We start from the raw sequence: 57671 nt of genomic DNA on the forward strand, positions 1-57671 counted from the left end.
ACCCCGCAACGCCCACCCCAGCCGCACTACGGTGACGTGCAGCGCAGAGCGACTGGAGCGGGCGGGGTCTGCGATCGTGGTGGGCCTGGCAGGCCGCCCGCGGCCCGGCGATCGCAGGCCCCGCCCGCGGAAGTCGCGGACCGTGCGAGCGGGTCCTCTACCGGCAGCACGCCCTGCGACCCTGCGATCGCAGACCCCGCCCGCGGAAGTCGCGGACGAGACCTACGACGTCACAGCATGCAGGAGACGCACCCCTCGACCTCGGTGCCCTCGAGAGCCAGCTGCCGCAACCGGATGTAGTACAGCGTCTTGATCCCCTTGCGCCACGCGTAGATCTGCGCCCGGTTCACGTCGCGCGTCGTCGCGGTGTCCTTGAAGAACAGCGTGAGCGAGAGTCCCTGGTCGACGTGCTGTGTCGCCGCGGCGTAGGTGTCGATGATCTTCTCGTAGCCGATCTCGTACGCGTCCTGGTAGTACTCCAGGTTGTCGTTCGTGAGGTACGGCGCCGGGTAGTAGACGCGCCCGATCTTGCCTTCCTTGCGGATCTCGATCTTCGAGGCCACGGGGTGGATCGAGGAGGTCGAGTTGTTGATGTAGCTGATCGAGCCTGTCGGCGGCACGGCCTGGAGGTTCTGGTTGTAGATGCCGTGCTCCATGACGGAGGCCTTGAGCTCGGCCCAGTCCTGCTGAGTCGGGATGTGCACGCCCGCCTCGGCGAAGAGCTCGGCGACGCGAGGTGTCGCGGGCTCCCACACCTGGTCGGTGTACTTGTCGAAGTACTCGCCGGTCGCGTACTTGGAGTCTTCGAAACCGCCGAAGTAGCGCTTGCGCTCGATCGCGAGGCGGTTGGACGCCGCGATCGCGTGGAAGGCGACCGTGTAGAAGTAGATGTTCGTGAAGTCGATGCCCTCTTCGGAGCCGTAGAAGACCCGCTCACGGGCGAGATAGCCGTGGAGGTTCATCTGGCCAAGGCCGATCGCGTGGCCGGACTCGTTGGCGCGGCGGATCGACGGGACGGAGTCGATGCTCGTCTGGTCGGAGACTGCCGTGAGAGCACGGATCGCGGTGTCGATGGTCTTCGCGAAGTCAGGCGAGTCCATGGCCTTGGCGATGTTGAGCGAGCCGAGGTTGCACGAGATGTCACGACCGATGTGGTCGTAGGACAGGTCGGTGTTGTACGTCGACGGCGTCGAGACCTGGAGGATCTCGGAGCAGAGGTTCGAGTGCGTGATGCGGCCCTTGATGGGGTTCGCAGCGTTCACGGTGTCTTCGAACATGACGTACGGGTAGCCGGACTCGAACTGGAGCTCGGCGAGAGTCTGGAAGAACTCGCGGGCCTTGATCTTCGTCTTGCGGATCCGGGCGTCGTCGACCATCTCGTGGTACGTCTCGGAGATCGCGACGTCGGCGAAGGGCTTGCCGTAGACGCGCTCGACGTCGTACGGCGAGAAGAGGTACATGTCCTCGTTCTTGCGGGCGAGCTCGAAGGTGATGTCGGGGATGACGACACCGAGCGAGAGCGTCTTGATGCGGATCTTCTCGTCGGCGTTCTCACGCTTGGTGTCGAGGAACCGCATGATGTCGGGGTGGTGTGCGTGCAGGTACACAGCACCGGCACCCTGACGCGCGCCGAGCTGGTTGGCGTAGGAGAAGGAGTCTTCGAGGAGCTTCATCACGGGGATGACACCCGAGGACTGGTTCTCGATGTGCTTGATGGGCGCGCCGTGCTCACGGATGTTGCTGAGCAGGAGGGCCACTCCGCCGCCGCGCTTGGACAGCTGGAGGGCGGAGTTGATGCCGCGGGCGATCGACTCCATGTTGTCCTCGATGCGCAGCAGGAAGCAGGAGACGGCCTCGCCGCGCTGCGCCTTGCCCGAGTTGAGGAACGTGGGTGTCGCGGGCTGGAAGCGCCCGGCGATGATCTCTTCGACGATGTTGACGGCAGTCGCCTCGTCGCCGTCGGCGAGGGTCAGCGCGACCATGCAGACGCGGTCTTCGAAGCGCTCGAGGTAGCGCTTCCCGTCGAAGGTCTTGAGCGTGTACGAGGTGTAGTACTTGAAGGCGCCGAGGAAGGTCTCGAAGCGGAACTTCTTGGAGTACGCGAGGTCGAAGAGCGACTTCGTGAAGGCGGGGGTGTACTTCGCGAGGATCTCGGGCTCGTAGTACTTGTTCTCGACGAGGTACTCGAGCTTCTCCTCGAGGCTGTGGAAGAAGACCGTGTTCTGGTTCACGTGCTGCAGGAAGTACTGGCGCGCAGCCTGACGGTCCTTGTCGAACTGGATCTCGCCGTCCGGTCCGTAGAGGTTGAGCATCGCGTTGAGCGAGTGGTAGTCGAGCTCGGTCTCTAGGCCGATTTCCGTGACTGTCGTTGCCAAAACTGTTCCAATCCTTCGCGGACGCGGAGAACGTCCTCGGTCGTCCCGAGGAGCTCGAAGCCGTACAGGTACGGCACAGAGCACTTCTGGGAGACGATGGCGCCGGCGAGGCAGTAGGCCTCGCCGAAGTTGGTGTTTCCGGCGGCGATGACGCCGCGGATGAGCGACCGGTTGTGCTGGTCGTTGAGGAACTTCACGACCTGGCGGGGCACAGCCCCACCGTCGTTGCCTCCGCCGTAGGTCGGGACGACCAAGACGTAGGGCTCGTCGACGTGCAAGAACTCGTCCTTCGGCAGCAGCGGGATGCGCTGCGCCTCGAGACCGAGCTTCTCGACGAACCTGTGGGTGTTCTCCGACGCGCTGGAGAAGTAGACGAGGCGGGCCACGTCAGGGGACCTGAAGGGTCAGGCGACGGACGCGGAGACCTTGGCCGCGAGCGCGTTGATCTGGTCGGGGCGGAACCCGGACCAGTGCTCGTCGCCGGCGATCACGACGGGGGCCTGGAGGTAGCCGAGGCCACGGACCATCTCGAGGGCTTCCGGGTCTGCGCTGATGTCGACGATCGAGTACTCGATGCCCTTCTTGTCGAGGGCTCGGTAGGTCGCGTCGCACTGGACGCACGCCGGCTTGCTGTAGACCGTGATGCTCATGCGGAGTCTCCTCGAGGTGAGGGGCTGGGGAAGCCCGGAGTGTGCTGTGGTGCGGTGCCGCCGCTGCAGTGGTGACGGCCAAGAAGGCGGGTTCCCCAGAGCTGTGTGGCGTGTCGTGCTGTGGTGTCTGAGCCCTCGCGTGGAGTGTGGTGCTGTCCTGCGCGCTGGGCGTGGAACCACTATACCTAGTGCCTCGACCGGATAGCCACCCCTAGACCTGGTGCTGCGTGTCGGGAGAGACACACAGGTGTGGATGACGGTGTGGACAACCGTCACGGCCCCGGCACCCCCGCGGTGCGACTGCGCAGGGAGGTGTGCGACCGACCCTGTCGAGTATCCCCGGGACCCCTGACATCCCGCGCCGAGGCCGTCCACCGGAGCCGTCGGCGAGCGCGAAGGAGGCTGTCCACCACCTGTGGACGACGGGCGTCCACGGGCGGTGGACAGCGACGATGAGACGGCTGTCACGGGGGCGCGTGACGGCGGGTGAAAAGCGTCCTCGTGCAACGCGCGCTCGGCGTGTCCGGCTCGCTCGGCGTGTCGCCCGACCGGCGTGTCGCCCGCGAGGTCGCACCACGGACGACGAGGTCGCACAGACACGCCGTACAGCCGCCTGCCGGAGCAGGAGCTGGCGTGTCCGTACGACCTCGTCGGTACAGGTGCGACCTCGTCGGCACGGGTACGACCTCGCGGTCAGAGGTGCGACCTCATGGGCGATGGTGCGACCTCGCGGGCACCTCACCCCTCGGGGCACCCGCGGGCGGGTCAGACCTCGTAGCGGATGTCGTCCACAGCGGGCAGCGTGCCCGTCGTCGCGAGGGTCCGGTACCAGTAGGCGGAGTCCTTCCAGGTGCGCTCGAAGGTGTCGTAGTCGACGCGGATGATCCCGAAGCGGCGGTCGTAGCCGTAGCCCCACTCGAAGTTGTCGAGGAGCGACCACGCGAAGTACCCGCGGACGTCGGCCCCGGCGTCGATCGCCGCGCCGACGGCGTCGACGTGGTCGTGCAGGTACGACACGCGCAGCGGGTCGTGCACCCGGCCGTCCTCGGAGACCTCGTCGTAGAAGGCGGCGCCGTTCTCGGTGATCATCATCGGCTGCTCGGGGTAGGCGTCGCGGACGGTGAGCAGCAGCTCGGTCATGCCCGCGGGCTCGATGTTCCAGCCCATCGCCGTGTACGGCCCCGGCTGCTGGATGAACTCGACGTCGGTCACACCGATCCACGGAGACGCCGCGGACGCACCGTGCCCGTCGTTCTGCGCGGCCTCGCCGTCCCCCTCGAAGTGGCGGACGCGGACGGTCGAGTAGTAGTTGACGCCGAGCACGTCGAGGCGCTGGCGGGTGATCTTGCCGTCGCCGGGGAGCACGAAGCCCCAGTCGGTCACGTGCGCGGTGTCGGCGAGCAGGTCCTCGGGGTACGCCCCGTCGAGGACCGGGCCGAGGAAGGCCCGGTTGGCGAGGGCGTCGATCTTCCGCACGGCGTCGAGGTCGGCCGCCGAGGAGGCGTCGTCCGGGCGGATCACGTGCAGGTTGAGCGTGATCGAGACCTTGGCGGCGTCGCCGAGGACCTCACGGATCGCCAGGGCCGCGAGACCGTGGGCAAGGTTGAGGTGGTGGACCGCGGCGAGCGCCGCGGCAGGCTCGGTGCGTCCCGGGGCGTGGACGCCCGAGCCGTACCCGAGGTACGCCGAGCACCAGGGCTCGTTGAGGGTCGTCCACACGTCGATCCGGTCCCCGAGCTCTTCGGCCATGCGGCGGGCGTAGACCGCGAAGGCCTCGGCGGTCGCACGGTTCGCCCAGCCCCCCTCGTCCTCGAGCTCCTGCGGGAGGTCCCAGTGGTAGAGCGTCACGACAGGCTTGATGCCGGCCTCGATGAGGCCGTCGACGAGCGAGGAGTAGAAGGCGATGCCCTCCGGGTTGAACTCACCGGTCCCGCCGGGCTGCACGCGTGACCACGAGATCGAGAACCTGTAGGCGTCGAGGCCGAGGTCCTTGATGTGCTGCACGTCTTCGGCCCAGCGGTGGTAGTGGTCGTCCGCCTGGTCTCCGGTGTCGCCGTTGAGCGTCTTGCCGGGGGTGTGCGAGAACGTGTCCCAGATGGACGGGCCGCGGCCTCCCTCGGTCGCTGCTCCCTCGATCTGGTACGAGGCCGTCGCCGAGCCCCAGACGAAGTCTGCGGGGAACTGGCGGGCGGCGGTGCCTGCTGCGGTCATGACTCTCCTCGATGTGTGCGGCGCTCGTCGTCGAAGCGCTTCGCTCCGACCTTATACGGGTGGGGCCAGGTCGGGCCGGACGCCCCTCGTCGGGGCGTCCGGCCCGGGTGGTCAGGACCGCGCGCAGCTGTTGACGGACCTCACGACGGACGCGACGACGTCCGCGGCGGCCAGCTCGGAGACCCGCTCCGCAGAGACCCCGGCCCCGCTCGACACGAGGAAGGTGTGCGCCTCCCCCGGGAGCAGCGAGACGAGCATGTCGTCGACCACCCCGTCGGGCACGATGCGGTCGGCGAGGACCGAGACGTCCAGGGCAAGGGTTGCCGCCGAGACGTCGACCACGAGACCGCCCTCGACCGCACGGAAGGACACGTCGACCGCAGACGGGTCGAGCACGAGGTCCTTGGGCTCGGCGAAGAGGTGGATCTCGCGGACGTCGTCGAGCTCGGCGACGAGCACCTCACGCGTCGCATCCCCGGGGGTCGTCAGCGCAGCAGAGAGCGGCACCTCGTGCACGGAGCGCGCGGGCACGGAGACCGAGACCTGCTCGGCCGCACCCTGCTCGGCGCCGCTCACGTCGAGGCGACGCAGCGTCACCTGGCCGTCCCACGCCTCCGCGTGGTCGTTGACCACCACGAGCGTGGGCACGCCGTCGCGCGGCTGGACCGTGAGCAGCCTGTCCGCGTAGGCGTGGCGCAGGGCGTAGAACAGCGGCTTGGGGCGCTCGTCGCCGTCGACCGCAGCCCACGAGGTCACCGGCCAGCAGTCGTTGAGCTGCCAGACGATCGACCCGGCAGTCCGCGGCCAGTACGAGCGGTAGTGCTCGATCCCGTACTGGACGGCGTGCGCCTGGTTGAGCTGGGTGGTCCAGTGCCAGTCGTCGAAGGCCGACGGCGTGGGCAGGTGCGGCTCGAGGCCGCGGTCGAGCTTGAGGTTGCCGTCGGCGGCCTTCTGGTGGAGCAAGAACTCGGGCGACTCCTTGGTGAGCGCCGCCTCGGGGATCGACCGGGTCAGGGTCGTCCACGCCGGCGGACCCTGGAAGCCGAACTCGGAGCTGAAGCGCGGGACCTGGTCGCGGTACGTGGTGTAGTCGACGCGGTTCCACACCTCCCACTCGTGCCGGGTGCCGTGGTCGGCGTCGTTGGGGTGCACGGCCGGTGCACCGCCGGCGACCTCGGCCGTGAAGCCCGGGCTGTAGGGCGAGCCGTCGCAGTAGGGCCGGGTCGGATCGAGCTCGGCGACGATCGCCGGGAACAGCTCGGTGTAGTAGCGGAAGCCCCACGTGCGACCCTCGAGATCCTGCTGCCACCCCCAGTCGAGGTAGCCCCAGAGGTTCTCGTTGCCGCCGTTCCACAGCACGAGCGAGGCGTGCGGGGTGAGGCGGGCGACGTTCTCGCGGGCCTCGGCCTCCATCTCGGACCAGATCGGCTCTTCTTCGGGGTAGGCGGCGCAGGCGAGCAGGAAGTCCTGCCACACCATGACGCCGCGCTCGTCGCAGACGTCGTAGAAGTCCTCGGTCTCGTAGATGCCGCCGCCCCACACGCGCAGCAGGTTCATGTTGGCGTCGAGGGCCTGGTCGACCCGCCGCTCGAGGCGCTCCCGGGTGATCCGCGTGAGCAGGTGGTCGTCCGGGATCCAGTTCGCACCCTTGACGAAGACCGGCTGACCGTTGACCGAGATCGTGAAGGGCGTGCCCTGGTCGTCGGGCGTCGTGTCGAGCTCGACGGTGCGGAAGCCGATGCGCCGCTCGTAGGTCTCGAGAGTCGCGCCGTCGGTCGTCCCGAGGGTGAGCGAGAGGTCGAAGAGCGGGTGCTCTCCGTAGCCGACGGGCCACCAGAGAGGCGCGCCCGGGACCTCGAGGTGCACGACGGCGGTGGGCTCGCCGGGGACCACCGTCACGGTCGCGACGTGGTCGCCGATCCCGTGGGCGGCCGCGAGCGTGGCCGTGAGGATGACGTCGCCGTGGTGGCGGTCGTCGACACCCCGTCCGAGGTCGACGTGGACGTTGACGTGCCCGGTCCCGTCGGGGCCCACGGTCACGAGCGGGCGGACCTGGGCGAGGTGCGCAAGGGTCCAGCGCTCGAGGCGCACGCCCTTCCAGATGCCTGCGGTCTGGAGGTCGGGGCCCCAGTCCCAGCCGAAGGAGCAGGCCATCTTGCGGACCATGTTGAAGGGGTGGTCGTAGGCGCGCGGACGCAGCACGATCTGGTCGGCGACCTCGCGGGCGTGGGTGAGCGCCGAGCGCAGGTCGACGACCAGGTGGTTCTCGCCGTCGACCACCAGAGCGGCGACGTCGAACCTGTAGCTGCGGTGCTGGTTCGCGGTGCGCCCGACCTCGGTGCCGTTGAGGGTGACCGTCGCGACGGTGTCGAGGCCGTCGAAGACGAGCTCGAGCTGCTCGCCGTCTGCCGCAGGGGACGACGTGAAGGTCGTCTCGTAGCGCCAGTCGACCAGGTGCATCCACGCGAGCTCGGTCTCGTGGAGGTCGAGGTACGGGTCGGGGATCAGACCGGCGTCGAGCAGCGCGGTGTGGGAGGTCCCGGGGACCTGGGCAGGGACGGTGTCCTCGACGAGCCTGGAGGTCAGCTCGGGTGGCACAGGGCCGCCCGTGGCTCGCAGGGTCCATCCTGTGTGCAGCGTCTGGCTGGTCATCTGTGCGTGGGCTCCTGGGTCGAGAGGACGGTGGGGCCGCGAGACGTCGGCGGCTCGGTTCGATGAGGTGCAGGTCGGCGAGAGGCCGGCGAGAGGTCGGGGGCAGCGGGCGGCAGACCGACGTCTGCGGCGCACCGGTGCGTCAGGGGTCGGGGGGCGGTGCTGGCAGGACGGGCCGGGCTCCAGTCCATCCTGGGGCACCTCGCGAGACTTCGTCAACCTTCCTGACGAACCGTCTCGCAGCTCGCCCGCACATGCTCCTTCCACAATCTTCGGAGAGCGAATAAAGTGGGCTCAAGACCGTTCAGCCCACCCGAGACGGAGCAGTCGGACATGGTTCAGGCACAGCGTGGCGGGACGGCGAGCACCTCCGCCGTCGTCGACGCGATCCGTGCCGCCGGGACCATCTCCAGGGTGGGGCTCACGAGCGTCACAGGGCTCACCGGCGCGACAGTCTCGACCGTCGTACGACGACTGATCGACGACGGTCTCGTGGTCGAGATAGGCCGCGCGGAGTCGACGGGCGGCAAGCCACGGGTGCTGCTCGAGCTCGAGCCGACAGCCCGCTACGCCGCGGGCGTCCACCTCGACCACGCGTCGATCACCTGCACGGTGACCGACCTGACCGGCACCCCGGTCGCGATCTCGACCCGTCCTGGCCCCGGGACCGAGCACCCTGCCGCTGTCCTCGAGGCTGTCGCAGCCGAGGTCGACAGGCTCGTCGACGAGGCCGGGGTCGACCGCGAGCGCCTCTTGGGCGTCGGCGTCGTGGCCCCCGGCCCGCTCACCTCCTCGGGAGGCATGCACCGCACCCCGCCGAGCATGCGGCCCTGGACGGACTACCCGATCACCCTCGAGCTCGGACGGCTCACCGGGCTGCCGGTGCTGCTCGAGAACGACGCCACGGCTTCGGCTGTCGGCGAGTACTGGTCGGGCGGGACGGACTCCGAGGGCAGCTTCGCCGTCCTGTACATGGGCACAGGGCTCGGTGCCGGGCTCGTCCTCGACGGTGTCGCGTACCGAGGGTCGAGCGGCAACGCCGGGGAGATCGGCCACACCACGCTCGACCTCGACGGGCCGCTGTGCTGGTGCGGCACACGGGGCTGCGTCGAGGCCCTCGCGGGACCGGCCGCCGTCGTGGCCGAGGTGCGTACCTCCCCAGGTCTCGCGCGCCAGCTCGGGATCGCACAGGCAGACGGAGCACCCTCAGGAGAGCTCGGGGCGCCAGCGGACGCCGGCCGCACCGACGACCCCGCGACCGTGGACGACTCTGTGGTCACGGCCTTCGCCGCCGTCGCCGCTGCTGCCTCGGCCGGTCACCCCGAGGCGCGCAGGATCCTCGACCGCTCGGCGCGCTACGTCGCCGCGGCCGCCCTCAACACCGTGAACCTGCTGGACGTCCGCATGCTCGTCCTCTCGGGGGCCAGCCTCGCTGCGGCCGGCGACGTCTACCTGCCCGTCGTCCGCGACCTCTTGTCCGCAGCACTCTTCGCCCGGGGCGACCACCCCGTCGACGTGCGGCTGTCCCGGACGGCCGCGAGCGCCCCGGCCGTCGGCGGCGCGGCCCTCGTGCTGCAGTCCCACCTCGTGCCGACGCTGGCACCCCCTGCACAGCCTCGCCCCAGCGCCCCGCTGAGCGAGATCTCCACCCTGTCGACGTAGGAGTCACCGATGACCTCACCTGCCAGCAGCTGGCTGACCACCCCCACGCACCTCGACTGGCTCGACGAGCACGCCCGCAGCCTGCTCGCCTTCGGGTCAGGGTTCGTCAGCCCACAGGGCGGCGCCGGGTGGCTGGCGGACGACGGGACCCTCGACGCCGAGCGCGGGGTCTTCACCTGGATCACCTGCCGGATGGCGCACGTCTACGGGCTGGGTGCGCTGCTCGGCGTCCCCGGGGACCGGCCGCTCGCCCAGGCCGCCCTCGACGCGCTGCGCGGTCGGCTGCACGACGACGTGCACGGCGGCTGGTTCGCCTCGATCGCGGCCGACGGGACCGTCGACACGACCAAGAGCGGGTACGCGCACGCCTTCGTGGTGCTGGCCGCGAGCACGGGTGTGGTGGCCGGGCTCGACGGCGCGCAGGAGCTCCTCGACGACGCTCTCGACGTGCTGGACACGCGGTTCTTCGACGCCGAGACAGGTCTGCACGTGGACGAGTGGGACGAGTCGTGGTCGACCCTCGACCCCTACAGGGGTGTCAACGGGAACATGCACGCCGTCGAGGCGCTGCTCGCCGCAGCCGACGTGACAGGTGACGCCCGGTGGCGCGAGCGTGCCCTCGGGATCGCCCGGTACGTGGGCGTCGAGTGGGCGCCCGGCAACGGGTGGCGGATCCCGGAGCACTTCGACGAGGCCTGGGTGCCCCAGCCCGACCTCAACGAGGCCACACCGGACGACCCCTTCAAGCCCTACGGCGCGACTGTCGGCCACGGCATCGAGTGGGCACGGCTGTTCCTCAACCTGTCGGCCGGGCTGGGCGCGGACGCACCCGACTGGCTCGTCCCTGCGGCGCAGGAGCTCTACGCCCGCGCCGTCGCCGACGGCTGGCGCGAGAGCACCCCGGGAGCCCACGGCTTCGTGTACACGACGGGCTGGGACGGAGAGCCCGTCGTCGAGACCCGCATGCACTGGGTCGCGGCCGAGGCCGTGGGCGCTGCGGCGTCCCTGTTCAAGGCGACGGGCGAGGCCCGCTACGCCGCCGACTACGAGCGCTGGTGGGACCACGTGGCCGCGGTGTTCCTCGACGGCGAGCACGGATCGTGGCACCACGAGCTCGACGCGACGAACACGCCGACCGCGAAGGTCTGGCCCGGCAAGCCCGACATCTACCACGCCTTCCAGGCGACGCTGTTCCCCCAGCTCCCGCTGGCACCGTCGCTCTCGGTCGCGCTGCGCGACGGGCTGCTGCGCAGCTGAGGCTGCTCGGCCCTGCACGCGGGGCCCCGAGCACCGAGCCTGAGGGCCCCCTGACCCCAGGCTCGGTGCTCGTGCTCGTGCTCGTCAGACCTGGACGACCAGCACGTCGTCCTCTCCGTCAGCCTCGACGCGCGCACCTCCCACCTCGACGGCCCAGGCGCTGCGTCGCTGCGACTCGACCCTGCGGATCTCGACGGACCGGCCCGTGCGCTCGACCGTGAACCTCGCCGCGACGACGCCGCCGTCCTCGCTCGAGGGGACGACCACCTCGCTGCTGTGACCGTCGGCCAGCTCGAAGAGGCGCAGCGTGACACCGTCCGCCCAGTCGTAGTCGGGCCTGTCGGAGCGTGCCCCGACAGGGAGCACGGACCCCGGCCGGACGAGCAGGGGCAGGGAGTCGAAGCCGTGGTGCTCCTCGACCCACCGCGGGCCGACCACGGTCTCCCCGCTCAGCAGGTGCGTCCACGTCCCCTCGGGGACGTAGAAGGAGACCGTGCCCTCGGCCGAGAACACCGGGGCCACCAGCAGGCTGTCGCCGAGCATGAACTGGGTGTCGACGGTCGCGGCGGTGCGGTCGGCCGGGAGCTCGAGCATCATCGGTCGCATGACCGGCAGACCACGGGTGTGCGCGAGCTCGCCCAGCCTGCCGAGGTACGGCATGAGCGACATCTTGAGCCGCGTGAACTGGCGAGTGACGTCGACCGCCTCGTCGTCGAAGGCCCACGGCACGCGGTACGAGCTCGACCCGTGCAGCCGCGAGTGCGAGGACAGCAGACCGAAGGCCGCCCAGCGCTTGAAGACCGCAGGGTCGGGTGTCCCCTCGAAGCCGCCGATGTCGTGGCTCCAGTACCCGAAGCCGGACAGCGCGAGCGAGAGCCCGCCGCGCAGCGACTCGGCCATCGAGACGAAGGTCGACTCGCAGTCCCCGCCCCAGTGCACCGGGAACTGCTGGCCGCCGGCCGTCGCGGCCCGGGCGAAGAGCACGGCCTCCCCTTCGCCGCGCTCGGCCACGAGCAGGTCGAAGACGCACTTGTTGTACAGGTGCGCGTAGTAGTTGTGCATGGCCTGCGGGTCCGAGCCGTCGTGCCACACGACGTCTGTCGGGATGCGCTCGCCGAAGTCCGTCTTGAAGCAGTCGACCCCCTGGTCGAGCAGCACCTTGAGCTTGCTCTGGTACCAGGCTGCGGCGTCAGGGTTGGTGAAGTCGACCAGGGCCATGCCGGCCTGCCACATGTCCCACTGCCACACGTCGCCCTGCGGTGTGGTCACCAGGTAGCCGAGCTCGCGCGCCTCGGCGAAGAGGTGGGAGCGCTGGGCGATGTACGGGTTGATCCACGCGGAGATCTTCAGCCCCTTGGCCCGCAGCCGGGCGAGCATGCCCTCGGGGTCGGGGAAGGTCGCCGGGTCCCACACGAAGTCGCACCAGTGGAACTGGCGCATCCAGAAGCAGTCGAAGTGGAACACCGACAGCGGGATGTCGCGCTCGGCCATCCCGTCGATGAAGCCCGTCACCGTCTGCTCGTCGTAGTCGGTCGTGAAGGAGGTCGACAACCACAGCCCGTAGGACCAGGCGGGCACGCGGGCCGGCCGGCCGGTCAGGGCCGTGAGCTTGTCGAGGATCTCCGCGGGGCTCGGCCCGTAGATCACGTAATACTGCAGGTGCTGGCCCTCGACGCTGAACTGGGTGCGCGAGACCACCTCGGTGCCCACCTCGAAGGAGACCCTGTCCGGGTGCGCGACGAAGACGCCGTAGCCCGCGTCGGAGAGGTAGAAGGGCACGTTCTTGTAGGCCTGGTCGCTCGCCGTGCCGCCGTCCTCGTTCCAGATGTCGACCGACTGGCCGTTCTTGACGAAGGGCCCAAACCGCTCGCCGAGGCCGTAGACGTGCTCGCCGACCCCGAGCGTCAGCTGCTCGTGGACAAAGCTGCGACCGTCGTCCCTCGAGACGATGCCGACGCTGCGCGGGGTCGACGACGTCAGGACGCGACCGTCGGCCACGAACTCGACCCCCCAGGCGCCGTCGGTCGAGACCCGCGCCGTGAGCGCCCCCGAGGTGATGCTCGCGACAGGGTCCCCGTCGACCACGGGCGCGATGGCCTTGGCGTCCCCGGGGGCGCGGGTGACGTCGAAGGACGGCCCCCGGTCGAGCGCCCCCTGGAAGTGCTCGATCCGCACACCCACGACGTCGTCGGCCGGGGTGTCGAAGGTGACGGTCACCTGGGGCCGGTTGAGAGTGTCGCCGCGGGTCTGGATCCGGGCGGTCGGGGCGAAGACCGTGAGCCGGGCGCCGTCCGCGGTGTCTTCGGCGACGACGTCGTCGACCGAGCCCGGGCGCAGGATGGAGACTCCGGGCAGGACCTGCCAGTAGCCGTCGGTGAACTTCATGAGGGCCTCTCGGTGAGCACTAGGACGTCCACGGGTGGGACGACGGCCGTGCCGCTGTGCACGGCGCTGGTGAGGAGGTCGGTGAGCGGGGTGCTCCCGACCGGGACGGAGACCGGCGAACCGGTGTGGTTGAGCAGGAAGAGCAGGTCGCCGCGGCGCACGGCCTCGACGCCGAGCCGAGCGGCAGGGGTGCCGAGCGCGGACAGGGTGCCGCTCTCGCGCAGGACCTCGGCCAGGACCGCGTCGAGCGCGGCGTCGGGGAGCAGCGCACCGACGTACCAGGCGCGGCCGGCGCCCGAGCGACGACGGACCACGACCGGGGCACCGGACAGACCGGCCGGCGCGCTGCTGCTGGCGACCACGACGGCCTCGGCGGGCGTGCCGCTGCCGTCGGTTCCGTGGGAGCCGTCACTGCCGTCGACGCCCTCACCACCGTCGAGCCGCAGCCTCTCGACGTAGGAGTCGACGTGCGCGATGCCGGGAAGCACACCGTCCGGGCCGGCCCACAGGTCGGAGACGACGTCGAGGCCGTCGTCGTCGAGCGGCAGCCATTCCTCGCCGCTCGCACCGACGAGGTCCGCGAGCTGGACCGGGAACCGGCCCGGGCGCACGTGCGCGTCACGTGTGGCGACGTCGCTGAAGGGCCCCAGGACGAGCGTCCCGCCGCCCGCGACGAAGGCCCGCAGGTTCGCGGCGTCAGGCTCGTCGAGCAGGTAGAGGTTCGGGGCGAGCACCAGGTCGTACTCCCCCAGCGTGTCGCCCGGGCGGACCAGGTCGACCGCGACGCCGCGCTCCCACAGCGCCCTGTGCCACCGGCGGACCTCCTCGACCACGCGCAGCCGCCGGGTCGGCCCGGCCTCGCCCTCGGCGGCCCACCAGCTCGACCAGTCGAAGGCGATCGCCACGGTCGCCCGCGAGCGCCCGCCGACCACGGGCCGCAGCCGCGCGAGGTCCGCGCCGAGGCCGACGACGCCGCGGTGCACGTCGGTGTCGGCTCCGGCGTGCGGGAGCATCGCCGAGTGAAAGCGCTCGGCCCCCGCGCGAGAGGCGCGCCACTGGAAGAAGCAGATCCCGTCTGCGCCGTGCGCCACGGCCTGGAGGGACTCGAGCCGCATCCGGGCGGGCGTCTTGGGGACGTTGTGGTCGCGCCAGTTGACCGCGCTCACGGCCTGCTCCATGAGCAGCCACGGCGCTCCCCCGCCCAGGGACCGCATGAGGTCCTGGGTCAGGGCGGCCGAGGCGAGCGAGGTGGGGTCGACAGGGTCGGGGTACGCGTCGTCCGAGACGACGTCGAGGTCCTGCGCCCAGGACCAGTAGTCGACGAGCGGGAAGAACCCCATGAAGTTGGTCGTCACGGGTCGGCGGGGGTCTCGCTCGCGGATGATGTCGCGCTGCTCCCTGTACACCGCACGCAAGGCGTCCGAGGTGAAGCTACGGAAGTCGAGCTCTTGGGTCGGGTTGATGAGGTACGGGGCGCGGCGGGGCGGGACGACCTCCTCCCACCGGCTGTACCGCTGGCTCCAGAACGTGGTGCCCCACGCCTCGTTGAGACCGTCGAGCGAGCCGTAGCGCTCGTCGAGCCACGTGCGGAAGGCGAGGGCCGTGGCGTCCGAGTGGCACACCTGCCCGAGCTCGTTGCCGACGTGCCACATCCGGACCGCCGGGTGCTCGACGTACCTGTCGACGAGGTCGCGGGTGATATCCCGGGCGAAGCCGCGGTACACCTCCGACGACGGGCTGAACTGGTTCCGGGAGCCGTAGGTGAGGCGCACCCCGTCGCGGTCGACCGGGAGGGTCTCGGGGTACAGGTGGCCCATCCACGGTGGCGGTGACGCCGTCGGGGTCGCGAGGTCGACGGCGATGCCGTGCGCGTGCAGCAGGTCGAGGACCTCGTCGAGCCAGCCGAAGCTGCGCTCGCCGGGTCGTGGCTCGAGCAGAGCCCACGAGAACACCCCGACGGTCACGAGGTTCACGCCCGCCGCCTGCATGAGGCGGGCGTCCTCGAGCCAGGTCTCGCGGTCCCACTGCTCAGGGTTGTAGTCCCCGCCGTAGAGCAGACCGAGCTCGTCGGTGAGCTTCGACAGCGTCGGGCGCGTCGGGCGCGTCGTCGTGTCCGGTGCCCTGCTCGCGTGGTCGGTCATGCGTGTCTCCTCCGTGCTCCGGCGTCCCCGGCGAGCCTGCGGAAGACCGTCGGCTCATCGTCGAAGCGCTTCAATGATTGTAGGGGTAGCGCCACTGCGCAGCTCCCCCCTCTTCTGTCTCGTGCCAACGTTCTGACAGAGGACGACGGGGCGAAGAACCGTCGAAATACTGTCGTCGAGGGTCCTGCTCCCCTACGCTGAGCCTGCGCGCAGCGCACGTCTGGCACCCGGCCCCCGGGGCCCAGACCACCCGTCAGACCGAGGAGCACCCCGTGGCCACCATCGACGACGTCGCCCGGACGGCCGGTGTCTCCACCTCGACCGTGTCCTACGTGCTGAGCGGCAAGCGACCGATCTCGGCACCGACCCGGCTGCGCGTGGAGAAGGCCATCCGCGAGCTCGGCTACCGCCCGCACGCCGGTGCGCGGGCCCTCGCCTCAAGCCGCACCCAGGTCATCGCGCTCATGGCTCCGCTGCGGGTCGACGTCGACGTCAGCGTCATCATGCAGTTCGTCACCGGCGTGGTCACCGCCGCCCGGACCTACGAGCACGACGTGCTGCTCCTGACCCAGGACGACGCCGCAGGGCTCGACAGGGTGGCCAGCGGCTCGATGGTCGACGCCCTCGTGGTGATGGACATCGAGGACGACGACCCGCGCGTCCCGCTGCTGGCGACGCTGCGCCAGCCGACGGTGCTCATCGGCCTGCCGCACGAGGCTGCAGGCCTGAGCTGCGTCGACCTGGACTTCGAGGGCGCTGGCCGGCTCGCCGTCCGCCACCTCGCAGCCCGCGGGCACAGGGCCGTCGGCCTGGTCGGCTCGCCGCCCGCCGTGCTCGAGCGCCACACCTCGTACGCCGAGCGCATCTTGCGGGGCTTCCGCAGCGAGGCGCAGTCGCTCGAGGTGCAGTCCGGGCACGTCGCGTGCGAGTCGTCGCCGAGCGGCGCACGTGCCGCCGTCGACGCCCTGCTGGCCGCCGTGCCTGATGTCACCGCCGTGGTGGTCCACAACGAGGTCGCCCTCCCGTTCGTCGTCTCTGCGCTCCACGACCGCGGGCTGCGCACACCGCAGGACGTCTCCGTCCTCGCGGTGTGCCCGCCCGAGGTGGCCGAGTCGCAGCCTGTCCCGCTCAGCTCGATCGACCTGCCTGCGCACACGATCGGCGCCGTCGCGGTCGAGATGGTCATGGCCCGTCTGGACCAGGACCACCCCGCCGAGACCCGGCTGCTCACCCCACGGGTGGTCAACCGCGGCAGCGTGCGCGACCGGGCTGCCGCGCCCGACCAGAGCGTCAGCCCTTGATCGCCCCGAAGATCACGCCCTTGGTGAAGTGGCGCTGCACGAAGGGGTAGACCAGCAAGATCGGCACGATCGCCAGGACCATCACGGCCATCTGGATCGGCAGACCCGTCACGGCACCCGAGGCCACGTCGACCTGGCCGGTCCCGCTGCCGGGCAGCGTCACGCCCTGGAGGACGTAGGACCGCAGGACCAGCTGGAGCGGCCACTTCTCGTTGTCGTTGATGTAGAGGATCGCGTTGAAGAACGCGTTCCAGTACCCGACCCCGTAGAACAGCGCGACGACAGCCGTCGCGGCCTTGGACATCGGCAGCACGAGCGACCCGAGGATGCGCCAGTCGCCCGCACCGTCGATGCGCGCGGCGTCGAGGATGGCCGGCTCGATCCCCATGAAGAAGTTCCTCAGGATCAGCACGTTGAAGGCCGACACCGCGCCGGGCAGGATGAGCGCCCAGTAGGAGTCGATCAGTCCGAGCTCGCTCACGAGCAGGTACGTCGGGATGAGCCCGGCGCCGAAGAACATCGTGATGAGGAAGACGAACAGGATCGGGCGGTGCCCGAAGGAGTTCGACCGCGACAGCCCGTAGGCGGCGAGGATCGAGACGACCGTCGAGATCACCGTGCCGACAGCGGTGATCCCGATGCTGACGATCGTCGCCCGCGTGACGATGCCTCCGCTGAGGATCTGCTTGTAGGCGTTGAGGGTCATCTCCCCCGGGACCACGACGAGGCCTCCGGCACGCAGCGTCTCGGCCTGCGTCGACAGGCTGGTGAGCACCACGGTGTACAGCGGGAAGACCACGACGAGCACCATCACGGCGAGGGTGAGGAACTTCAGGCTCGCGCCGACGGGGGTCGGTGGCTCTTCCCACACCGGACGGTGCTGGGACTGGAACCGGCGTCTCTTGCGCGGGGCCGGCGGGCCAGAACCACGCCGGTCGTCGACGACGTCGGAGGGCAGGACGGCCACGGAGGCCGAGAGCTCAGGTGATTGTCCGCTCATGCTCGCTTGTACACTCCCGATTCTCCGAAGACGTGCGCCAGCTTGTTGGCCCCGAGGACCAGCCCGAGGCTGACGACCCCCTTGACCAGACCGGCCGCGGCGGCGAAGCTCCAGTCGCCGTAGACGACCCCTTGGTAGTAGACGAAGGTGTCGATGACCTCGGAGACCTCTGCCCCGACAGCCCCGCGCTGGAGGATGAGCTGTTCGAAGCCGACGGTCAGCGCGTCACCGAGACGCAGGATGAGCAGCAGGATGATGACGGGCTTGAGCGCGGGCAGCGTGATGTGCCACATGCGTCGCCACCGGCTCGCCCCGTCGACCGCCGAGGCCTCGTAGAGCTCGGGCGAGACCGTGCTGAGCGCCGCGAGGAAGATGATGATCCCCCAGCCGGCGTCCTTCCACACGGACTGCATGGTGATGAGCAGCAGGAAGGTGTCGGGGTTGGTCATGAGGTCGAAGCCCTGGTGACCGTGCGCCCGCAGCGTCTGGTTGATCAGGCCGGCCCCACCGAAGATCTGCTGGAACAGCGTCACCACGAGCACCCACGAGAAGAAGTGCGGCAGGTAGACGATCGACTGGATCGTCGTGCGGATCCGGGGTGTGATGACCGAGTTGAGCAGCAGCGCCAGGACGATCGGCACCGGGAAGAAGAACACCAGCTGGAAGGCGGTGATGGTGAGCGTGTTGCCGACGGCGTTGAGGAACAGCGGGTTGCTGAAGACCCTCTCGAAGTTCGACCAGCCGGCCCAGGTGCTGTTGATGAACCCGGAGTACGGCGAGTAGTTCTGCCACGCGATGACGTTGCCGAGCATCGGGATGTAGGCGAACACGACGAGCAGGCCGACAGCCGGCAGCGTCATGATGAGCAGCGAGCGGTCGCGGCGCAGGCGGGTGCGCCAGCCGATCTTGCGCTGGACTACCGGGGTCCGCGCAGGGGGCAGGGCCGGTGTCCCCGCTCCGCTGCGCGCCCCGTCCTTCACGTCGGAGGCCGTCACTGCTTGTCCAGGATGTCCTGGTAGAAGGTCCGCAGCTCGTCGCCGCCCGAGGACTTCCACGTCGCGATCGCCGAGTCGAGGTCGGAGATCGACTTCCGGCCGCGGGAGATGTCCTTCTCGAGGTCGACGAAGGGCTGCGCGATCGACGCGTACTGCTGCGGCTCGGAGATCTGCTGGCCGAAGAACACCGGCTCGGTGACGAACTCGGAGGCCGCAGCCTGCCAGGTCGACGAGGCCTCGACGTAGCCGGGGTACTGCACCCGGGTGTTCGCGATCGGACCGTCGACCAGGAAGATGTATGTCGGCTGCAGCTCGGTCGCCGCGAGGTCGGTCGGCACGGGCATGCCCTGGTCGTCCCGCGTGAAGTGGACTCCTTCGACACCGTTGTTGACGACGTCGAACTCCGTCGTGCCGAAGGGCGCCGCGAGGACGTCGGCGAGCGAGAGCAGCTCTTTGATCCGAGCCTCGTCGTCGGACTTCTTGAGGAAGGAGAAGATGTTGGCGGGGTTGCCCTTGAACAGGACCGGTGTCCCGCCGTCACCTGCGAAGGGGGCGAAGGGCTGCTGCCAGAACTCCGGGTTGCTCGCGAGGTTGTCCCGCAGCGCCTCGTGCCACGAGCCGAGGCCGTCGTTGGCGATGAGCGTCTTGCCGGACTGGAAGCGCTGCTTCGCGTCGCCGCTCTGGTCGGCGACGGCGTCGGGGTGGACCACACCCGCGGCGAAGACCGACGCGTTCCACTCGAGGGCCGCGCGGTACTCCTCGCTCTCGACCCTGTGGACCAGCTTTCCGGCGTCGTCGAGCTTCCACTTGGGCGGGACCGCGAAGATGATCGCCGCACTGTTCCACAGGTCTTCGGTGCCCCAGCGGCCGGCGTTCGTGTCGGTGATCTCGACGGCGAGGTCGAGCAGGTCCTGCGCGCTCTTGACGTCGGGGGTGATTCCGAGACCGTCCAGGACGTCCTTGCGGTAGAAGATCGCGTCGGTGAGGATCTCGCCCGGGAACGGCAGGCCGTAGAGCTTGCCGTTGAAGACGCAGTACCTCCAGGCGTCCGTCGGGATGTTCGCGAGGTTCGGGTAGTCCTTGACCTTGTCGCCGCCGAGGTAGGGCGTGAGGTCCTGGAAGACGTTGCCGACGATCTCGCTGCCGAATCGCGGCGGGAGGTTCCACGTCGGGACGCAGACCCAGTCCGGCACGTCGCGGGACGAGGCGAGCACCGTCGCGAGCTTGTCGCCGTAGGTGTTGCCGTCGGTGATCTGGAAGTCGATGGTCGACCCGAGCATCTCGTCGACGGCCGCGTAGTACTGGTTGCCGGACTTCGGCGGGATGGTGCCCCACAGCGGCGTCATCGCCGTGAAGGCCGTGCCCTTGCCGGGCGGCGTCGGGACAGACTGCACCAGCTCGGCGGGCAGCGTCGCGAATCCTGGCGTCGAGCCGTTGACGCTCGGGAAGTCAGGCTTCGCGTACTCGATCGGTACGTAGGTGGGGATGACGTCGGCGCCGGCTGCGACATAGCCGGTCGTCGGACCGGCAGACGAGCCGCCACAGCCGGACAGCAGGGACGGGACCCCGACGACGGCCGCTCCTGCGGCCAGCATGCCGAGGAAGGACCGCCGGTTGACCTGGAGGTCCATGAGGCGTCGATCGGTTCTGGTGTTCATGAGGGCGTCCTTCACTACGGTGTGTGGTTCGCGGCACGTCGATGTGCGTTCTCAAGGTCTGATCTTCGTCGAAGCGGTTCGACGGATGGGACTTTACGATAGTTCGACGGCGCAGACAAGAGTTGGCAGCTGACGCTGAGATACCTTCCAGGGCCTCGGTTTTTGGCGTCAACCGGCGGAAGACGACGAGGGTCGCCAGCAGTCGAAACGCGTCGACCACGCAGCTCTGGTCATCGAACCGTTTCGAGGGCTACCCTGTCTGCACCTCGACCGAAGGACACCACAGTGCACCTCCAGGCAGACGACGACGTCAGGCCGACGACCGAGACCCACCCCGCCGGACCCTCCGGACCGACAGCGCCCACAGAGGGCCCAGCCCTCTCGGGGCGCAGCACCGGGCATGGCGACCCCGGTGCCGACGCAGCCCCCTCGGACAGCTCTTTCGCGCGGCGCGCCCGCGCCCTCGTGGGGCAGATGACCCTCGCGGAGAAGGTCGCCTCGCTCCACCAGGCCGTCCCAGCGATCCCCAGGCTCGGGCTCGCGGCGTTCCGCACCGGGACCGAGGCGCTCCACGGTGTGTCCTGGCTCGGCACCGCGACGGTGTTCCCGCAGCCCGTCGGGCTCGCGGCCAGCTGGGACACCGACCTCGTCCGCCGCGTCGGTGACGCCGTCGCGACCGAGGTCCGCGCGAAGCACGCCGCCGACCCGACGGTGAGCCTCAACGTGTGGGCCCCGGTCGTCAACCCGCTCCGGAACCCCCTGTGGGGTCGCAACGAAGAGGGCTACTCCGAGGACCCGGAGCTCACGGCCGAGATCGCGACCGCCTACTGCTCAGGTCTGCGCGGCGACCACCCCGCCTTCTGGAAGACCGTCCCGACCCTCAAGCACTTCCTCGCGTACAACAACGAGGTCGACCGCGCCGTCACCAGCTCCCAGCTCCGGCCCCGCGTCCTGCACGAGTACGAGCTCCCGGCCTACCGCGGACCCGTCGAGGCGGGGGTCGTCGGCGCCGTGATGCCCTCGTACAACCTCGTCGACGGACGCCCCAACCACGTCGCCCGCGAGCTGCTCGACGAGCTGAGGTCCTGGACACCGGCGTCGCTCCTCGTGGTCTCCGACGCCGCGGCACCGAGCAACCTGGTCGAGGGCGAGCGGTACTTCACCTCCGGCGCCGAGTCCCACGCCGCGGCGCTGCTGGCCGGCGTGGACTCCTTCACCGACCACGACACAGACTCTGGCCCGACCGTTCGTGACGTGACTGCCGCCCTCGAGGCCGGCCTGCTCACCGAGGACGACGTCGACAGGTCTGTCGTGCGGCTGCTCGAGCTCCGCCTGCGCACGGGCGAGCTCGACCCTGACCTCGACCCCTACGCGTCGATCCCTGCGGACGCGATCGACCTTCCTGAGCACCGAGCCCTCGCACGCGAGGCGGCAGCCGCCGGGGTGGTGGTGCTCGCCAACGACGGGATCCTCCCGCTGCTCGGACCCGACCGCGCCGCGCCGCGCCGGGTCGCCGTGGTGGGCCCGCTCGCCGGGCGGGTCCTGCACGACTGGTACTCGGGCACTCCCCCGTACCTGTCCGACCTCGGCTCCGCTCTCGCGGCCCGTCTGGCCGCACCCGGGACCAGTGCCGAAGGAGGCACAGAGGTCACAGAGGTCATGGTGGTCGACGGCGCCGACAGGATCGGGCTGCGGGCACGCAGCACCGGGACCTATCTCTCGGTCAGCGAACCCGACGGCACCGTCACGGCCTCGGCCGAGCGCTGCGACCTCACCGCCCAGCTCGACGTGACCGACTGGGGGCACGGCGTCGTCACCCTGCGCAGCGCGGCCACCGACGCCCTCCTCAGCGGCGGGTCCTGGATCGTCCGGGCCGACGCGAGCCGGGTCGGCGGATGGGTCGCCCAGGAGACCTTCCGGCTGCACAGGCACACCGACGGAGCGTGGTCCGTCCAGCACATCGGCTCCGGACGCTGGCTGCGCGTGCAGCACGGGTCACTCACCCTCGTCACCGACGCGACGACGCTTGAGGACGCCGAGCGCTTCGACCTGCGCACAGTCCGGTCGGGCGAGGCGGCCGTCGCCGAGGCCGCGGGTGCTGCGGACGTCGTGGTCGTCGCCGTCGGCAACGACCCGCACATCCTGGGCCGCGAGACCGAAGACCGCCCCGACCTCGACCTGCCCCGGGCCTCCCAGGAGATCTGGCGTGCTGCTGTCGAGGCGAACGACCGTGCTGTGCTCGCGGTCCTCTCGAGCTATCCCTACGCGCTGGGCGACGCCGCCGAGCAGGCCGCCGCGGTCGTCTGGTCCTCGCACGCCGGCCAAGAGCTCGGACCAGGCCTGACGGACGTGCTGGTCGGAGACGTCGAGCCGACAGGCCGGCTGACGCAGACGTGGGTGGCGAGCACCGCCGACGCCGGCGACATCCTCGACTACGACATCGTCTCGGCGAAGAGCACGTACTGGTACGACGAGACAGCGCCGCTCTACGCCTTCGGGCACGGTCTCGGGTATGCAGGAGCCTCCTACGGTCGCACGACCTCGCCGAGCAGCGTCGAGGTCGTGGCCGACGGTCACGTCGCACCCTTCGAGGTGTCGGTCGAGGTGACCAACACCGGAGACCGGCCACTGCACGAGCTCGTCCAGGTGTACGTCTCGCTGCCCGACCAGCACCCTGCTGGCCGCCGTCGACGGCTCGGCGGGCATCGCCGTGTCGTCCTCGCCCCCGGCGAGTCACGCCGGGTCGAGGTGACCGTCGACCCAGCCTCGCTCGCCACCTGGGACGCTCACCACGACCGGTGGCACACCGCACCCGGCACGTACCGGATGGACCTCGGGAGGTCGAGCGCCGACGTCAGGGCTGTCGTGGCGGTCGAGGTCGTCGGACCGCAGGCCCCGTCGCTCGGGCGGGGCGACTCAGTCTCCGCGGTCGCCTTCGACACCGTGCGCGACCTCGACCTCGTGCCCCAGAGCCCGCTCCACGGCACGGCACTCGGGGTTCGTCGAGGGTCGCGCAGCGGTGAGGCGGTCTACTCGCGCATGGACCTCGACGGGGTCACGGAGATCCGGGTGTCCGCAGCGTGCTGGTCCGGTGGTCCGGGCTCGTCCGGCGGACGGGCGGACGTCTCGCTCGTCCTGCCCGACGGCACCCGCCCAGGACCGCACGTCCTGTCGCCGGGGACCGAGAACTGGACGGAGGTCGTCGTCCACGTGCCGGGGTCGGCTCGACGGCTCGGAGACCTGACCGTAAGGCTCGGCGGCACCGCGCGGATCGCCCACCTGCGCCTCGTCGGCCCTCGGGACTAGGACCTGCCGACGCAGCACCGCCCTGGACGGCGTCGACCGGCACGTCCAGGGCAAGGCGCAATGCGGTGCGCGGCGTGACTCAGGAGAGCGACCCTGCGGCGTCGCGCAGGGCGGCCAGCTCGCGCGGGTAGGTCTCGACGAGCTCCTGCTCGTGCTGCCACCGGACCTGCTGGACGGTCGCGGCGTGGCCGACGGACAGCTGACACTCGATGTCGACGACGGCGAGTGCTATCTCACGATCGGCCGGGTCCTCGGACGAGGACGGTTCGGCCGGGTCATCGCCCGACTCGCCTGCCACGTCGATCCCGTCGACCTCCGACTCCGCCCCCGCGACGGCCTGCCACCAGCGGAGTGCGCGGTCTGCGGCCGCCGCCGGGCTCGCCAGGTCTGCGAAGCCCTCGTCAGCCATGCAGTCGGACCAGGCCTGGTCGACGTCCTGAACCCGAGAGTCGATGAGCACGGCATCGGCGAGGGCGTCGATCTCACCGAGCACCAGCTCATGGTCAGCGTCACCGTAGAGTGCATCGATCCCGCCCGTCGCCTCGTGGTAGGCGCTGCCCAGGCATCCCTGGGTGGTCCAGTCGTAGACAGGGCCCTCATCCTCTGCGACGTCGGTGGGTTCAGGCCCGTAGAGGGCCTCAAGGTACGCCTGCTGCTCGGCCGGAGATCGCGGCTCGATCGCCGGTGCAGCAGACCCGCCTCCGGCCGACGTCGCGAAACCGAAACCGTAGGCAGCCGCCCATTCGGTCGGAGACAGCCCTTCACCGTCGCGGATCGCCTGGTCGCTGAGGTACGGCTCGTCGTAGTCGAAGCCCTGGTCCTTCAGGCACTGCGCGATGAACGCCTGGGCCACGCGGGTGACCTCGCGCGCCTCCTCCGACATGCCGTCGGTCAGCGGCAGGTAGTCATCGAGCGGACTCGACGTGAGCACGGGACGGTCGGTCGTTCCGGGCTCAGTCGCCGAGCTGGGAGCTGACGAGTCAGTAGGTGGACTGCACCCCGCGATCAGAGCCGCGAGTGTGGCGCTGACAACGACCACCTTCAGTGTCCAAGTCATCGCTCGGTGCATCATGAATAGCTCCTTGGAGCGGTGAGACGCCCAGCACGACGGCAGAGCACCTCCCCGGTACGCAGCCAGCCCGTGGCGGCAGAGGGTCGAGGGCATCAGGAGAACGGGATGAGCTGCTCGAGGAATGACGGCTCTTCGTCGACAGTCAGGCTGCGGAGCATCTCTCTGGCCTGGGCGTCCTCGTCTGGCCAGTACGCGTCGTCGTGGCCGAGCTCGTGAGCACAGACGACGAAGGCACGACCCGCACGATCCTCGTCGGCCTCGCTCTCGATCGACGTGCCGAGCTTCGTCACGATGCATGACCGCATCTCTTCGTGCTGCGCGCGGGTGAGCGAGAACTCCGGGTCGAAGGGGAACACCGTCGGATCCTCGGCGTCAGCCGACTGCGTGCTCGCTGATGCCACACTCCCGTCGCCCTTAGGGCCACACCCCGCAAGCAACAGGCAGGCGAAGGTGACGGCCACCGCTCCGACGGCGCGACGCCGGGGAGCGCCCCCGCTTGAGGGCGCCCCCCAGCTGTCCGACCCGAACCTCAACACGCTTTCGCGTCAGAGTTCGTGTGCTGATACATGGTCTGGACCCGCTTCGTCAACAGGTTGTAGAAGGTCGACTTGCCGACGTAATGGTCCGTGCGCTGCCAGAACGACACACCGTGCGTGTGACTATTGGTGTTGCAGCGCGAGTCCGCCGTGGCTGCCGGGGCCGACACTATCAATCCCGCTGCCACGACCACAGACGCCGTGAATGCTCCGATTGCCCTCGTAGAACCTCGCATGTTTCCCCCTTGCCTAGGACTGACGGACATATTCAACATAGCGTCGAATAGATCCCGAAAGGTGTTGTCTAGGCATCTTGAGTAGAAAGCGCGCTAAAATGGGCTTCTTCCCCAAGCATGTGGGTAGTCAGAGGAGCCCACATCAGCGGTGGTCCTGTCGGAACCGCACGCTGAGTAACGTCTGGAGGCTAGATGTGCGCTGGGCTCTGAGAAGGGACAACTCTCGTCAGAACAGCCGTGAGTCCACGTCGTCGACGCCACGCATGGCGTCGTAGTCGAGGACCAGGCAGGTGATGCCACGGTCTGTCGCGAGGGTGCGGGCCTGCGGCTTGATCTCCTGGGCCGCGTAGACACCGCGGACCGGGCGGAGCATCGGGTCGCGGTTGAGCAGCTCGAGGTAGCGGGTCAGCTGCTCGACACCGTCGATGTCCCCGCGGCGCTTGATCTCGACGGCGACTGTGCCGCCCGACGCGTCGCGGGCCAAGATGTCGACGGGGCCGATCGCCGTCGGGAACTCCCGGCGGACCAGCGAGTGCCCGGTGCCGAGCAGCTCGATCTGCGCAGCGAGCATGGCCTGGAGGTGGGCCTCGACGCCGTCCTTGATGAGGCCGGGGTCGATGCCCAGGTCGTGCTTGGAGTCGTGGATGATCTCGTGCAGCTCGATCTCGAGCCTGTCGTCGCTCTTCGCGTGCTGCACGGCCCAGACCTCGCTGACCCCACGCTCGGAAGCCTCGGCGTCGGGCGCCGAGACGAGCATGGAGCAGGGCGGGCTCATCCAGTTGAGCGGCTTGTACGAGCCGCCGTCGGAGTGCAGCAGCACGCTGCCGTCGGCCTTGACCACGAGCAGCCGGGTCGCGAGCGGCAGGTGCGCCGAGAGCCTCCCCGTGTAGTGGGCTGAGCACCGGGCGACGACAAGACGCACAACAGACTCCTAGGTCGGGATCGCGGGGGTCCGAGCCAGGCGCTTCAGCCTGCTCAGACGACGTAGTGGCGGATGTTCGGTGGGGCTGCCTCGATCCACGAGGCCAGCCCGGAGTATGCGTCCCTCGACATGCTGAGGTCGAAGACCATCTCACGGTACCGGCACTGGACCAGGTAGTGGTCCGGCTGGCCGGCCTGGTCGAGCGGTACGCGGCCTGTCACGATGAGGTCGTCACGCAGCCACTCGTGCTTGGGGGCGGGCCACAGGGACCGCGCGCGCCACCAGACGAGCCTGTCCGCGCGGTACACCCCGAAGCCTGAGCTCCACGGCCCACCGGCCACGTCGTCCGTCCTCAGGCGCAGCGAGGCCGAGAAGGACCCGATGTGCCCGGAAAGAGCACGGAGCCGTGAGAACACCAGGGCCACCCCGAGCAGGGCTGCTACCAGCAGCCCCACCAGGACGACCCAGAGTGTTGTCACGGCTCCGTCAGTTCCCTGTGCCTACCGTCAGCGCTTCGCGCCGATGGAGACGTCCAGGTCCGTCGCGTCCACGACCACGGTCACGGTGTCGGAGTCGACCGAGAGGAAGCCCCCGGAGATCCCGACCGTGACGTCGTCGCCGTCGACAGCGGTCACCCGCACGACGCCGTCCCGCAGGACGGACAGCAACGGGGTGTGGCCGGCGAGGATACCGATCTCACCGTCGGCCGCGGGTGCGCTGACCTGCTTGGCCGCGCCGGACCAGACCTTGCGGTCTGCTGCGACGAGGTCGACCTCGAGCTGTGCCACGTTCTACTCCTTGCGTTCAGTGCGGTCCGGTCAGGCGAGCACAGCGTCAGACGCCGTACTCCTTCTGGATCCGCGCCCAGTTGCGCTCGAGGTCCTCGAGCCCACCGATGTTGAAGAAGGCCTGCTCGGAGATGTGGTCGAACTCTCCGTCGGCGATCTTCGAGAACGCCTCGATGGTCTCCGTGAGGGGGACCGTCGAGCCGGGCACGTTGGTGAACTGCTCGGCCATGTACGTGTTCTGCGAGAGGAACTGCTGGATGCGGCGCGCACGCGACACGACAGTCTTGTCCTCTTCGGAGAGCTCGTCGACACCGAGGATCGCGATGATGTCCTGCAGCTCCTTGTTGCGCTGGAGGATCTGCTTGACGCGCGTCGCGGTGTCGTAGTGCGCCTGACCCACGTAGCGCGGGTCGAGGATGCGCGACGACGAGGCGAGCGGGTCGACGGCCGGGTACAGACCACGCGACGCGATCTCGCGGGAGAGCTCGGTCGTCGCGTCGAGGTGCGCGAAGGTGGTCGCCGGCGCCGGGTCGGTGTAGTCGTCAGCAGGGACGTAGATCGCCTGGAGCGACGTGATCGAGTGACCACGCGTCGAGGTGATGCGCTCCTGCAGCTGACCCATCTCGTCGGCGAGGTTCGGCTGGTAGCCCACGGCGGACGGCATGCGGCCGAGCAGCGTGGAGACCTCAGAACCGGCCTGCGTGAAGCGGAAGATGTTGTCGATGAAGAGCAGCACGTCCTGCTTCTGCACGTCGCGGAAGTACTCGGCCATCGTGAGGGCCGAGAGGGCGACGCGAAGACGCGTGCCCGGCGGCTCGTCCATCTGGCCGAAGACGAGGGCTGTCTGCTTGATGACGCCCGACTCGGTCATCTCCTCGATGAGGTCGTTGCCCTCACGGGTACGCTCACCGACACCTGCGAAGACGGACACACCGTTGTGGTTGTTGGCCACACGGTAGATCATCTCCTGGATCAGGACGGTCTTTCCGACACCTGCACCACCGAAGAGACCGATCTTCCCACCCTGGACGTACGGGGTGAGGAGGTCGATGACCTTGATGCCGGTCTCGAACATCGCGGTCTTCGACTCGAGCTGGTCGAATGCCGGGGGCTTGCGGTGGATCGGCCAGCGCTCGGTCACCTCGATCTGCTCACCGGGCTTGGCGTTGAGCACGTTGCCGGTCACGTCGAAGACGTGGCCCTTGGTGACGTCACCGACGGGGACGCTGATGGGCGCACCGGTGTCGGTCACGACGGCTCCGCGGACCAGGCCGTCGGTCGGCTTGAGCGCGATGGCGCGGATGAGGGAGTCACCGAGGTGCTGGGCGACCTCGAGGGTGAGCGTGAAGGACTGCTCCCCCTCGCCCTGGGCCGAGAGGTCGATCTCGACCGTCAGGGCGTTGTACATGTCGGGGATGGAGTCGGCCGGGAACTCGATGTCGACGACCGGACCGATGACGCGGGCAACACGGCCCACGCCGGGTCCAGCCTGGGAACCGGCCGTGGTTTCGACGGACGTGGCGGTCATTGCTGGCCTCGCTTCGCTGGGCCGGAGATGACTCCGGCGTGGTCTGTGCTTCGTGGTGGTGCAGGTGTCCTGGTGACGACGGCCAGGTGCGTCCCGGCCGTCATGATGCTGCCAGGGCGTCGGCACCGGAGACGATCTCGCTGATCTCCTGCGTGATCTCTCCCTGACGGGCCTGGTTCGCGAGCCGCGTGTACATGCGGACGAGGTCTTCGGCGTTCTCCGTGGCCGTGTGCATCGCGCGCTGGCGGGAGGCCAGCTCGGACGCAGCAGCCTGGAGCAGGCAGCTGAAGATGCGGCTGCGGACGTACCGCGGCAGCAGACCGTCGAGCACAGCCTCGGGCGAGGGCTCGAAGTCGTACAGCGGCAGGACCGCTGCCTCTCCGGCCTCGCCGACACCGTCGACGATCTCGAGCGGGAGCATCCTGATGACCCGGGGACGCTGGGTCACCATGTTGACGAACTGCGTGTAGACGACGTGCAGCTCGCCGACGCCACCCTCGTCCGCCGGCGCGAGGAACGCGTCGAGGAGCGTGTCGGCGATCTGCTCGGCCTCGGCCGCGTCGGGGGCGTCGGAGCCACCCGTCCACGACTGCGTGATCTCACGTCCGCGGAACTGGTAGTACGCCAGTGCCCGACGTCCGCTCACGTAGAGCGAGACCTCTTTGCCAGCCTCGGTGAGACGCTGGATGAGGCTCTCCGCCTCACGGATCGCGCTCGCCGAGTAGGCCCCGGCCATGCCGCGGTCCGACGCGATGAGCAGGACCGCGGCACGGTTCGTGTCGTGACGCTCGGACGTGAGGGGGTGCCTCACGTCCGAGTGCGTCGCGACGGCCGACACGGCACGCGTGATCGCGGTCGCGTACGGCTGAGCCGCGGTCACCCGCGCCCGAGCCTTGCCGATGCGCGACGCCGCGATGAGCTCCTGGGCACGGAACATCTTCTTGAGCGACTGCGTCGACTTGATCCGCGCCTTGTAGACGCGCTGGTTGCCTGCCACGCGTCAGGCCTTCTTCTGCCGGACGATCTGCTCCTGCTCGACCTGAGCAGACTCGTCGTTCTCCTCGTCGCCGCCGACGAGCGGCGAGCCGTCACCCTTGAGGAAGCCGTTGCGGAACTCGTCGACCGCAGCCGTGAGTGCCGCCTCGGTCGCGTCCTCGAGCTTGCCCGTCGACTTGATGGTCGTGAGCACCTCGGTGTTGCGACGCAGGTGGTCGATGAGCTCGGCCTCGAAGCGGCGCACGTCGTCGACGGGGACGTCGTCGAGCTTGCCCTTCGTGCCGGCCCAGATCGACGCGACCTGGTCCTCGACCGGGTACGGCGAGTACTGGGGCTGCTTGAGCAGCTCGAGCAGACGCGAACCACGGGCGAGCTGAGCACGCGAGGCGGGGTCGAGGTCGGAGGCGAACATCGCGAAGGCCTCGAGCGAGCGGAACTGCGCGAGGTCGAGCTTGAGCGTCCCCGAGACCTTCTTCATGGCCTTGATCTGCGCGGAGCCACCGACTCGCGAGACCGAGATGCCGACGTCGACAGCAGGACGCTGGTCGGCGTTGAAGAGGTCGGACTGGAGGAAGATCTGACCGTCGGTGATCGAGATGACGTTGGTCGGGATGTACGCCGACACGTCGTTCGCCTTGGTCTCGATGACCGGCAGACCGGTCATCGAGCCGGCACCGAGCTCGTCCGAGAGCTTGGCACAGCGCTCGAGCAGACGGGAGTGCAGGTAGAAGACGTCACCGGGGTAGGCCTCGCGGCCCGGCGGACGACGCAGGAGGAGCGAGACGGCGCGGTACGCCTCAGCCTGCTTCGACAGGTCGTCGAAGACGATGAGGACGTGCTTGCCCTCGTACATCCAGTGCTGGCCGATGGCCGAGCCGGTGTACGGCGCGAGGTACTTGAAGCCCGCGGGGTCGGACGCCGGAGCAGCGACGATCGTCGTGTACTCGAGCGCGCCGGCCTCTTCGAGGGCGCCGCGGACGGCCGCGATGGTCGAGCCCTTCTGGCCGATCGCGACGTAGATGCAGCGGACCTGCTTCGACGGGTCGCCGGTCTCCCAGTTGTCCTTCTGGTTGATGATCGTGTCGATCGCGATCGCCGTCTTGCCGGTCTGGCGGTCACCGATGATCAGCTGACGCTGGCCACGGCCGATCGGGATCATCGCGTCGATGGCCTTGAGGCCGGTCTGCAGCGGCTCGTGGACCGACTTGCGGGCCATGACGCCGGGCGCCTGGAGCTCGAGGGCACGGCGTCCGACGGTCTCGATCTCGCCGAGGCCGTCGATCGGTGCGCCGAGCGGGTCGACGACGCGACCGAGGTACCCGTCACCGACGGCGACGGAGAGGACCTCTCCGGTGCGGCGGACGACCTGTCCCTCTTCGACCCCGGTGAACTCACCGAGGATGACCACACCGATGGTGCGGACGTCGAGGTTGAGCGCGAGGCCCAGTGTGCCGTCCTCGAAGCGCAGCAGCTCGTTGGCCATCGCTCCCGGAAGACCTTCGACCTGAGCGATGCCGTCACCAGCCAGGACGACCCGGCCCACTTCCTCGGTGACGACAGTCTCGGGCTCGTAGGACTTCACGAAGCTGTCCAGCGCGGCCCGAATCTCGTCGGGCCGGATCGTCAGCTCAGCCATTGGTTCTCTCCTGTCGTGGCCGCGTGTGCGGTCGAACTTGCATGTCTGTGGTGCCGGCGCGGTGGACCGGTCGGGGACTGCTGGTCTCGGTCAAGAGGCCAGCTGCCGTCGTGCGGCCGCGAGACGGCTGAGGACCGTCGAGTCGAGGACGTCCGACCCGATCTGGATCCGCAGCCCACCGACGACCGCCGGGTCGACGGTCACGTTGAGCTGGACGGCTGTGCCGTAGGCCGACTCGAGCAGCGCTGCGAGACGGTCCTGCTGGGCGGCGCTGAGCTCGGAGCCCGAGGTCACCGAGGCGACCCTGCGCGACCGACGCTTCGCGGCGATCTCGCCGACACGGCCAAGAGCCGGGACGAACCGCTCGCCACGAGGCTTCGCGGTCGCACGACGGCAGATCGCCAGCGTGACCGGGTCGGCCTTGCCGGCGAACAGGTCGTCGACGAGCTTGACCCGGCGGGCCGGGTCGGTGCTGCTGTCGGAGAGCGCCTGGCGGACCTCGCGCTGCCCCACCAGACCACGGGTGATCTGGAAGAGCTCGTGCTCGACCTTCTCGAGGGCTCCGCGTGCCTCGGCCGAGGCCAGGTACGCGTCGATCCCGAGGATGTCGACAGCATCGACGAGGTCGGCCTCGTGCGACCAGCGGTCTGCCACGAGGTCGGCGAGGGCGTCGACCGTCTTCGGGTCGAACGCGCTCGACAGGAGGTTGCGCACGAGCCCCGACTTGTCAGCCGCGGGACGTGACGGGTCTGCGAGAGACCGGCGCAGCGCCCCGGAGGCGTCGAGTGCGTCGACCACGGCGAACATCTGGTCACCGATGGTGTAGGCCTGCTCCCCCGCTGCCGCGAGCACCGGCGCGAGCCGGGCCTGAGCGGCGTCGAGAGACGACTGGCTGGTCCCGCGCATCACTTCCCCTTAGGTGCGGTGGTCAGGGCCGTCGCCTCGAGCTCGTCGAGGAAGCGGTCGACCACACGAGACTGGCGTGCGGTGTCTTCGAGGGACTCGCCGACGATCTTGGAGGCGAGCTCCGTCGCGAGCGAACCCACGTCGTTGCGCAGCGAGGTCGCTGCCTGCTGACGCTCGGCCTCGATCTGACGCTGAGCCGTCTCGAAGATGCGAGCAGACTCCTCAGACGCCTTGGCCTTGGCCTCGGCGACGATCGCGGTGGCCTCGCCACGTGCTTCCTCGCGGATGCGAGCAGCGTCGGTGCGGGCTTCCTGGAGCTGGGCCTTGTACTCGGCGAGCAGCGCGTCGGCCTCGGCCTGCGCGTGCTCGGCCTTGCTGAGCCCACCCTCGATCTTGGCGGTGCGCTCGTCGAGGATCTCCGTGAACTTCGGCAGGACCAGCTTGTAGAACATCAGGCCGATCGCGACCATGACGACTGCTGACCACAGGATGTCGTACCCCGCGGGCAGGAAGAGCTGGATCCCGTCGACGTCGCCCTCGGTCGCGGCCAGGACGGCCACGGGTGCGGTGAGGGCTGTCATCACGCGGTGAAGAGGAAGCCGGCGACGATACCGAGAAGAGCGAGCAGCTCGACGAAGGCGACACCGATGAACATGGTGGTGCGGAGCTGACCGGCGACCTCAGGCTGGCGTGCCATGCCCTCGACGGTCTTGCCGATGAGGATACCCAGACCGATACCCGGGCCGAGCGTGCCGAGACCGTAACCGATGGTCGCGATGTTTCCGGTGAGCTCGGCGAGAGTGGTGGTGGTGTCCACTGGGGTGTTCCTTCCGTTGGGCGCCCGTCCGGGCGTCATGTGGGACGTGCTACGCGTGGTGCGTTGTCAGGGAAGTGCGGGTGCGCCGTGGCGCGTCGAGGCGCGAGCCTCGGGTCGAGACCGACCGTGAGGTCAGTGCTCCTCCTCGATCGACATCGAGATGTACACCGCTGCGAGCAGGGTGAAGACGTAGGCCTGGAGGGCCGCGACGAGCATCTCGAAGAGCGTGAAGCCGAAGCCGGCTGCGAGCGAGACGACGCCCATGGCCTTGAGGGCCCCGGCAGCCTCGAAGAAGAAGAACTGCGTCGCGCTGAAGCACAGGACGAGCAGCAGGTGGCCGGCGATCATGTTCGCCGCGAGACGCAGGGCGAGCGTGACCGGGCGGAAGACGAAGACCTGGAGGATCTCGATCGGCGTGATGAGGAAGTAGAGGAACCACGGCACGCCGGGCGGGAAGAGGCTCGTCTTGAGGTAGCCGAGCAGCCCGAACTTCTGGATGCCGGAGGCCAGGTAGACGACGTAGACCCAGGCTGCCAGGAGCAGCGGCAGGCCGATGAGGGCCGTGCTGCCGATGTTGAGGAGCGGGATCACGCCGGTGATGTTGAAGGCGAGGATCGCGAAGAAGATCGTCGTGAGCATCGGCAGGTACCGACGGGCGTTGTGGCCCAGGATCTCGTCCGCGATGGAGACCCGGACGAAGTCCAGACCCATCTCGGCGATGTTCTGGCCGCGGCCGGGGACGAGCTTCGCGCGGCGCGCAGCGACGACGAAGAGCGCGATGAGCACGATCGCGGCGATGACGCGCACGAGCATGATCCGGTTGAACTCGAAGAGGGACCCCTCGAAGAAGATCGCAGAGGGGAAGAACTCAGAGATCGACGGGGGGTGGAACTCCCCGCTCTCACCGGAGGCGCTGAGAAGCACGATCGGGGCGATGGTGGACAGAGCAAACTCCCGGTGTTCATGGCCTCGTCGCCGACTACCTCGCAGGCGCGCGTCGATGGACCTGTCCGTCATGGATCAGAGGAATCCTAACCCACACCGTTGCGTGACGAAGACTGGATCTTGCCAGAACCATCACGACCAATCGACTAAAGCACTCTATCTGGGTGACACGTAGGGCTGACGTCCCTTGACGACCGAATACATGTCCAGACCGGCCGAACCGACCACGCCCACGAGCACGACCACGGCGAACACCACGCGGTCGTAGAAGTCGGCCTGCCCGAGGAGCGCGAGGATGACCACGAGCACGACCATCTTGGCGATCCACACCCCCATGAGGACCGCCATCATCGTGTTCGGGCTCTTGTCGGCGGTGTAGAGCATCGACGCGATCGTCGACCCGGAGAAGAGCAGGGCGATGCCGACGCCGAGAGCCGCCGCCCACACACCGGGCGTACCGGACACCAGATATCCGATGCCGACCCCCAGCACGGCGAGGCCGACGAGCAGCGCGAGCGTCGCGCGCAGCGCCGACCTGAAGATCTCCTTGCTCACATGCTCGGGCACGTAGGGGAGCTCCGAGGCGCCCTCACCAGGCTCGACGTCGTGGGTGGGCTCGGGGGTGCTCATGCGTGGTGTCCTCCGGGGGAGACGTGGCGGGCCCCACGCTCGCGGCCACGGAGCGGGCCCAGCGTGAGGATGATCGAGACGACGACGGCGACGCCCAGCCCGGCCAGGACGGTCTGCCAGGGCACGACGACCAGGGCCGCTGTACCGAAGGCGAAGACCGCGCTCCACAGGTACATGATGACGACGGCGCGCGGGTGCGAGTGGCCGAGCTGCAGGAGCCTGTGGTGCAGGTGCATGCGGTCCGGGTGGAACGGCGACTTTCCCGCCAGGACCCTGCGGACGACAGCCAGACCCATGTCGAGCAGCGGCAGCATGAGCACCGCTGCGGGCAGCAATATCGGGATGAACGCGGGGATCTTCTGACGGTCGGAGGCCTGCTCGGGGTCGATCTGTCCCGTCACGACGATCGCGGCGGCGGCGATGGTCAGACCCAGGAGCATCGAGCCGGAGTCACCCATGAAGATCTTCGACGGGTGGAAGTTGTGCGGCAGGAAGCCCAGACAGACCCCCACCAGGGCAGACAGGATCACCGTCGCGAGGTTGGAGTAGTCCCCGGGGCTCGACTCGAGGGTCAGCAGATAGGTGTAGACGAAGAACCCGGCCCCGCCGATCGCGATCATGCCGGCCGCGAGACCGTCGAGACCGTCGACGAAGTTCACGGCGTTCATCGCGACGACGACCGAGATCACGGTGACGAAGAGCGACATCCGGCTCGACCCGATCGTCAGACCGCCGATCGGCACGGTGATGAGCTGGACCCCTTGCCACGCCATGAGACCTGCGGCCAGCACCTGACCCGCGAGCTTGGTCATCCAGTCGAGGTCCCAGATGTCGTCGGCGACCCCGAGCAGGCAGACGATCGCACCGGCCCCGAGGATCACCCACGCGTTGTTGTTGACCTCGAAGACACCCTCTAGGAAGGGCATCTGAGAGGCGAAGAGGAAGGCTGCCCCCAGACCGAGCAGCATCGCGACGCCGCCCAGCCGTGGGGTCGGGATGGTGTGGACGTCGCGCGAGCGCACGGCGGTCACGGCGTTGGTCCGGACGGCGAGCCAGCGCGCGAAGGGGGTCGCGAGGTACGTGACGGCTGCCGCGACGAGCATGACCAGCAGGTAGACCCTCACCCGGCGTCGCCACCGGGCCGGTCGGGGTCGGTCGGGGGCGCGACACCCTCGGCACGCTCTCCGGGCTCGACAGGTCCAGCAGGCTCGGAGTGCTCGGACGCACCAGCGACCGAGTCAGACGCATCAGGCGCGCCCTCAGGCGCGCCCTCGGGCTCGGGCTCGGGCTCGGGCTCGGGCGGGAGGATGTCCTCGACAGCCGTGACCGTCCGGAGCTCCTCGAGGGAGATCGCCCCGGCGCGGACGACCCGGAGGGTCTCCCCCGTCGCGTCGACGATCGTCGACGCGACGCCGCCGGGGGCCTCGCCCGCGTCGAGGTAGGTGCGGACCGAGGCACCCAGCTGCTCGTGCGCGTCGGCGGCCGTCGTGGCGGCAGGGTTCCCGGTGCGGTTGGCGCTCGAGACGGCCATCGGTCCGGTCCGCGCGAGCAGCGCGAGGGCCGTGGGGTGGTCGGGCATGCGCAGCGCGACGGTGCCGTGCGTGTCGCCGAGGTCCCAGGCGAGGGACGGCTGGGCGGTGAGGATCAGGGTGAGCGCTCCGGGCCAGAACCTGGCCGCGAGGGCGCGCGCGCCGTCGGGCACGTCGGTCGCGAGACCGTCGAGAGTCGCGACCGAGCCGACGAGGACGGGCGGCGGCATCTGCCGGCCGCGCCCCTTGGCCGCGAGCAGCGCGGCGACGGCGTCGGCGTCGAAGGCGTCTGCCCCGATGCCGTAGACGGTGTCGGTGGGGAGGACGACGAGGCCCCCCGCCTGGACGGTGTTGACGGCCTCGTCGAGGGACGGGCCCCAGGTGGACGGGTCGTGTGCAGGGCGGATCGCGGACGTACTCACGACGACGAGTCTTCCACGATCCTCGCGCTGCTTCGACGAGCCACGACCATCCGGTGACGTCCTGTGAGGTCGGGACGGGTGTGGATCCCCTCGAAGTCACCCGTCGCGTCGACCATCTGGCGGGCACCTGCGTCCTGCACCTCGGCGTGCTCCATCACGTACAGCCCGCCCGGGACCAGCAGACGTGCGGCCGCTCGGGTGACGCCGCGAGGCACCTCGAGGCCGTCCGCACCGAGCCCGTAGAGCGCGACAGCAGGGTCGTGCTCGGCGACCTCGCGGTCCTTGGGCACAGCGCCCGTCGGCACGTACGGCGGGTTGGACACGACCACGTCGCAGCGGCCGTCGAGCGCGGACAGCGCGGTCCGTGCGTCCCCACGGACGAGCGTGACACCCGGCGCGAGCCTCTCGAAGTTGCGCAGGGCCCAGGCGTGGGCGGCGGCGTCGAGCTCGACGGCGTGCACCTGCGCCCGCGGCACCTCCTGGGCGATCGCGACGGCGATCGCGCCCGACCCCGTGCAGAGGTCGACCACGACGACGCTGCCGCGCTCGGCGACCACGCGCAGCGCCTCGTCGACGGCCACCTGCGCGACGACCTCGGTCTCGGGCCTCGGGACGAACACGCCGGGCCCGACCTCGAGCTCGACGTGGCGGAACGGAGCCGTACCGGTCAGGTGCTGGAGCGGCAACCGCTCCGCGCGGGAGGTCGCGAGGCTGCGGAGGCGGTCGACCTGCTCCTGGTCGGCGAGCACGGCCCGGCCCAGCAGGGCCGCGTGCTGGAGGTCGCCACGGGACACGCCGGCCGCGTGGGCGACGAGGATCTCGGCGTCGACGCGGGGCGTCTCGATCCCTGCAGCGGCGAGCTCACGGGCCACGGCACGGACCAGCACGTCGGCGGTCTGCGACACGTCGAGCGTCGCGAGGGTCACCTCGGCCACGTCTCAGCTGCCGGCGGCGGCGAGGCGGGCGGCCTCGTCTGCCTCGATGGCCGAGCGGACCACGGGCTCGAGGTCGCCGTCGAGCACCTGGTCGAGGTTGTAGGACTTGTACCCCGTGCGGTGGTCCGCGATCCGGTTCTCCGGGTAGTTGTACGTGCGGATGCGCTCGGAGCGGTCGACGGTGCGCACCTGGGAACGACGGATGTCGTTGGCCGCGGCGGCCTCTTCTTCCTGGCGCGCAGCCAGGAGCCTGGCGCGGAGCACGCGCATGGCCTGCTCGCGGTTCTGCAGCTGAGACTTCTCGTTCTGCATCGACACGACGATCCCCGTCGGGATGTGGGTGATGCGGACTGCGGAGTCCGTCGTGTTGACCGACTGGCCACCGGGGCCCGACGACCTGTAGACGTCGATGCGCAGGTCGTTCTGGTCGATCTCGAGCTCTCCGGCGTCTTCGACCTCGGGGAACACCAGGACCCCTGCTGCGGAGGTGTGGATGCGGCCCTGCGACTCCGTCACGGGGACCCGCTGCACGCGGTGGACACCGCCCTCGTACTTGAGGTTGGCCCAGGCGCCGTCTTCGGGTGCCACGGTGCCCTTCGCCTTCACGGCGACCTGGACGTCCTTGTAGCCGCCGAGGTCGGACTCCGTGGCCTCGATGATCTCGGTCTTCCAGCCGCGCCGCTCGGCGTAGCGCAGGTACATGCGGAGCAGGTCGCCGGCGAACAGCGCAGACTCTTCGCCGCCCTCCCCTGCCTTGATCTCGAGGATCACGTCGCGTCCGTCGTCGGGGTCACGCGGGATGAGCACGCGGCGCAGCTTCTCCGCGGCGTCGGTCGCGGCGGCTGTCAGCGCGGGGAGCTCTTCGGCGAAGGCGGGCTCCTCGGCGGCGAGCTCGGCCGCTGCTTCGGCGTCGTCGACGGCGGAACGCCAGCCGCGGTACGCGGCGACCACCTGGTTGAGCTCGGCGTAGCGACGCCCGAGCGTCCGGGCGCGGGCCGCGTCGGCGTGCACCGCAGGGTCCGCGAGCTGCTGCTCGATCTCTGCGTGCTCGGCCATCAGCGGCTCGGCTGCCACGAAGGTCTCACTCATCTGGGGTTCCTGCCTGCGTGCGTGCGTGTGGGGTGCGCTGGACGGGTCGCGCTGGACGGCGCCTGGAGGCCGCCCGCCCGGGAATAGCAACAGCGCCGGTGAGACACCGTCCGACTGCCCCTGGAGAGGTTGTCGGCGGATCGTCTCACCGGCGCTGGAGAGGTGCTAGGACTTCTTGCCGTAGCGAGCCTCGAAGCGGGCGACGCGGCCACCGGTGTCGAGGATCTTCTGCTTGCCCGTGTAGAACGGGTGGCAGGCGGAGCAGACGTCGGACGAGATCTGTCCGGAGGTCTGGGTGCTACGGGTCGTGAACGTGTTGCCACAGGTGCAGGTGACCGTGGTGTCGACGTACTCGGGGTGGATTCCAGCCTTCATGGGGTGCATCTCCTTGGTTCGTGCGTCTGGGTCGAGGACAGGACCGTCCCCGTGAACCAGAAGCCAACGGGACATCATGCCACAACCACCGGGGGGACCGGAATAGTCCCGACGGTCGTCCTGGCGTCGTACCGCACCGCCGCACCGGCTCTGTGACGAGCAGGTGCGGCAGTACGACAGGTGGTTCTGCGGCCGGAGCCAGCAGGTGCTGCAGGGTTCAGACGGTGCGCCCGGCGTTCTCGTCGTCGACGAGCCCGCTCGGTGTCGTCTTCTGCACCTGCATGAGGAACTCGACGTTGGACTTGGTGTCCTTGAGCTTGCCGAGCAGCAGCTCGATCGCCTGGGTGTGGTCGAGCGCACCCATGACGCGACGCAGCTTGTAGATGACCCTGAGCTCGTCCTGGGCCATGAGGATCTCCTCGCGGCGGGTCCCCGACGCGTTGACGTCGACCGCCGGGAAGATCCGCTTGTCGGCGAGGGACCGCGCGAGGCGCAGCTCCATGTTGCCTGTGCCCTTGAACTCCTCGAAGATCACCTCGTCCATCTTCGAGCCGGTCTCGACGAGCGCCGAGGCGAGGATGGTGAGCGAGCCACCGTTCTCGATGTTGCGCGCCGCACCGAAGAACCGCTTGGGCGGGTACAGCGCCGAGGCGTCGACACCACCCGAGAGGATGCGGCCCGAGGCCGGGGCCGCGAGGTTGTACGCGCGGGACAGACGGGTGAGCGAGTCGAGCAGCACGACGACGTCCTGGCCGAGCTCGACGAGACGCTTGGCGCGCTCGATCGCGAGCTCGGCGACGATCGTGTGGTCCGACGCGGGGCGGTCGAAGGTCGAGGCGATGACCTCGCCCTTGACCGTGCGCTCCATGTCGGTGACCTCTTCAGGCCGCTCGTCGACGAGCACGACCATGAGGTGGACCTCAGGGTTGTTCGTCGTGATCGCGTTGGCGATCTGCTGCATGATGATCGTCTTGCCGGCCTTCGGCGGCGCGACGATGAGGCCGCGCTGGCCCTTGCCGATCGGGGCGACGATGTCGATCACGCGCGGGGTCAGACGTGTCGGGTCCGGCATCTCCAGGCGCAGGCGCTCCTGCGGGTAGAGCGGCGTCAGCTTGGAGAAGTCCGGGCGGGTGCGCGCCTCCTCGGGAGACATGCCGTTGACGCTGTCGAGGCGGACGAGCGCGTTGTACTTCTGGCGCCCGGCCGTGGCCTGGCCGCTCGTGTCGCCCTCGTGAGGCTGGCGGACGGCACCGGTGATGGCGTCACCGCGGCGCAGACCTGACTTCTTGACCTGGTTGAGGGAGACGTAGACGTCGTTCTGACCGGGCAGGTAGCCGCTGGTCCGGACGAAGGCGTAGCTCTCGAGGATGTCGAGGATGCCGGCGACGGGGAGCAGGACGTCGTCGTCGTTGACCTCGATGTCGTCGAAGCTCAGGTCGGGTCCGCCGTTGCGGCTTCGGCTGCGCTTCCCACGGTCGCGGTCGCGGTCACGGTCCCGGAACCTGTCGCGTCCGCGACGACGACGGCCGCCGCGCTCGTCGTCCTCGTCAGAGGGACGGTCGGTCGCGCCGGTGCCGCGGTCGGTGGTGCGCTGGGCGTCGCGGGCCTGCTGGTCGCGGGTCTGCTGGGCGTCGCGCGTCTGCTGGTCACGAGACTGGCTGTCCCGCGTCGGCTGGCCGTCGCGGTTCTGGCGGCTCGCACGGGTCTGCTGTCCGTCGCCGGACTGCTTGTCGGCCCCGGTCTGCTTGTCGGCGCCACGCTGCTGGTCGCCGCCACGCTGCTCGGTGCGCTGGGCGTCCTCGCCCTGGGGCGCGTCGCCGGCGGCACCGGCCGAGCGGCCGGCGCGGCGCGAGCCACGGTCCCGACGGGGAGGCAGGGTGACGTCGACGACGGCGTCCTTCGCGCGGGCTGCGCGCTCGTCGGCGGTCTCGCCTGCGGCGAGGCGCACCTCGGCGCGCTCAGAACGGACGCGGGAGAGCTCAGGGCCGTCGAGAGAGATCTCGGCGGGCGAAGAGACAGGGGACGAGGACACCGCGGGCGCCTCGGACCGGCCGGAGCGGCGTGACCCACGCTGGGCGCTGCGGCCGGACGTCTCGTCACGGGTGGTGGAGTCGGCGCTGCTGGCGCTCTCGTCGCGGCTCGTGGAGCCGTCGCGGCTGGCGCTCTCGTCGCGGCGCGTCGAGCTCTCGCGGCTGGCGCTCTCGTCGCGGCTGGTGGTGGTGGACGCGGGAGCGTCTGCGGGAGCCTCGGTCCGAGACCTCGCCGGACGGTCGTCCTCGCGGGCCGGCGCTGCAGAGGCCGCCGGGGCCTTCGACGCTGCGGCGGAACGGCCGGAGCCACCACCCTGCGTCGACTTGATGGCGTCGACAAGATCGCTCTTGCGCATCTTGGACGTGCCCTTGACCCCGAGCTGGGAGGCGAGCGCCTGGAGCTCTGGGAGCCTCAGCGCGGAGATCGCGCCGGTGCGGGCTGTGCCACCAGCAGCGTTGCTGCGTTCGGTGGCGTCGATGGTGTCAGTCACGAAGGACCCTTCCCCTCGTACACAGCCACGACGGGAGGCGAGGAGGCTGCGGGCGGTCGACGTCCGGCACCGATGCGGCCGGGACGTAGTAGGAACGCGTCACGCGACGACAGACGTCGAGAGGTGACACGGTTCGGAGTGCTTCCCGCGTGTGTGCCGTGGCGACCATCGATGCTGTCCGCAGAGAGCAGGAGCACTCGCCGATGATGCGCTGTGGGTGGCTTCCGCGATGTCGACTGCACACCCGCGGCACGCTGCATCCCGGCTCAGAAGCCGGGCATAGCAGGAAACTGCACCCACTATAACACCGGACGACCCGCGTGATTCCCGGGCTCCGGGTGCCCACCGGGTGATCTCAGGCGGCACCCCCACCGGACGTCGCACGCCCTCCCCCACCGAGGTCGCACCCACTCCCCACCGAGGTCGCACCCACTCTCACGAGGTCGTACAGACACGCCAGAATGTGGGGCCGGCGCCCCCGAGACGGCGTGTCCGTGCGACCTCGGGGGCAGACGTGCGACCTCGCGGGCGGACGTGCGACCTCGCCAGCAGGCGTCCGACCTCACCGACGGACGTCCGACCTCGCGGGCGGACGTGCGACCTCGCCGTCCAGGTCGTTCAGAGACGGTCGACCGTGGCGCCGCTGCGGTCGATCTCCGGGTGCAAGACTGCCCAGCCGGAGGACCCGGCGAGGATCTCGTCGAGCACGGCGTCCAGACGGGCACGGTCCTGGCGACGTCCCATCACGAGGACCGTCGGCCCAGCGCCGGAGACCGTGGCCGCCTCACCCCGCTCACGCAGGCGCTCGACGAGCTCCCACGTGCTGGTCATGACCGAGGAGCGGTAGCCCTGGTGGAGCCTGTCCTCGGTCGCGTCGAGCAGCAACGAGGGGTCGGAGGCCAGCGCGTGCACGAGCAGAGCGGCGCGTCCGGCCGTGAAGGCGGCGTCGACGTGCGGGACCACCGAGGGCAGCACACCGCGGGCTGTCGACGTCGCGAGCCGCACGACCGGGACGACGACTGTCGTCTCGACGTCAGGGTGCACCTCGAGGCGGGCGGCGCGAGCCGCACCCCCGGATGTCCAGGCGACCGTCGCACCGCCGTAGATCGCCGGGGCCGCGTTGTCGGGGTGACCCTCGAGCTCTGTCGCGAGGGCCAGGACCGTCGCGTCGTCGAGGCTCGCGGGGTCCTCGAGCAACCCGCGGGCAGCCAGCAGACCCGAGACCACGGCGGCAGCCGACGACCCCATGCCCCGGCCGTGCGGGATCCGGTTGGTGCAGCTCAGGTGCAGCCCGGTCCGGGGCGCCCCGACGTGGTCGAGGCCGCGGCGCAGCGACCTGACGACGAGGTGCCGCTCGTCAGAGGGCACCTCGCCCGCACCCTCGCCGACGACGTCGACCCGCACCTCGTCAGAATCGATGGTGCGGACCTCGAGGTGGTCGTGGTGGCCGAGCGCCAGACCGAGGCTGTCGAAGCCCGGGCCGAGGTTCGCGCTCGTCGCCGGGACCTGGACACGGACGTGGTCGGCTCCGAGCCTCATCGCGGGCTCAGAGACCGAGGGCGTCGGCGATCGAGACCACGTCGGCGGTGACCCGCTGCGGGACGATCTCCGAGCCGTCTGCGGTCCGCAGCGCCCACTGCGGGTCCTTGAGACCGTGCCCCGTGACGGTCACGACGATCCGCGCCCCGGCGGGCACCAGACCACGCTCGGCGCGGGAGATGATCCCGGCGACGCCCGCAGCCGAGGCGGGCTCGACGAAGACGCCGACCTCGGCCGACAGGATGCGGTGCGCGAGCAGGATCTGCTCGTCGGTGACGGACTCGATGACACCCTTCGACGTGTCGCGGGCCTCGACGGCCTGCTCCCACGAGGCGGGGTTGCCGATGCGGATCGCCGTCGCGATGGTCTCGGGGTCGGTGATCGGGTGGCCGGCCACGATGGGCGCGGCGCCCGCAGCCTGGAAGCCCCACATCTGCGGGAGGTGCGTGGAGACCCCGGCCTCGAGGTACTCGACGTAGCCCTTCCAGTAGGCGGTGATGTTGCCGGCGTTGCCGACAGGGAGCGCGTGGATGGTCGGCGCGTCGCCGAGCACGTCGACGACCTCGAAGGAGCCGGTCTTCTGGCCCTGGATGCGGTCGGGGTTGACCGAGTTGACGAGCTCGACAGGGTACGCCTCGGCCAGCTTGCGCGCCGCGACGAGGCAGTCGTCGAAGTTCCCGTCGACCTGGAGCAGCTTGGCGCCGTGCGCGATCGCCTGGCTGAGCTTGCCCATCGCGATCTTGCCGTCCGGCACGAGCACGGCACAGGTCATCCCTGCGGCGGTCGCGTAGGCAGCAGCCGAGGCCGAGGTGTTGCCCGTCGAGGCGCAGACGACAGCCTTGGCACCCTTGTGCGCGGCAGCCGAGATCGCGGTCGTCATGCCGCGGTCCTTGAAGGAGCCTGTCGGGTTCATGCCCTCGACCTTGAGGAAGACCTCAGCACCCGTGAGCGCGGAGAGCGCCGGGGCGGGGACGAGCGGCGTACCACCCTCGCCGAGGGTGACGACGTGCGTGGTGAGGTGCTCGGGCAGCAGGTCGGCGTACTCGCGGATGATGCCTTGCCACACGTGGGCCATCAGGAACCTTCAACTCTCAGGACGGACAGGATGCCCTGGACGGCGTCCAGGTCGGCGATCGCGGCCACGGTGCCGGCGAGGGCCGACTCCGGTGCGTGGTGCGTGGTGATGACGAGGTGGGCGGCGGTCACGCCGTCGAGGGCACTCTCGATCGGTGCCTGGCGGACCGCCTCGATCGAGACCGAGTGCTCGGCCACGACCTGGGCGACCTGGGCGAGCACACCCGGTCGGTCGGAGACGGCGATCCGCACCTGGTAGCGCGTCACGGCTGACGACGCCGGTGCGATCGGCAGCTGCGCGTAGTGCGACTCGGCCGGGCCCTTGCCCCCGAGGACGCGGTGCCGGGCGACCGAGACGACGTCACCGAGGACTGCCGAGGCTGTCGGCGCGCCGCCTGCTCCGCGTCCGTAGAACATGAGCTCACCGGCGGCCTCGGCCTCGACGAACACGGCGTTGAACGCGCCGCGGACGCCTGCGAGCGGGTGCTGCTCAGGGACGAGCGCGGGGTGCACGCGGGCGGACACCCCGGCCTCGCTCGCCTCGCAGATGGCGAGCAGCTTGATGACGTGACCGGTCTGGCGTGCCCAGGCGACGTCCTCGGCGGTGACGGAGGTGATGCCCTCACGGCTCACGTCGTCGATGGTCACGCGGGTGTGGAAGGCGAGGGACGCGAGGATCGCAGCCTTGGCGGCGGCGTCGTAGCCCTCGACGTCGGCGGTCGGGTCGGACTCGGCGAAGCCGAGCTCCTGGGCCTGCCGGACCGCGTCGTCGAGGGCGAGGCCGTGGGTGGCCATCTGGTCGAGGACGTAGTTGGTGGTGCCGTTGACGATGCCCAGCACCCGCTGGATCGTGTCTCCGGCGAGCGACTCGCGCACGGGTCGGACGATCGGGATCGCCCCCGCGACCGCAGCCTCGTAGTACACGTCGACCCCGGCCTCGTCGGCCGCGCGGTAGAGCGTGGGGCCGTCTTCGGCGAGCAGGGCCTTGTTGGCCGTGACGACCGACGCCCCACCGGCGATCGCGCGCAGCAGCAGGGTGCGCGCAGGCTCGATGCCGCCCATGACCTCGATGACGATGTCCGCTCCGTCGACGAGCGTCTCGGCGTCCTCGGTGAGGAGCGCACGGTCGATCGACGGGTCACGGGGCGCGGCGGCGTCCCGGACGGCGATGCCGACCAGCTCGAGCCTGGCGCCGACGCGCGCAGCGAGGTCGTCGGACTGGTCGGACAGCAGGCGCGCGACCTGGGTCCCGACCACCCCGCAGCCGAGGAGTGCGACGCGGAGCGCCGATGGAGCGGGCACTGTGGCCACCCTTCAGGTCGTCGGTCGGTGCGGCTGGGCACCTTGGGTTGCAGCCGCGCCGGTCGGTCATGGTCGAGCTGGTGGGACGAGGTCGAGCTGGTGGTGCTGGGGCGAGAGGGGCGCACGACGGACGGCCGCAGAGGCTGCTCGTCGGGCGGACGCCCACAGGATACGCGCTCCGTCGAGGCGGGCGAGCCGCCCGTCCGGCGCCGTGCGGGCAGAGCCTCGCGAGGTCGTGCTGTGGACGACCACGGGTCTGCAGCGCAGGCCCGAAGGGTCCGAAGGTCGATCAGCGACCGGTGCCTGGACCCTCGTCGCTGGAGGTGTCGTCGTCTGGCACCTCGCCGGTCTGCGGGGCTGCGGGGGCACCGGTCGTGGACCCCTGCGCCTCGCGGGCACGGATCTTGCGGATGCCGAGCACGACCAGGACCGTGAGGGCAGCGACCCCACCCGCGATCGAGAGCGCGAGGCGCAGACCCGGCGACAGCAGCGCGTCGTCGTCGGTCCCGGGCGTGGGCGAGTCCGTGGGGGCGTCGGTAGCCTCGGTGCCGGCCTCAGAAGGGTCGGTCGCCTCGGTCGACGCGTCCTCGGTCGTGACCTCGTCCGAGGGGGCAGCCTGCTCGGCTGCCGCAGCCTCTTCAGCCGCTGCTGCCTCGGCAGCGGCGGCCTCCGCAGCCGCAGCGTCTGCCGCAGGGTCGCCGAAGGTGACGGGGGTGAAGGTCTCGTTGGTCGCGTTCTTGATGCCGTGCGCACCGAAGGTGATGATCCCGCACTGCACCTGCGTGCAGTCGACGGGCACCGCAGCACCCGCACGGTCCACGGCCTCGAACTGGGCCGACGGCACGGTCAGGGGTGTGGTCCAGGTGCCGTCGGCGGCGATCTCACCACCGTTGGCCGCGACGGCCGTGCCAGCCCCGGGGAAGGCGACGAAGCGCTGGAAGCCCGCGTTCTGCGCGTCCTCGGTGTCCGGGGCGTAGAGGTAGTCGGCACCCGTCGCGCCACCCTCGCTCGGTCGCCACGACCCGCCCTCGGGGTCGTCGACCCACCCGAACACGACGTAGATGCCGCCGGCACCGCCCTGGACGGACTGGAAACCTGTCCCCGAGACCGTCACGACGCCGCCGGCGGCGACGGTGCTGACCGCCGCGCCGGACTCGTCGGCCACGGTGACCTGCGCCTCGGCCGAGGCCGTCGTCGAGAGCCCGACGAGCCCGACGCTCGCGAGCAGCAGCGCCACCCCGGTGCGGGTGAGGCCATGACGGGTGGCAGACGGTCGTCGGGTGACGGTTCGCAGCACAGGGTCCTCCTGGGAGAGCGGGGTGAGAGCGGGACGAGAGATCAGGGCAGGGTCGGGCTGTCGGGCGGGAGGTCGCGCGGGTCGTCCGGTGGGAGGTCGCACGGCCCCTTCGAGAGGATCGACGACTGGCGCTCCGTCTCTCCCGGCGTCGGTCGCACAGCGTGCTCGCGCACGGGCAGCACCACGAGCTCTCCGCGGTCGGGGTGCTCGAAGACGTCGATCGGGTACCTGTAGACCTCGGTGAGCAGGTCGGAGGTCATGACGTCGCGCGGGACCCCGTATCCGCTCAGGCGACCACCGTCGAGCACGGCGACGACGTCGGCGTAGGCGGCGGCCAGGGTCAGGTCGTGGAGCACCACGACCACGGCGTCCCCCGCGGCGGCCTGCTCGCGCGCCTGGACCAGGACAGCCTCCTGGTGGCGGATGTCGAGGGCGGCCGTCGGTTCGTCGAGCATGAGGACGCGCGTGCCCTGGGCGAGGATCCGTGCGAAGGACGCGCGCCCCTTCTCCCCGCCGGAGAGGGTCGGGAAGAGCCGCGGCGCGAGGTGCGTGACCTCGGAGATCTCCATCGACCGGGCGACCACGGTGTCGTCGTCGTCCTCCTCGGGGAGCCCGCGCCACGGCGCACGGCCCATCCGGACCACGTCCTCGACGTGGAAGGGAAAAGACAGCCGCTGCTCCTGCAGCAGCACGGCGCGTCGGCGCGCGAGGTCCGACAGCCGGAGCCCGTGGAGGTCCTCACCGTGCAGCCGTACGGTCCCGGAGCTCGGTGCGAGGTCTCCGGCGAGCACGGAGAGCAACGTCGACTTGCCGGCACCGTTGGGCCCGACCAGGGCGAGGACCTCGCCTGCCCGGAGCTCGAGGTCGACGCCGCTGACGATCGGCACACCGTCGAAGGCGACGTGCACGTCGTGCGCGCTGAGCACGACGGTGCCCGGGGTCGGTGCGTGGTCCTGCGGGCCCGGGGTCCGGCGACGGTGCGTCATGCCCAGCCTCCGGCGGTGCGTCGTGTCCGGCGGATGAGCCAGAAGAAAAACGGCCCACCGACGAGCGCCGTGAGCATGCCGATCGGCAGGTCTGCGTAGGCGACTGCCGTCCGGGCGACGAGGTCGGCGGCGAGCAGCAGCACCGCCCCGCCGAGCGCGGAGGCGGGGAGCAGGACGCGGTGCCCGGGCCCGACGATCATCCGGACCAGGTGCGGGACCACGAGGCCGACGAAGGCGATGATGCCGCAGAAGGCGACTGCCGCAGCGGTGAGCAGCGCGACGAGGACGACCGACACGATCCTCAGCCGCTCGACGTCCACGCCGAGGTGACGGGCCGACCGCTCCCCGAGGGACAGCAGGTCCAGGCGCCGTGCGAGCATCATGACGCCGACGAGCCCCACGACCACGAGCGGCAGGACGACGGTCACGTACTGCCAGCGCGTCCCGTTGAGGCTGCCGAGCTGCCAGAAGACGATCTGCTCGCGGGCCTGCTGGTCGCCGAGGAAGGTGAGGAAGGCGATGCCCGCCCCGCACATGGCGTTGACCGCGACACCTGTGAGCACGAGGGTCACGACCTCGGTGCGTCCCCCCGACCTCGACACGAGATAGACGAGCAGCGTGGTGACGAGCCCACCGACGAAGGCGAAGACGGCGACGGTCCAGGTCCCGAAGAAGGTCCAGCCGAAGACGATGACCGTGCAGGCGGCGAGGGCTGCGCCGGACGACACGCCGACGACACCGGGATCGGCGAGCGGGTTGCCGAACACACCCTGCATGAGCGCACCGGCCGAGGCCAGGGCAGCTCCGACGAGCACGGCCATCACGACCCGCGGGAAGCGGATGGACCAGAGCGCGGCCTCGCCGTTCGGGTGGGTGACGCCGTCGGTCGCGATGCCGAGCCGGCCGAGGACCGACCCGAAGACCTCACCGGGCGGGATGGCCAGCTGGCCGCTGCCCGCAGAGATCACGGCGAAGGCGAGCAGCGCGACTGCGAGCCCGACGAAGAGCAGGGTCACCTTGGCGGAGCGGGTGGTCACGAGGCAGGCGCCGCGGGTGCGTAGAGGGCGACGGCGAGGGCGTCGAGGACGTCGGCAGTCCCGGGTCCATAGCTGAGGATCTCGTTGTCGCTCATGTCGACGATCCGGCGGTTCTCCCCCGCGGGTGTGCTCTGGAGCGCGGGGATCGCCTCGAGCAACCCGTCGACTCCGCCCGCGGACTCGAGCCCCTTGGTCATGACGAGCACGACGTCGGGCGCGGCCGAGACGAGACCCTCGTCGTTGAGCGGGCGCATGCCCTCCCAGCCGATCTCGGTCGCGACGTCTGTCGCCCCGAGCGCGGTGATGAGGGTGTCCGCCCCGGAGTCGGTGCCGAACATGTAGTAGACCCCGGCCTGGCCGCGGACGTAGAGGAAGGCGATCCGGAGCCTCTCGGCAGGGTCCTGGGGTGCGACGGCCGCGATCTCGGCGATCTTGGCGTCGATCTGCGCGGCGGAGCGCTCGGCCAGCGCGGCGCCCTCGTCCGGGAGCCCGACAGCTGCCGCGACCTGGTCGATGATCGTCCCGACGTTCTCGAGCGAGCGCTCGGAGTCGACGACCACCACCGGGATCCCGGCGTCGCGCATCTGCAGGACGACGTCCCACGGGCCGAGGCTCGTGTCCGTGATGATGAGGGTCGGCGAGAGCGCGAGGATCGCCTCGGCGTTGAGGTCGTGCCCGGACTGCGTGACGAGCGGGAGGTCGGCGGCCTCGGGGAAGGACGACGAGGCGTCGCGCCCTACGAGGTTGTCACCGAGACCGAGCTCGTAGACGATCCGGGACGTGGTCCCGTAGACGTCGAGCGCGAGGATGCGGCTCGTGTCCGTGACGGTCACCTCGGTCCCCTGCATGTCGGTGACCGTGGCGGGGAGCGCGGGGGTGGGCGCGGACTCGGGGACCGGGATCGCCGCCTCGGCGAGCAGCGCCGTCGAGGGACCGACGTAGCCCTTGGGGTCGTCCACGAGCGTCGCGTCGGCGAGCGTCGTGCCACCGTCGATCACCGCGGGTGCTGCGGCCTGCGGCGACGCGACCTGGCACCCGGCGAGACCGACGGCGACGACGACCGCCGCCACAGTGCTGACGAGAGCCCGCACGTCGCGTCGGGCGGTGCGGGGGTGGCCGGTCATGTCAGTCCGTTCGCGGTCGCGCGGGAGCGCCGGGCGGCGCCGAGGGAGGACCCCCGAGAGGAGGTATGGCTATCCTAACCCAGAGCCGTCGTGGGCCAGGTCGACCTCCAGGGCCCGAGGCCCGGCGTGACGCCGACCCTCACGACCAGCATGTCAGTCCCGCGTCGCGACTCCGAGGTCCCGAAGGTCCCGGATGTACCGCAGGTCGTCGTCGGCGTGCGCGCCGTGCGGGTCTGCCACCAGGATCACGTCCTCCCAGCCGGAACGGACGAGCTCGTGGAGCGCGACGCGGAGCGCCGAGCGCCCCGGGTCGACCGATCGCCAGGCGCCGTCCGCGACCGCCTCAGCCGTGACCACGGCCTGGAGCTCCGGGTTGCGACGGACGAATCTCGCCGGGTAGCCCCGGATCGTGAGGTCTCCGGTGGCCTCCGTCAGGTCGAGCATCCACTCGGGGTCGGCGAGGCGCTCCTGGTGGCACCGGGCGTACAGGGCCTCCGTCGCGGGGTCGGGGTCGTCGAGCCCGGTGGCGAGGACGAGGCCTCGGACCCTCCCCCGGAGCGTCACGCGGCGGAGCTCGCACCCGAAGAGGAAGCCCGAGCCGTGCACGGCCCGCAGACCGTCGATCGTGACGTCCTCGAAGACCGCCCCGCTGAGCGTGCTCGCCTGCAGCTCGAGGTCGGTCACGTGGACACGGGAGATCGTGGGACGAGAGTCAGCCTCCGCCGCACGGGCCACCGAGCAGCCGTCGAGGGTGACCCGCTCCACGCGGAGGTCGTGGAGGTGGGCACCCGGCTCGAGCCTGTGGTCGCGGTGCACCGTGCGGACAGGCTTCCGGCGTGACGCCCGGGTCAGGAGGGACTCGGCGGACGCGGTCGCGGCGACCACCAGGTCGTCGAGAGCACCCGGGACGGTGCCCGGCGGTGGTGGGCCGAAGACACCGAGCACAGCGGTGAGGCTGCGAGACCGCCCGAGGTCCGGGGCTGCCGCGACGATCCCGTCGTGCACCACGTGCACGCTGCTCAGACCCGTCGGCTGCTCGACCGACGCGATCTCGGTGCCGTCCTCGATCGACACCACGAGCAGCCGCTGCGGCGCAGCCTCTCTGGTAGCGGTGCCACCCGCCAGCACACCTGAGCCCTCGTGGAGCACACGGACGATCCCGGCCCGACGCGCGGCCGCGGTCGGCAGGGTGACCCTGAGCGGAGCCCGGCGCCTGCGCCGGACCACGGTCAGGGTCGAGCGGTCGACGACGCTCTCCATCGTCGACGCCGACCCCGCGACGACGACTGTGCCGTCGCTCTCAGCTCGCAGCTCGTCGTTGCCCTTGCCGATCTTCGTCCGCAGGCTCCGGGTGACGCTCAGGGCGACGAGATCGATCTCCCACAGACCTTGGTCCGTGAGCACGAGGGCGTGCCCGTCGATCCCGGGCTGGGCAGCCCGGAGCATCCCACGCACCCCGGTCACCACGCTCCATCCGCCGGTGCGCAGGTCGAGGATGCCGAGGCGGGTCGCGGCCCGTCCTTCGACCCACGAGGTCAGGAGGACCGAGCGGTCCAGCAGGACCGTGCTCGTGGGGATGTGGTGCGGTGCGTCCTCAGGGACCGGGGCACGCAGGGCGCGCTCCACCGTCGTCGGCAGCTCTGGTCGTCGATCCACAGGGTGAGGGTAGCGCGAGGTCGTGGCGGCCTGAGAGCTCAGGCCAGCACCCGGCCGTGTGCCAACCGAGCCGTGGTCCAGCCAGGACGACGACCGGGGACGTCGCTGTCACCCGGAGGGCCCTGGGCTGGACATCGCAGCCTCAGCCGACGTCGAGCGCGAGCAGGTCGTCCTCGGTCTCGCGCCTGACGATCACCCGGGCCGCACCGTCGGCCACGGCCACCACGGGCGGGCGCAGCACGTGGTTGTAGTTGCTGGCCATCGAGCGGCCGTAGGCACCCGTCGCCGGCACGGCGAGCAGATCTCCGGGCGTGACGTCGGACGGGAGCTCGATGTCGGAGATGACGATGTCGCCGCTCTCGCAGTGCTTGCCGACCACCCGGGCGCGGACGGTCTCGGCCGAGCCAGACCGGTTGGCGAGGCGGGCCGTGTACTCCGCGCCGTAGAGGGCAGGACGGATGTTGTCGCTCATCCCGCCGTCGACCGACACGTAGGTGCGTACGCTGCCGTCGTCGAGGGTGACCGGCTTGACCACACCGACCGTGTAGAGCGTGACGGTGGTCGACCCGACGACCGAACGACCGGGCTCGATCGAGATGCGCGGGACCGTCGTGCCGAGCTCGGCGCACACGGCGCCCACCGCACCGGCGAGGTCGCGGGCGAGGGCTGCCACGTCGATGGGCGTCTCGGAGGGGACGTAGGCGATGCCGTAGCCACCGCCGAGGTCGAGCTCGGGGAGCAGGTATCCCGTCTCGGTCTCGAGGTCGGCGCGCAGCGCGAGCATCTTGCGGGCGTTCGCCTCGAAGGCTGCCGCGTCCTGGATCTGCGACCCGATGTGCGTGTGGGCGCCGAGCAGCTCGAGCTCGGGGTGGTCCAGGACGGCGCGCAGCGCCGCGAGGGCCTGCCCGCCGGTGAGGGAGACGCCGAACTTCTGGTCTTCGTGGGCCGTCGAGATGAACTCGTGGCCACCGGCGTGGATGCCTGTCGTCACGCGCACCATGACGGGCACACGGGTGCTGCTGTCGCGGCCTGCGTCGCGAGCGAGCTCGGCGACGCGGTCGATCTCCGCGAAGGAGTCCACGACGACCCGGCCGACACCGGCCTCGATCGCGCGGGAGATCTCCGCGTCCGACTTGTTGTTGCCGTGCAGGCCGATCTCCGCACCCGGGACCCCGGCACGCAGGGCGACGGCGAGCTCGCCCCCCGTGCAGGTGTCGACCCGGAGACCTTCCTCCCGGGCCCAGCGGGCGACGGCGACCGACAAGAAGGACTTGCCCGCGTAGTAGACGTCGACCTCGGCGCCGACAGCAGCGAAGGCCTCGGTGAAGGAGTCGCGGAACAGGCGGGCCCGGTCACGGAAGTGCTTCTCGTCCATGACGAAGGCCGGCGTCCCGAAGTCTCGGGCGAGGTCGGTCGCCGGGAGACCGGCGAGGACCAGCTCACCCGCGGGGGTGAGGTCGGCGCTCGTCGGCCAGACGTGCTGGTCGAGGGGCGCCGGGACCTGCGGGGCGCCGGTCGCACTCACGTCGGGCGTGCTCACATCCGCTCCGGGGCACTCACGCCGAGCAGTGCGAGGCCGTTGGCGAGGACCTGGCGGGTCGCGTCGTTGAGCCAGAGACGGGTGCGGTGGGTGTCGCCGATCTCCTCGTCGCCGACCGGGGTGACGCGGACGTCCGCGTACCACTTGTGGTATGCCCCGGCGAGAGCCTCGAGGTAGCGGGCCACGCGGTGCGGCTCGCGCAGCTCGGCGGCCTGCGCGATCACGCGCGGGAACTCGGTGAGGGAGCCGAGCAGCGCCGACTCGGTCTCTGCGGTCAGCAGCGACGGGTCGAATGCGTCCTCGCGGCGCACACCGTGGTCGGCCGCGTTGCGGGCGACGTTGGCTGTGCGGGCGTGCGCGTACTGGACGTAGTAGACCGGGTTCTCGTTCGTGGCCTTCGACAGCAGGTCGAGGTCGATGTCGAGGCTCGAGTCCGTCGAGGATCGCACCAGGGAGTAGCGCGCGGCGTCGACACCGACGGCGTCGACGAGGTCCTCGAGGGTCACGACAGTGCCAGCACGCTTGGACATGCGCAGGGGCTGGCCGTCCTTGAGCAGGTTGACCATCTGCCCGATGAGGATCTGCAGGTTGGTGCCCGGCTCGTCGCCGAAGGCTGCGCACACGGCCATCATGCGGCCGACGTACCCGTGGTGGTCCGCGCCCAGCATGATGATGACCTCGTCCGCGCCGCGCTCACGCTTGTCGAGGTAGTAGGCGATGTCACCCGCGATGTACGCGGCCTGGCCGTCCGACTTGATGACCACGCGGTCCTTGTCGTCGCCGAAGTCCGTCGTGCGCAGCCACGTCGCGCCGTCGGCCTCGAACATGTGGCCGGACTCCTTCAGGCGCGCGATCGCGCGGTCGACGGCCCCGGTCTCGTGGAGCGTGTCCTCGTGGAAGTACACGTCGAAGTCGACGCCGAAGCCGTGCAGGGCCGCCTTGATCTCGTCGAACATGCGGTCGACACCGATCGACCTGAAGACCTCCTGGGCCTCGTCGTCGGGGAGGGTCAAGGGGTTCGGCTCGCCTGCTGCGGCGACGTCGGCCAGGACCGCGTCGGCGATGTCCTGGATGTACTGGCCGCCGTAGCCGTCCTCGGGGGCGTCCTCACCCTTGGCGCGGGCGAGCAGCGAGCGCGCGAAGCGGTCGATCTGCGCCCCGTGGTCGTTGAAGTAGTACTCGCGGGTCACCTCGGCGCCGGCGGCCTCGAGGACGCGGGCGAGCGAGTCGCCGACAGCGGCCCAGCGGACACCGCCGATGTGGATGGGCCCTGTCGGGTTGGCGGAGACGAACTCGAGGTTGACCTTCTTGCCGGCCTCGGCGTCGCCGCGGCCGTAGGCGGCACCCTGGTCGATGACCGTGCGGGCGAGCTCGCCCGCTGCGGCTGCGTCGAGGGTGATGTTGAGGAACCCAGGACCGGCGACGTCGACGCTCTTGATGCCCGGCGTCTGGGCGACCCGGACGGCGAGGTCGTCGGCGAGGGCGCGCGGCTGCGTCCCGGCCTTCTTGGCCAGCTGCAGGGCGATGTTGGTGGACCAGTCCCCGTGCTCGCGCTGGCGCGGTCGCTCGACGAGGATCTGCTCGGGCAGAGCAGCGAGGTCGAGGGCCAGGGTGCCGTCGGCGATCTTGGCGGCGAGGGCAGCGCGGAGTGCTTCGGAGAGCTCGTTGGGGGTCACCGCTCGATCTTAGCGAAGTCCCGCAAAGGTCCCACGCACCATCCACAGGCGAGCACCTCCTCCAAGCCACCGACCCGCCCCGTCGACCAGCACGTCCCAGCGAGCTCGCGACTCTGCAGCGAGCTCGTGAGTCTCGAGCAAGTTCGACGCGGAGAACCATCGACCTCGCTCCGAAGTCACGAGCTCGACGGTCGTGCGGCGCGGGCTCCGCCGGATCTCGCACTCGGACTCCTGCCCGGAGAGGACCGGACTCCCGTACTCTCCGATGATGACGCGGTGCAGCCTCGGGCGACGGGGTGGACCAGGCAGGCGATGGAGAGAGTTCGGGGAATGAGCGACAAGTCAGGGTTGATCGACCGCGCCGTCCACCAGCTGCGCTCGCACATCACCTCCGGGGACTGGCCCGTCGGCAGCAAGATCCCGACAGAGCCCGCGCTGACCGAGCTCCTCGGCGTCGGCCGCAACACCGTCCGCGAGGCCGTGCAGTCGCTCGTCCACGCCGGTCTGCTCGTCAGGAGGCAGGGGTCGGGCACCTACGTGCTCTCCGACTCCGAGCTCATGGTCGTCATGGGGCGCGAGATCGCCGGGGCCAACCAGCAGCACGTCCTCGAGATCCGCCGCAGCCTCGAGGTCGAGTCGGCACGGCTCGCAGCCGTCCGCCGCTCCCCCGCCGACCTCGCGGTGCTCCGCGAGCTCAACACGGCCCGCCAGGACGCCTTCGCCTCGGGGGACGTCGACCTCATGGTCTCCTCCGACCTCGCCCTGCACCGTGCCATCGCGGCTGCGGCGGGCAACCCCGTGCTGCTGTCTCTCTACGAGAACCTCATCGACGCGATCGGCGCGAACATCCGCACCAACGTCATCGGGCTCGTGCACACGCAGTCCGAGGACGACCACGACGCCCTGGTCGACGCGATCGAGGCAGGCGACCCGGAGCGTGCGATCGACGAGATCACGTCGTACCTCGCGGTGTACATCGCCGGCGGACCTGCGACCCACGGTCCCGAGACTCGCCAAGCCTCGACCGGAGGAGCACGGTCGCCTCAGCAGCCGAGGTGAAGGAGCGCTCGTCGTGCTGGTAGTGTGCTCCATGCCTGACCGGGCGGTCTGCACAGCGCGACACGTGCGAGACTCCGCCTGATCGTGGTCCCCGCCCTCGTAGCTCAGGGGATAGAGCGTCTGCCTCCGGAGCAGAAGGTCGTAGGTTCGAATCCTATCGAGGGCACCATCGCCGCGGATCGCGGCAGCGGCGTCTCACGTCGTGCAGCACAATCCCGGCCCTGCGGGCTGCGGGCAGCCACCTCACCTCGTCTGGTGAGATCAGGGACAGGGACCAGCCCCCCTGCGACGACGCTCCGCACGTCAGCGCGGTCCGGCCGAACGCGTCATGAAGACGTCGACCTCGTCCTCGGAGTCCACGGTGAATCCGTGCCTCTCGTACAGCCGCCGAGCCGAGCTGCCCTGGAGGACGTTCAGCCTGAACGGGCGCGGGTCCTCCTCGGCGAGGATCTCTCGCAGTACCTGGCTGCCGATCCCTCGCCCGTGCGCGCGCGGTACGAGGTAGAAGTGCTCGAGCCAGCGTGCGTCGTCCTCGACGCGCACGGTGACGCAGCCGATCTCCGTGCCGTCCTCGACGATCACGCGGGTGCTCGTGGGCACGTAGGAGTCACGCATCCGCTGCCGGACACGGTGGGTGTCGTAGCGGCCGAGACGTTCGAGGTCCTCACGCAGCACCTCCGCCCGGAGGTCGACCAGCCACTCGATGTCGTGCTCCGTCGCGGAGCGGAAGGTCGTCGCCACGGCGAGATCCTACCGACCCTCGCGGCTCTCGCGGCTCTCGCGGCTCTCGCGGCTCTCGCGGCTCTCGCGGCTCTCGCGGCTCTCGCGGCTCTCGGCTAGCGTCGCTCTCATGCCGGACGACCTCTCCGACCCCGACCGCCGCCCCGTGCGGCTCTTCGTCGGTCATGCCGAGTCGCCCGTGTGGTTCCCGGACCCGCGAGGGTTCGAGGAGATGCACCTCGACGACAACCTCACCGACGCGCTGCGCGCGTGGGACGCCGAGTGGTACTCCTCGCGGCGCCCCGACGACTTCGAGTGGATCGGCGCGACCCCTGAGATCGAGCACCTGCGCCGTGGTGTCGACCTCGCCTACAGGATCTCCCGCGCGCTCGGCTCCGAGTTCGTCGTCGAGGTCGACCCCGCCGTCGAGCGCTCGAGCCATGACGCGTACAGCGCACCGGAGAAGCTGCGCATCCGCTCCGACGGACCTCCGCTGCAGCCTGCGGCTGCAGCGCAGTTCACCGTGTGGGCGGACCACGAGCGTGCCGAGCGCGAGCGCTTCCAGCGCGCCGTGCCCGAGAGGGAGTCTGGCGAGACATGGTCCGCCTACGCGCCGCTCTCCGGGACGACGTTCCGGCCGGGCAGACCCAAGACGCGCGGACGATGACCGTGCCGGCACCGTCACGACGGGAGCAGAGCGGATCCGTGCCCGAGCGAGCGACGACCGCTCCCCGACGCCCTGTACTCGACCTGCCTCCAGCAGACGAGAGGCGCGTCGTGAAGCACGGCATCCGCACCCGGTGGGTCCCGACGGTCGTGGTGATGCTCGTCCTGGCCGCGGTCCTCACGGTCGTCGCTCTCGGGCGGAGCGTCGGCGGTCCTGACGCGCCGACGCTGCGGGACGGCCCTGGGATGGCCTGCGTCCAGCTCGCGGACGAAGGCGCGTTCCCGACGGTCGAACCTGGCCTCTCGCCGGTCTCGGCCGACGTGCGGCTCGACGGCCGCCTGCTCTGCGTGTGGCCGGACGGGTCGGCGAGCTCCTTCCACTACCTCCAGACAGACGCCACGTCGGTGAGGATGCTCTGGGTGGCCCTCGCCCTCGCAGCCGCCGCAGTCGCCCACGCCGCGATCTGCACCAGCCGCCGGTTCGCCGTCTACGACGCCTGACGCAGGAGCGGAGTGCAC

47 protein-coding genes and 1 tRNA gene are annotated in these 57671 nt (G+C 70.2%); 8 read left to right on the top strand and 40 right to left on the bottom strand.

What is annotated here, in order from left to right; all coding sequences use genetic code 11:
- Positions 1 to 230 precede the first annotated feature (230 nt).
- The 5 genes from nrdE to HZZ10_RS09945 form a co-directional block, all read right to left on the bottom strand.
- On the bottom strand, positions 231 to 2375 hold the full coding sequence (gene nrdE / locus HZZ10_RS09925) for a class 1b ribonucleoside-diphosphate reductase subunit alpha (protein ID WP_056136996.1): 2145 nt from the start codon (positions 2373 to 2375) through the stop codon (positions 231 to 233).
- Positions 2345 to 2761, bottom strand: a complete 417-nt coding sequence (gene nrdI / locus HZZ10_RS09930) for a class Ib ribonucleoside-diphosphate reductase assembly flavoprotein NrdI (RefSeq protein ID WP_179913387.1) — start codon at positions 2759 to 2761, stop codon at positions 2345 to 2347. The genes nrdE and nrdI overlap by 31 nt, the downstream gene beginning before the upstream one ends.
- A gap of 18 nt (positions 2762 to 2779) precedes the next feature.
- On the bottom strand, positions 2780 to 3025 hold the full coding sequence (gene nrdH, locus HZZ10_RS09935; protein WP_056136991.1) for a glutaredoxin-like protein NrdH: 246 nt from the start codon (positions 3023 to 3025) through the stop codon (positions 2780 to 2782).
- A gap of 765 nt (positions 3026 to 3790) precedes the next feature.
- Positions 3791 to 5236, bottom strand: coding sequence for a GH1 family beta-glucosidase (locus HZZ10_RS09940; RefSeq protein WP_179913388.1), 1446 nt, complete (start codon positions 5234 to 5236; stop codon positions 3791 to 3793).
- 111 nt (positions 5237 to 5347) lie between these two features.
- Positions 5348 to 7888: a glycoside hydrolase family 2 protein gene (locus HZZ10_RS09945; protein ID WP_179913389.1), complete on the bottom strand. Its 2541-nt coding sequence runs from the start codon at positions 7886 to 7888 to the stop codon at positions 5348 to 5350.
- Positions 7889 to 8221: 333 nt separating this feature from the next.
- Between HZZ10_RS09945 and HZZ10_RS09950 the strand changes: the two genes are divergently transcribed.
- Together HZZ10_RS09950 and HZZ10_RS09955 are read left to right on the top strand one after the other, a co-directional pair.
- A complete protein-coding gene (locus HZZ10_RS09950) occupies positions 8222 to 9550 on the top strand; it encodes an ROK family transcriptional regulator (RefSeq protein WP_179913390.1) in 1329 nt (442 codons plus the stop codon).
- 9 nt (positions 9551 to 9559) lie between these two features.
- On the top strand, positions 9560 to 10807 hold the full coding sequence (locus tag HZZ10_RS09955) for an AGE family epimerase/isomerase (protein ID WP_179913391.1): 1248 nt from the start codon (positions 9560 to 9562) through the stop codon (positions 10805 to 10807).
- An 84-nt stretch (positions 10808 to 10891) separates the two neighbouring features.
- Here HZZ10_RS09955 and yicI read toward each other — a convergent pair whose 3' ends face one another.
- Entirely contained in the window at positions 10892 to 13192 is a 2301-nt protein-coding gene (gene yicI, locus HZZ10_RS09960) for an alpha-xylosidase (RefSeq protein ID WP_179913392.1), read from the bottom strand.
- Entirely contained in the window at positions 13189 to 15333 is a 2145-nt protein-coding gene (locus HZZ10_RS09965) for a beta-galactosidase (RefSeq protein WP_179913393.1), read from the bottom strand. The genes yicI and HZZ10_RS09965 overlap by 4 nt, the downstream gene beginning before the upstream one ends.
- A gap of 272 nt (positions 15334 to 15605) precedes the next feature.
- Here HZZ10_RS09965 and HZZ10_RS09970 point away from each other — a divergent pair, with 272 nt between their 5' ends.
- Positions 15606 to 16634: a LacI family DNA-binding transcriptional regulator gene (locus HZZ10_RS09970; RefSeq protein ID WP_179913394.1), complete on the top strand. Its 1029-nt coding sequence runs from the start codon at positions 15606 to 15608 to the stop codon at positions 16632 to 16634.
- Here the strand turns inward: HZZ10_RS09970 and HZZ10_RS09975 are convergent.
- From HZZ10_RS09975 to HZZ10_RS09985, 3 genes are read right to left on the bottom strand one after another with little or no spacing between them, the layout of a single operon-like run.
- The gene (locus tag HZZ10_RS09975; RefSeq protein ID WP_179913395.1) at positions 16624 to 17634 is read right to left on the bottom strand and encodes a carbohydrate ABC transporter permease; all 1011 of its coding nucleotides are present in this window, start codon (positions 17632 to 17634) and stop codon (positions 16624 to 16626) included. The two genes, HZZ10_RS09970 and HZZ10_RS09975, sit on opposite strands and share 11 nt — an antisense overlap.
- A complete protein-coding gene (locus HZZ10_RS09980) occupies positions 17631 to 18629 on the bottom strand; it encodes an ABC transporter permease (RefSeq protein WP_179913396.1) in 999 nt (332 codons plus the stop codon). Before HZZ10_RS09980 ends, HZZ10_RS09975 begins: the two co-directional genes overlap by 4 nt.
- Positions 18626 to 20287 (bottom strand): extracellular solute-binding protein, encoded by a 1662-nt coding sequence (locus tag HZZ10_RS09985; RefSeq protein ID WP_056136970.1) that lies wholly within the window; start codon positions 20285 to 20287, stop codon positions 18626 to 18628. Before HZZ10_RS09985 ends, HZZ10_RS09980 begins: the two co-directional genes overlap by 4 nt.
- Positions 20288 to 20572: 285 nt before the next feature.
- Between HZZ10_RS09985 and HZZ10_RS09990 the strand changes: the two genes are divergently transcribed.
- The gene (locus HZZ10_RS09990) at positions 20573 to 23593 is read left to right on the top strand and encodes a glycoside hydrolase family 3 C-terminal domain-containing protein (protein ID WP_308507545.1); all 3021 of its coding nucleotides are present in this window, start codon (positions 20573 to 20575) and stop codon (positions 23591 to 23593) included.
- Positions 23594 to 23672: 79 nt separating this feature from the next.
- Here HZZ10_RS09990 and HZZ10_RS09995 read toward each other — a convergent pair whose 3' ends face one another.
- The 29 genes from HZZ10_RS09995 to argS form a co-directional block, all read right to left on the bottom strand.
- Positions 23673 to 24524, bottom strand: coding sequence for a hypothetical protein (locus HZZ10_RS09995; RefSeq protein WP_179913397.1), 852 nt, complete (start codon positions 24522 to 24524; stop codon positions 23673 to 23675).
- A 233-nt stretch (positions 24525 to 24757) separates the two neighbouring features.
- Positions 24758 to 25021, bottom strand: a complete 264-nt coding sequence (locus tag HZZ10_RS10000) for a hypothetical protein (RefSeq protein WP_056136966.1) — start codon at positions 25019 to 25021, stop codon at positions 24758 to 24760.
- A gap of 642 nt (positions 25022 to 25663) precedes the next feature.
- Positions 25664 to 26359 (bottom strand): endonuclease NucS, encoded by a 696-nt coding sequence (gene nucS / locus HZZ10_RS10005; RefSeq protein WP_179913398.1) that lies wholly within the window; start codon positions 26357 to 26359, stop codon positions 25664 to 25666.
- A gap of 53 nt (positions 26360 to 26412) precedes the next feature.
- Entirely contained in the window at positions 26413 to 26838 is a 426-nt protein-coding gene (locus HZZ10_RS10010) for a DUF2550 domain-containing protein (RefSeq protein WP_179913399.1), read from the bottom strand.
- Positions 26839 to 26865: 27 nt separating this feature from the next.
- Positions 26866 to 27147 (bottom strand): F0F1 ATP synthase subunit epsilon, encoded by a 282-nt coding sequence (locus HZZ10_RS10015; protein ID WP_056136960.1) that lies wholly within the window; start codon positions 27145 to 27147, stop codon positions 26866 to 26868.
- 46 nt (positions 27148 to 27193) lie between these two features.
- Positions 27194 to 28675, bottom strand: coding sequence for a F0F1 ATP synthase subunit beta (atpD, locus tag HZZ10_RS10020; protein ID WP_179913400.1), 1482 nt, complete (start codon positions 28673 to 28675; stop codon positions 27194 to 27196).
- Positions 28676 to 28775: 100 nt separating this feature from the next.
- Positions 28776 to 29672 carry a F0F1 ATP synthase subunit gamma gene (locus HZZ10_RS10025; RefSeq protein ID WP_056136956.1) on the bottom strand — a complete coding sequence of 299 codons (897 nt, stop codon included), beginning with the start codon at positions 29670 to 29672 and terminating at the stop codon, positions 28776 to 28778.
- A gap of 3 nt (positions 29673 to 29675) precedes the next feature.
- A complete protein-coding gene (gene atpA / locus HZZ10_RS10030) occupies positions 29676 to 31307 on the bottom strand; it encodes a F0F1 ATP synthase subunit alpha (RefSeq protein WP_179913401.1) in 1632 nt (543 codons plus the stop codon).
- 90 nt (positions 31308 to 31397) lie between these two features.
- A complete protein-coding gene (locus tag HZZ10_RS10035; protein WP_056137178.1) occupies positions 31398 to 32213 on the bottom strand; it encodes a F0F1 ATP synthase subunit delta in 816 nt (271 codons plus the stop codon).
- Positions 32213 to 32794, bottom strand: a complete 582-nt coding sequence (locus tag HZZ10_RS10040) for a F0F1 ATP synthase subunit B (protein ID WP_056136953.1) — start codon at positions 32792 to 32794, stop codon at positions 32213 to 32215. Before HZZ10_RS10040 ends, HZZ10_RS10035 begins: the two co-directional genes overlap by 1 nt.
- On the bottom strand, positions 32794 to 33030 hold the full coding sequence (gene atpE, locus HZZ10_RS10045) for a F0F1 ATP synthase subunit C (protein ID WP_012866016.1): 237 nt from the start codon (positions 33028 to 33030) through the stop codon (positions 32794 to 32796). Before atpE ends, HZZ10_RS10040 begins: the two co-directional genes overlap by 1 nt.
- A 132-nt stretch (positions 33031 to 33162) precedes the next feature.
- Complete coding sequence (atpB, locus tag HZZ10_RS10050) at positions 33163 to 34047, bottom strand: F0F1 ATP synthase subunit A (RefSeq protein ID WP_056136949.1); 885 nt, start codon at positions 34045 to 34047, stop codon at positions 33163 to 33165.
- Between the two features lie 84 nt (positions 34048 to 34131).
- Positions 34132 to 34605, bottom strand: coding sequence for a Cg1360 family ATP-synthase-associated protein (locus tag HZZ10_RS10055; RefSeq protein ID WP_082544233.1), 474 nt, complete (start codon positions 34603 to 34605; stop codon positions 34132 to 34134).
- Complete coding sequence (locus HZZ10_RS10060) at positions 34602 to 35729, bottom strand: MraY family glycosyltransferase (RefSeq protein ID WP_179913402.1); 1128 nt, start codon at positions 35727 to 35729, stop codon at positions 34602 to 34604. Before HZZ10_RS10060 ends, HZZ10_RS10055 begins: the two co-directional genes overlap by 4 nt.
- Positions 35726 to 36556 (bottom strand): L-threonylcarbamoyladenylate synthase, encoded by an 831-nt coding sequence (locus tag HZZ10_RS10065; RefSeq protein WP_308507546.1) that lies wholly within the window; start codon positions 36554 to 36556, stop codon positions 35726 to 35728. Before HZZ10_RS10065 ends, HZZ10_RS10060 begins: the two co-directional genes overlap by 4 nt.
- Positions 36553 to 37491, bottom strand: coding sequence for a peptide chain release factor N(5)-glutamine methyltransferase (gene prmC, locus HZZ10_RS10070; protein ID WP_179913403.1), 939 nt, complete (start codon positions 37489 to 37491; stop codon positions 36553 to 36555). Before prmC ends, HZZ10_RS10065 begins: the two co-directional genes overlap by 4 nt.
- A gap of 3 nt (positions 37492 to 37494) precedes the next feature.
- A complete protein-coding gene (gene prfA / locus HZZ10_RS10075) occupies positions 37495 to 38580 on the bottom strand; it encodes a peptide chain release factor 1 (protein WP_056136946.1) in 1086 nt (361 codons plus the stop codon).
- 165 nt (positions 38581 to 38745) lie between these two features.
- Entirely contained in the window at positions 38746 to 38955 is a 210-nt protein-coding gene (gene rpmE / locus HZZ10_RS10080) for a 50S ribosomal protein L31 (protein WP_056136944.1), read from the bottom strand.
- Positions 38956 to 39172: 217 nt separating this feature from the next.
- Complete coding sequence (gene rho, locus HZZ10_RS10085; RefSeq protein WP_179913404.1) at positions 39173 to 41476, bottom strand: transcription termination factor Rho; 2304 nt, start codon at positions 41474 to 41476, stop codon at positions 39173 to 39175.
- Positions 41477 to 42094: 618 nt separating this feature from the next.
- The gene (thrB, locus tag HZZ10_RS10090; RefSeq protein WP_179913405.1) at positions 42095 to 43015 is read right to left on the bottom strand and encodes a homoserine kinase; all 921 of its coding nucleotides are present in this window, start codon (positions 43013 to 43015) and stop codon (positions 42095 to 42097) included.
- Between the two features lie 7 nt (positions 43016 to 43022).
- Entirely contained in the window at positions 43023 to 44090 is a 1068-nt protein-coding gene (gene thrC, locus HZZ10_RS10095) for a threonine synthase (RefSeq protein ID WP_179913406.1), read from the bottom strand.
- Entirely contained in the window at positions 44090 to 45400 is a 1311-nt protein-coding gene (locus tag HZZ10_RS10100) for a homoserine dehydrogenase (RefSeq protein ID WP_179913407.1), read from the bottom strand. The genes thrC and HZZ10_RS10100 overlap by 1 nt, the downstream gene beginning before the upstream one ends.
- Before the next feature lie 280 nt (positions 45401 to 45680).
- A complete protein-coding gene (locus HZZ10_RS10105) occupies positions 45681 to 46688 on the bottom strand; it encodes a hypothetical protein (RefSeq protein WP_179913408.1) in 1008 nt (335 codons plus the stop codon).
- 41 nt (positions 46689 to 46729) lie between these two features.
- Positions 46730 to 47674 (bottom strand): heme ABC transporter ATP-binding protein, encoded by a 945-nt coding sequence (locus HZZ10_RS10110; RefSeq protein ID WP_228087371.1) that lies wholly within the window; start codon positions 47672 to 47674, stop codon positions 46730 to 46732.
- Positions 47671 to 48711 carry a FecCD family ABC transporter permease gene (locus HZZ10_RS10115; protein ID WP_056136932.1) on the bottom strand — a complete coding sequence of 347 codons (1041 nt, stop codon included), beginning with the start codon at positions 48709 to 48711 and terminating at the stop codon, positions 47671 to 47673. Before HZZ10_RS10115 ends, HZZ10_RS10110 begins: the two co-directional genes overlap by 4 nt.
- Entirely contained in the window at positions 48708 to 49835 is a 1128-nt protein-coding gene (locus tag HZZ10_RS10120; RefSeq protein ID WP_179913409.1) for a heme/hemin ABC transporter substrate-binding protein, read from the bottom strand. The genes HZZ10_RS10115 and HZZ10_RS10120 overlap by 4 nt, the downstream gene beginning before the upstream one ends.
- Positions 49836 to 49988: 153 nt before the next feature.
- Positions 49989 to 51491 carry a hypothetical protein gene (locus tag HZZ10_RS10125; protein ID WP_179913410.1) on the bottom strand — a complete coding sequence of 501 codons (1503 nt, stop codon included), beginning with the start codon at positions 51489 to 51491 and terminating at the stop codon, positions 49989 to 49991.
- Between the two features lie 142 nt (positions 51492 to 51633).
- A complete protein-coding gene (gene lysA / locus HZZ10_RS10130) occupies positions 51634 to 53016 on the bottom strand; it encodes a diaminopimelate decarboxylase (protein WP_179913421.1) in 1383 nt (460 codons plus the stop codon).
- An 11-nt stretch (positions 53017 to 53027) separates the two neighbouring features.
- Positions 53028 to 54707 (bottom strand): arginine--tRNA ligase, encoded by a 1680-nt coding sequence (gene argS / locus HZZ10_RS10135; RefSeq protein WP_056136925.1) that lies wholly within the window; start codon positions 54705 to 54707, stop codon positions 53028 to 53030.
- A 330-nt stretch (positions 54708 to 55037) separates the two neighbouring features.
- Here argS and HZZ10_RS10140 point away from each other — a divergent pair, with 330 nt between their 5' ends.
- Both HZZ10_RS10140 and HZZ10_RS10145 read left to right on the top strand, forming a co-directional pair.
- On the top strand, positions 55038 to 55766 hold the full coding sequence (locus HZZ10_RS10140; RefSeq protein WP_056136923.1) for a FadR/GntR family transcriptional regulator: 729 nt from the start codon (positions 55038 to 55040) through the stop codon (positions 55764 to 55766).
- 93 nt (positions 55767 to 55859) lie between these two features.
- Positions 55860 to 55935 (top strand) — tRNA-Arg (locus HZZ10_RS10145).
- 134 nt (positions 55936 to 56069) lie between these two features.
- Here HZZ10_RS10145 and HZZ10_RS10150 read toward each other — a convergent pair.
- Entirely contained in the window at positions 56070 to 56507 is a 438-nt protein-coding gene (locus HZZ10_RS10150) for a GNAT family N-acetyltransferase (protein WP_179913411.1), read from the bottom strand.
- Between the two features lie 109 nt (positions 56508 to 56616).
- Here HZZ10_RS10150 and HZZ10_RS10155 point away from each other — a divergent pair, with 109 nt between their 5' ends.
- Complete coding sequence (locus HZZ10_RS10155) at positions 56617 to 57153, top strand: hypothetical protein (RefSeq protein WP_179913412.1); 537 nt, start codon at positions 56617 to 56619, stop codon at positions 57151 to 57153.
- Between the two features lie 110 nt (positions 57154 to 57263).
- Positions 57264 to 57653, top strand: a complete 390-nt coding sequence (locus HZZ10_RS10160; protein ID WP_179913413.1) for a hypothetical protein — start codon at positions 57264 to 57266, stop codon at positions 57651 to 57653.
- Positions 57654 to 57671: the final 18 nt, after the last annotated feature.

Source organism: Sanguibacter inulinus, from assembly GCF_013415325.1.
In the GTDB taxonomy this organism is placed as follows: Bacteria; Actinomycetota; Actinomycetes; order Actinomycetales; family Cellulomonadaceae; genus Sanguibacter; species Sanguibacter inulinus.

What these genes read in the sequence shown, in the direction of transcription:
- HZZ10_RS10040 (WP_056136953.1), bottom strand. Translation starts at nt 32,794, where the DNA reads ATGACAGCCCTCACCGCACCCGTGGCCGTCCTGGCCGCGACCGAGGGC.
- HZZ10_RS10035 (WP_056137178.1), bottom strand. Translation starts at nt 32,213, where the DNA reads ATGCGCGGGACCAGCCAGTCGTCTCTCGACGCCGCTCAGGCCCGGCTC.
- HZZ10_RS09955 (WP_179913391.1), top strand. Translation starts at nt 9,560, where the DNA reads ATGACCTCACCTGCCAGCAGCTGGCTGACCACCCCCACGCACCTCGAC.
- HZZ10_RS09950 (WP_179913390.1), top strand. Translation starts at nt 8,222, where the DNA reads ATGGTTCAGGCACAGCGTGGCGGGACGGCGAGCACCTCCGCCGTCGTC.
- HZZ10_RS10110 (WP_228087371.1), bottom strand. Translation starts at nt 47,674, where the DNA reads ATGACGCACCGTCGCCGGACCCCGGGCCCGCAGGACCACGCACCGACC.
- HZZ10_RS09965 (WP_179913393.1), bottom strand. Translation starts at nt 15,333, where the DNA reads ATGACCGACCACGCGAGCAGGGCACCGGACACGACGACGCGCCCGACG.
- HZZ10_RS09985 (WP_056136970.1), bottom strand. Translation starts at nt 20,287, where the DNA reads ATGAACACCAGAACCGATCGACGCCTCATGGACCTCCAGGTCAACCGG.
- HZZ10_RS10155 (WP_179913412.1), top strand. Translation starts at nt 56,617, where the DNA reads ATGCCGGACGACCTCTCCGACCCCGACCGCCGCCCCGTGCGGCTCTTC.
- thrB (WP_179913405.1), bottom strand. Translation starts at nt 43,015, where the DNA reads ATGAGGCTCGGAGCCGACCACGTCCGTGTCCAGGTCCCGGCGACGAGC.
- atpD (WP_179913400.1), bottom strand. Translation starts at nt 28,675, where the DNA reads ATGACCGCCACGTCCGTCGAAACCACGGCCGGTTCCCAGGCTGGACCC.
- rpmE (WP_056136944.1), bottom strand. Translation starts at nt 38,955, where the DNA reads ATGAAGGCTGGAATCCACCCCGAGTACGTCGACACCACGGTCACCTGC.
- HZZ10_RS09940 (WP_179913388.1), bottom strand. Translation starts at nt 5,236, where the DNA reads ATGACCGCAGCAGGCACCGCCGCCCGCCAGTTCCCCGCAGACTTCGTC.
- yicI (WP_179913392.1), bottom strand. Translation starts at nt 13,192, where the DNA reads ATGAAGTTCACCGACGGCTACTGGCAGGTCCTGCCCGGAGTCTCCATC.
- atpB (WP_056136949.1), bottom strand. Translation starts at nt 34,047, where the DNA reads ATGACGGACAGGTCCATCGACGCGCGCCTGCGAGGTAGTCGGCGACGA.
- HZZ10_RS09945 (WP_179913389.1), bottom strand. Translation starts at nt 7,888, where the DNA reads ATGACCAGCCAGACGCTGCACACAGGATGGACCCTGCGAGCCACGGGC.
- prfA (WP_056136946.1), bottom strand. Translation starts at nt 38,580, where the DNA reads ATGAGTGAGACCTTCGTGGCAGCCGAGCCGCTGATGGCCGAGCACGCA.
- HZZ10_RS10120 (WP_179913409.1), bottom strand. Translation starts at nt 49,835, where the DNA reads ATGACCGGCCACCCCCGCACCGCCCGACGCGACGTGCGGGCTCTCGTC.
- thrC (WP_179913406.1), bottom strand. Translation starts at nt 44,090, where the DNA reads ATGGCCCACGTGTGGCAAGGCATCATCCGCGAGTACGCCGACCTGCTG.
- HZZ10_RS10055 (WP_082544233.1), bottom strand. Translation starts at nt 34,605, where the DNA reads ATGAGCACCCCCGAGCCCACCCACGACGTCGAGCCTGGTGAGGGCGCC.
- HZZ10_RS10140 (WP_056136923.1), top strand. Translation starts at nt 55,038, where the DNA reads ATGAGCGACAAGTCAGGGTTGATCGACCGCGCCGTCCACCAGCTGCGC.
- atpA (WP_179913401.1), bottom strand. Translation starts at nt 31,307, where the DNA reads ATGGCTGAGCTGACGATCCGGCCCGACGAGATTCGGGCCGCGCTGGAC.
- HZZ10_RS09975 (WP_179913395.1), bottom strand. Translation starts at nt 17,634, where the DNA reads ATGAGCGGACAATCACCTGAGCTCTCGGCCTCCGTGGCCGTCCTGCCC.
- nrdH (WP_056136991.1), bottom strand. Translation starts at nt 3,025, where the DNA reads ATGAGCATCACGGTCTACAGCAAGCCGGCGTGCGTCCAGTGCGACGCG.